Source organism: Hydrogenophaga electricum, assembly GCF_030160815.1.
Classification (GTDB): Bacteria; Pseudomonadota; Gammaproteobacteria; order Burkholderiales; family Burkholderiaceae_C; genus Hydrogenophaga; species Hydrogenophaga electricum.
The window spans coordinates 1-56,756 of record NZ_BSPB01000003.1 but is presented as its reverse complement, the minus strand read 5'-3'; the positions used below and the strand labels follow the sequence as shown (position 1 = coordinate 56,756).

Sequence of the window (56,756 nt, the reverse complement as noted above, 5' to 3'; positions counted from 1 at the left end):
CCACCTGGTACACCGCTGCCGAGAATTTTGCGCAACTGGTGCGCGAGCGCACGGCGGGCCGCATCAACATGCGGCTCTACCCCGCCGCTAGCCTGGTACAAGGAGCGCAGGACCGTGAACTGGCCGCAATGCGCCAGGGCACCATCGACGTCCTGGTGGGCACCACCGTCAACTGGGCGGGCACGGTGAAAGACTTCACCACCTTCCTGCTGCCCTATCTCATGCCCGATACCAAGGCGGTCGATGCCGTGCTGGCGTCCGACGCGCTGAACAAGGACTTCTACGACATCATCCGCCGCGCAGGCGCGGAGCCGCTGGCCTCGGGCGAGTACGGCAACATCCAACTGCTCAACGCCAAGCGCCGCATCGCCAAGCCGGCCGATGTGGCGGGCCTGAAGATACGCACGGTGGCCACGCCCTTGCAGCAGGACGTCATGAATGCGCTCAAGGCCAACCCCACCACCATGTCCTGGGCCGATGCGCAGGCGGCGCTGGCATCGGGCGCGGTCGATGGTCTCACGCTCACGCTGGAGCAGGCGCTGGCCTACAAGGTGGCCACCCTCGGCCAGAAGCAGGTGACGCGCTGGAACGTGTTCAACGAGTTGATCCACTTCCTGGTCGCCGGCCCGGTGTTCAAGACCTGGACGCCGGAAGATCAGCAACTCGTGCGCGCCGCCGCCAAGGATGCTGCCGTCGAGCTCACGCGCCAGGTGCGCAAGCCGGTGGACGATACGCTCAAGCAGCAGGGCTTTGAGGTCTACAGCCCCAGCGCGGAGGAGATCGCGCAATGGAAGGCCGCCGTGCACCCCGTGTACGACAAGTGGAAGGCCAGCCTCAACACAGGGCTGATCGGCAAGATCGAACAGGCCGTCGCACAAGCCAAGTGAGCGCTCCATGAATCTGATCGACTACTTCGACGCGGGCGCCAGCAGTCACCCCAACGCCCCATGCTTCGTGGACTGCGGTAGCAGCGCGCCGGTCGCCACCTACGCGCAAACTCAGGCCAAGACCTGCCAGATGGCCCGTGGGCTGCAAGCGCTGGGCCTGGAGCCAGGCTTTCACGGGGCGGTGCTCAGCGGCAACTCGGCAGCGGCGTTCACGGCCATTCTGGCCGTCCTGCGCGCGCAGGGCGTGTGGCTGCCGGTGAGCTCGCGCAACAGCCTGGAAAGCAACATCGAGTTCCTGCAGGACATGGACTGCGACATGCTCTTCTACATGCCACGCTACGCAGACCTGGTGCCGGCCATCCGCGCGGCGATCCCACGCATCCGCCACTGCATCGCGCTGGACGACGCCTCCATTGCGGCGTTGACGGAAGGCCGGAGCGCTGAGATGTTCGTCACCCCCTCGCGGCCCGAGGCGGTGACGGCCATCCTGGGCACGGGGGGCACCACGGGCCGCTCCAAGGGCGTGATGCTCAGCAACCGCAACCTGATGTCCTGGTTCGCCAGTCACATGTCGGTGATGGACGTGCAGGACGGCATGACCGTGCTGGCCGCCGCGCCCATCACCCACACGGCGGGCATCCTGACCTTCCCCTTCTTGGCACGCGGCGGGCGCGTGGTGCTGATGGACGGTATCGATTCGCAATACCTGCTGCGCACCATCGAGCAGGAGCGCGTGAGCATGCTGTTCCTGCCGCCCACCGTCATCTACAACCTGCTGGCCCAGCCCAACGTGCGCGAGTTCGACTACTCCGCGCTGCGCTATCTGATCTACGGCGCGGCCCCCATGTCGCCCGACAAACTGGCCGAGGCCATCGAGGTCTTCGGCCCGGTGATGATGCAGATCTACGGCCAGACGGAAGTGCCCGCCTCCATCACCGTGCTGCGCGTGGAGGACCACTTGGTGGACGGCAAGCCCGCGCCGCGCCAGCGCCTGCAGAGCGCGGGGCGGCCCTGCACCTTCACGCGCGTGGCCATCATGGACGACGACGGCAAGCTGCTGCGCGAGCCCGGCGCGACCGGCGAAATCGTCGCCCAGGGCGACATCGTCATGCCCGGCTACTACAAGAACCCCGAGGCCACGGCGCAGGCGCAGCGCAATGGCTGGCATTGCACGGGTGATGTGGGCTACTTCGACGCCGAGGGCTTCCTCTACATCGTCGATCGCAAGAAGGACATGATCATCACCGGGGGCTTCAACGTGTACTCGTCCGTGGTGGAGGCGGCCGTCATGGCCCACCCGGCGGTGAAGGATTGCGCCGTCATCGGCGTGCCCGACCCAAAGTGGGGCGAAGCCGTCAAGGCCGTGATCGAACTGCGGCCCGGCCAATCTGTGACGCCCGAGGCGCTGATCCAGTTCGTCAAGGACAAGCTCGGCAGCGTGCAGGCGCCCAAGAGCGTGGACATCGTCGAACAACTGCCGCGCAGCCCCGTGGGCAAGGTGCTCAAGAAGGAAGTGCGCAAGGCCTACTGGCAGAACCAGGACCGCATGGTCTAAAGGAGAACACGCGATGCAAAACGAAACCTTGGTCGCAGGCGTCGGCATGACGCCGTTCAAGAAGCCCGGCGACAACCTGCCGTACCCCGAGATGGCTGCGCGCTCCGTGCGCCAGGCGCTGCAGGACGCCGGCGTGGGCTACGAGGCCGTGCAGGAGGTCTATGCGGGCTACGTCTACGGCGACTCCACCAGCGGCCAGCGTGCCGTCTACGAGGTCGGCATGACGGGCGTGCCCATCGTCAACGTCAACAACAACTGCGCTTCGGGCTCCTCGGCGCTGTACCTGGCACGTAAGGCCATTGCCAGCGGCGCAGCGGACTGCGTGCTGGCCGTGGGCTTCGAGCAGATGTCGCCCGGCGCGTTGCAGAGCCATTGGACGGACCGGCCCGATCCCTTGGGCCATTTCAGCGATGCCATCGCCAAGTCCTTCGACCGACCCGACCTGCCCATGGTGATACGCTACTTCGCTGCTGCGGGCAAGGCGCACATGGAGCGCTACGGCACCTCGCTCGAAGCCTTTGCCCGCATCCGCGCGAAGGCCAGCCGCCACGCCGCGCGCAACCCGCTGGCCTTGTTCCGGCGCGAAGTCACCACCGAAGAGGTACTGGCTGCGGCCGTTCTGGTCCCTGGCGTCATGACGCGCCCGATGGCCTGCCCGCCCACCTGCGGCGCGGCTGCCACGCTGCTCGTCAGCCGCAGCTTCGCAAAGAAGCATGGCCTTGATCCGGCGGTGCGCATCCTGGCGCAGACGCTGGTCACCGACCGCCCCGACACCTTCGAAGGCGCCGACCCCATCGCGGTGGTGGGCTCCGGGGTTTCACGCGAGGCGGCGCGCCAGGTTTACGAGGCCGCCGGCATCGGCCCGAAAGACGTGGACGTGTGCGAACTGCACGACTGCTTCACGCAGAACGAACTGCTGAGCTACGAGGCGCTGGGCTTTTGCCCCGAAGGTGAGGCGGAAGGTTTCGTGCGGTCTGACCAGAACACCTACGGCGGCCAAGTGGTGGTCAACCCCTCGGGCGGCTTGCTATCCAAGGGGCACCCGCTGGGCGCCACGGGCTTGGCGCAGTGCTTTGAGTTGACGCACCAACTGCGCGGCACGGCCGAAGCGCGGCAGGTGGAAAGCGCGCGCATCGCCATGCAGCACAACGCCGGGCTGGGTGGCGCCACCGTGGTCACGCTGTTTGGGCGTGCCAATTAATCGAGGGAGATTTCCATGCGACTACAAGGAAAAGTGGCGCTCGTATTCGGTGCCGGATCCGTCAGCACCGGCATCGGCAATGGCCGGGCGACCGCGATGCTGTTCGCCCGCGAGGGCGCCAAGGTCGTCGCGGTGGACCGCGACATCGAGGCCGCGCGCGACACGCAGAAGCGCGTCATCGCCGAAGGGGGCGTGTGCGAAGCCGAGCAGGCCGATGTCACCAAGTCCGCGGATGTGCTGCGCGTGGTCGAGGCGTCCATCGCACGCTTCGGGCGCATCGACGTGCTGGTCAACAACGTCGGCATCGCGAAGGTGGGCGGGCCGGTGGAACTGTCCGAGGAAGACTGGGACATGGTCTTCGACGTCAACGTCAAGAGCATGTTCCTGGCCTGCAAGCATGCGCTGCCGTACATGGAGGGCCAAGGCGGCGGCTCCATCGTCAACGTCAGCTCGATGGCGGGCGTGCGCTGGGCCGGCGTGCCCTACGTGTCCTACGGCGCGAGCAAGTCGGCGGTGAACGGCCTGTCGCGCTACGTGGCGATGCAGTACGCGATGAAGAACATCCGCTGCAACACCATCCTGCCGGGGCTCATGAACACACCGATGATCGTCGAGCCACTGTCCGGGCAGTACGACAACGTTGACGACATGATCGCGCAGCGCGATGCGATCTGTCCCACCGGCAAGATGGGCGAGGCTTGGGATGTGGCCTATGCGGCCCTGTACCTGGCCAGCGATGAGTCCAAGTACGTCAACGGCCTGGAGCTGTTGGTGGATGGAGGCCTGCACCACCAGGTGCTCGCGCCGAAAGCCGCCTGAGGAATTCTGCTGCGCTGAAGCGCTTGATCGACCGGGCGTCGTCCTGGTTGGTGGAGTCGTGCGCGAGTGCATTCCCGATGGGGCTGACGGGTTGAACCGACAAAGAGGAGTAAGCCATGTCCATCTACGCCGCGCCCTTGCGCGACATGCTGTTCACGATGAAGGAAGTCGGGGGCCTGGATGCGATCTGCGCCCAGCCCGGCCATGAAGAGACCACGCCCGACCTGGTCGAGGCCATCCTGCAGGAGGCCGCCAACTACGCCACCGGCGTGCTCGACCCGCTGAACCGCCCCGGCGACGTGCAGGGCGCGCGTTGGCACGATGGTCAGGTCACGCCTGCCTGCGGCTTTCGTGAAGCCTGGGCCAGCTTTTGCGAGAACGGCTGGAACGGCATGCCGGCTTCCACGGAATGGGGCGGCCAGGGCCTGCCCACGCTGGTGTCCACCGCCGTGCTGGAGATGTGGAAGTCGTCCAACCTGGCCTTCAGCCTGTGCCAGATGCTCACGCTCGGCGCGGTCGAGGCCATTGCCCACCACGGCAGCGACGCGCTCAAGCAGCGCTTCCTCGGACCGATGGTCGCGGGCCGCTGGACCGGCACGATGAACCTCACCGAGCCGCAGGCCGGCTCCGACCTGGCCGCGCTGCGCAGCCGTGCCGTGCCCGAGGGCAACCATTACCGCGTCAGCGGCAACAAGATCTTCATCACCTGGGGCGAGCACGACATGGCCGAGAACATCGTCCATCTGGTGCTGGCGCGGCTGCCCGATGCGCCGCCGGGGGTGAAGGGCATCTCGCTGTTCCTGTGCCCGAAGTACCTGATCAACGACGACGGCTCGCTGGGCGAACACAACGACTTGGCCTGCACCTCCATCGAGCACAAGATGGGCATCCACGGCAGCCCCACGGCGTCGATGAGCTTCGGCGATCACGGGGGCGCCATCGGCTATCTGGTCGGCGGGCCGAACCAGGGGCTGGCCTGCATGTTCACGATGATGAACCATGCGCGGCTGAACGTCGGCCTCGAAGGCGTGGGCATTTCCGAGCGCGCCTACCAGCGCGCGCGCTCCTACGCGCTGGAGCGGGTGCAGGGCAAGCCGCTGCTGGCCGGCAGCACCACCATCGCCGGCCACCCGGACGTGCGGCGCATGCTGATGGATATGAAGGCCCGCACCGAGGCCATGCGTGCACTGGCCTACTTCTGTGCCGGCCAGATGGACCGCGCCGCCGGCCACGCCGACGCACAGGAGCGCGAGCAGGCACAGGCCCTGGTCGGCCTGCTGATCCCGGTGGTCAAGGGCTGGTGCACCGACAGCGCGCAGGGCATCACGTCGGACGGCGTGCAGGTGCATGGCGGCATGGGCTACGTCGAGGAAACCGGCGCCTCGCAGCACTTCCGCGACGCGCGCATCACGACCATCTACGAAGGCACCACGGGCATCCAGGCCAACGACCTGATCGGCCGCAAGCTGGCGCGCGAGGGCGGACGCACGCTGAAGGCGTTGCTGGGCCGCATCGACGGCGATGCGCGCCGCCTGGCCGAGGCGCCCGATGCCGCGCTGGCGCAGATCGGCGGCGCGCTGGCCGCTGGCGCCCGTGCACTGGAAGAAGCGGCCGACTGGCTGCTGGCCCACGACGATCAACCCGCGCAGTGCGCGGCGGGCGCCGTGCCCTTCCTGCGGCTGGCGGGCACCGTGATCGGCGGCTGGCTGTCGGCGCGCATGGCCGAAGCCGCCACTGCGCAACTCGCAGCGGCGTCGGGTGATGCGGTGTTCCTCGGCGCCAAGCGCGCCACGGCCACCCATTACGCGACGCATGTCCTGGTGCAGGCGCCGATGCTGCGCGACGTCGTCATGAGGGGTGCCGACAGCACGCTGGCCCTGACGGACGAGCAACTCTGAGCGAGGAGAAGAAGATGAACGATCAGAACGGCTACGACGTCGAGGACCTGCAACCGGGCATGAGCGCGACGTTCTCGAAGACGATCACTGAAGCGGACATCATGATGTTCGCAGGCGTCTCCGGCGACACCAACGCGGTGCATCTCAATGAAGAGTTCGCTGCCACGACGCGCTTCGGCGGCCGCATTGCGCACGGATTTCTGACGGCCAGCGTGATTTCCGCGGCGGTCGCCAACCGGCTGCCGGGACCGGGCACCGTCTACTTGGGCCAGCAACTGCGCTTCAAGGCACCGGTCAAACCGGGCGACACGGTGCATGCCACCGTCACCGTGGCGTCGGTGGACGCGGCCAAGGCGCGGGTGATGCTGTCCACCATCTGCCGCGTCAAGGGCAACGTCGTCATCGAAGGTGAGGCGACGGTGATGATCACTTCGCGCGCGCAGCGTGCCGCCCACGAACGTCAGGCCGCACCGTCGGCCGCCTGAATCGAAAGGAAATCCTCCCATGAAGATCCTGGTTCCCGTCAAGCGGGTGGTCGACAAAGACATCAAGGTGCGCGTCAAGAGCGACGGCAGCGGCGTGGACATCGCCAACGTCAAGATGAGCATGAACCCCTTCGACGAGATTGCCGTGGAAGAGGCGGTGCGGCTGAAGGAAAAGGGCGTGGCCACCGAGGTGATCACCGTCTCCTGCGGCGTGGCCCAGTGCCAGGAAACCCTGCGCACCGCCATGGCCATCGGCGCCGACCGTGCCATCCTGGTGCAAAGCGACACCGAACTGCAGCCTCTGGCCGTGGCCAAGCTGCTCAAGGCCCTGGTCGACAAGGAACAGCCCGGCCTGGTCATCCTGGGCAAGCAGGCCATCGACGACGACGCCAACCAGACCGGCCAGATGCTGGCCGCGCTGGCCGACCTCCCCCAGGGCACCTTCGCCAGCAAGGTCGAAGTGGCCGGCGACAAGCTCACCGTCACCCGCGAAGTCGACAGCGGCCTGGAAGCCGTCACCCTGAAGCTGCCGGCGGTCGTCACCGCCGACTTGCGCCTGAATGAGCCGCGCTACGTCACGCTGCCCAACATCATGAAGGCCAAGAAAAAGCAGCTGGACACCCTCAAGCCCGAGGACCTGGGCGTGGACGTGAGTCCACGGCTGAAGACTCTCAAGGTGAGCGAGCCGCCCAAGCGCGGCGCTGGCATCACGGTGCCCGACGTGGCCACCCTGGTGGACAAGCTCCGAAACGAAGCCAAGGTCATCTGAGCCGATGCTGCCGAAGACCCGCGCGAACGCCAGCGAGATGCTCGAAACCTACAGCCCGCGCGAGGCGATGGACTACGACATCGTCATCGTCGGCGCCGGCCCAGCGGGATTGGCCGCTGCGATCCGCCTGAAGCAGCTCGCCGCCGCCGCGGGCAGCGAGGTCTCGATCGTCGTCCTTGAAAAGGGCAGCCAGCCCGGCGCGCACATCCTGTCCGGCGCGGTGATGGACCCGTGCGCGATCGCCGAGCTGTTCCCCGACTGGCAGACGCAGGGCGCTCCGCTGAATCAGCCGGTCACCGCCGACGAGGTGCTTTTCCTCACTGAGACCGGCGCCAGGAAGACGCCCGGCTGGCTGGTGCCCGAGTGCTTCCACAACGAAGGCAACTACGTCGTCAGCCTCGGCGCAGTTACGCGCTGGCTCGCGGCGCAGGCCGAAGCCCTGGGCGTCGAGATCTTCCCCGGCTTTGCAGCGGCCGAAGTGCTCTACGACGAGCAAGGCCGCGTGCGCGGCGTCGCCACCGGCAACCTCGGTATCGGCAAGGACGGCGAGCCGCACGACGGCTTCCAGCTCGGCATGGAACTGACCGCGAAGTACGTGATCTTCGCCGAAGGCGCGCGCGGCCAGCTCGGCAAGCAGTTGATCGCCAAGTTCGCGCTCGATGTGGGCCGCGACCCGCAGAGCTACGCCATCGGGATCAAGGAGCTGTGGGAGGTGCCGGCCGACCGGGCCAAGCCCGGCCTCGTGGTGCATACCGCCGGCTGGCCGATGGACAACGCCACCTACGGCGGCGGCTTTCTCTACCACCTCGAAGATGGCAAGGTCACGCTCGGCTTCGTCACCGGCCTCGACTACAAGAACCCCTGGCTGTCTCCGTTCGAGGAGATGCAGCGCTGGAAGACGCACCCGGCGATCCGCGCGCACATCGAGGGCGGCAAGCGCATCGGCTACGGCGCACGGGCGATCACCGCCGGCGGCATCCTCAGCTTGCCCAAGACCGTGTTCCCGGGCGGCGCGCTCGTCGGCTGCGACGCCGGCTACCTGAACGCGAGCCGCATCAAGGGCAGCCATGCGGCGATCAAGACCGGCATGCTCGCCGCCGAAGCGGCTTTCGAGGCGCTGCAGGCCGGCCGTTCGCACGATGAGTTGAGCGCCTACCCCGAGGCCTTTGAGGCGAGCTGGCTGGCCGACGAACTGCGCCGCTCGAAGAACTTCAAGCAGTGGTTCAAGAAGGGCAACCGCGTCGGCGCAATGATGACAGGCATCGAGCAGTGGCTCTTGCCCAAGGTCGGCGTGAAGGTGCCGCCGTGGACCGTGCACGGCCCGCAGGCCGACCACCTCTACCTGCAGCCCGCTGCGAAGATGCCGCGGATCGAGTATCCGAAGCCCGACGGCAGGATCACCTTCGACCGGCTGTCGTCGGTGTTCATCAGCAACACGAACCACGAGGAGAACCAGCCGGCGCACCTGACGCTGAAGGATGGATCGGTGCCGGTCGCGATCAACCTCACCAAGTACGGCGGCCCCGAGAGCCGCTACTGCCCGGCCGGCGTCTACGAATTCGTCAAGAGCGACGTTGGCAGCGAGCGCTTGGTGATCAACGCGCAGAACTGCGTGCACTGCAAGACCTGCGACATCAAGGACCCGACGCAGAACATCGTCTGGGTCGCGCCCGAGGGCGGCGGTGGGCCGAACTACGCGGGCATGTGACCCACAACCACTGGACTCAACCACGAGCTCAATTCCATGACCACCCTCGTCATTGCCGAACACGACAACCAATCCCTCAAGGGCGCCACCCTGAACACCGTCAGCGCCGCCGCCCAGTGCGGGGGCGACGTGCATGTGCTGGTGGCCGGGCACAACGCCCAGGCCGCCGCCCAGGCCGCCAGCCAGATCGCCGGCGTCGCCAAGGTCATTCACGCCGACGGCGCCAGCCTGGCCGACCAGCTGGCCGAGAACCTGGCCGCGCAGATCCTGGCCCTGGCCGGCGGGTACAGCCACATCCTCTTCCCCTCCACCGCCAGCGGCAAGAATGTCGCCCCGCGCGTGGCGGCCAGCCTGGACGTGGCGCAGGTCAGCGACATCACCAAGGTGGTGAGCGCCGACACCTTCGAGCGGCCCATCTACGCGGGCAACGCCATCGCCACCGTGCAGAGCGCCGATCCGGTCAAGGTCATCACCGTGCGCACCACGGGCTTCGACCCTGCAGCGGCCACAGGCGGCAGCGCAGCGGTGGAGGCCATCGCGGCGGCGGCCGACAGCGGCAAGAGCGCCTTCGTGGGGCGCGAGGTGAGTAAGAGCGACCGGCCGGAGCTGACGGCGGCCAAGATCATCGTCTCCGGTGGCCGTGCCCTGGGCAGCGCTGAGAAGTTCCAGGAGGTGATGACGCCGCTGGCGGACAAGCTGGGCGCGGCCATCGGGGCCAGCCGGGCTGCGGTGGATGCGGGCTATGCGCCCAATGACCTGCAGGTGGGCCAGACGGGCAAGATCGTGGCACCGCAACTGTACATCGCGGCGGGCATCTCGGGGGCGATCCAGCACCTGGCGGGCATGAAGGACTCCAAGGTGATCGTGGCCATCAACAAGGACGAGGAGGCGCCGATCTTCTCGGTGGCCGACTACGGGCTGGTGACAGACCTGTTCCAAGTCGTGCCGGAACTGATCGAGAAACTCTGAAGTTGCGTACTTGTACTTGCGGCGAAATGTTGCCCATGAGCCGCACCGCGCGACGGCAGCACTGCATCTTATGGGGCGAAAGCCGACGCTCGCTAACCAGCGCCGTGGGCATGAGCACGGCCATTGGCATCACTCGGCCCGAAATCTTCGAGTGCGCTGGACGCTGGCGTCTCGTAGAAAGGGAGAAGTTGTCATGGAGCTTAGGCATTTACGCTATTTTCTTGCAGTCGCCGAAGAGCTCCACTTCGCCCGAGCGGCCGAGAGGCTGCACATGGATCAATCGCCCTTGTCCCGCACAATCAAAGATCTGGAGGAGGAACTAGGAGCGCAGCTTTTCACCCGCACGACGCGCAACACTCGGCTGACTCATGCCGGCAAAGTGTTTCTGGAGCGGGTGCCACGTATCTTCGAGGCACTGGAACAAGCACGCGATGGCGTGAAGTCGGCCGCCAACGGCTTTCATGGCCAGTTGCGTATTGCCCTGTCCGATGGCATCACGCCATCGCGCTTACCCGCCTTGCTGGCGCGCAGCCGCGAAGAAGAACCCGAGGTGGAGATCCGCCTCTTTGAAGTGCCCTTCGATCAGCAGATCAAGGGCCTGCACGATGACCTGTACGACGCTGGCTTCTCGATGGCCGATGAGGTCGGCGAGGGCATCTTGGCCACTCCCGCGTGGGCGGACGAACTGATGGTGGCGCTGTACTCGCGTCATCCATTGCTGGAATACCGGCGCGTTCCCCTGCATAAAGTGCTGCAGCAGCGGCTGGTGCTGGGCGATCCCGCCTTCTGCCAGGGCCATACCCGCCAGGTGGATCGCATCCTGCAAAAGCGGGACGAGGAACTGCAGATCCTCCAGCGCGTCGCCACCTTCGACGTGATGATGGCCCTGGTGGCCTCGGGCGTGGCCATCGGTCTGGCGGGAGCAGCACACATCGCATCCAGCCGGGAAATGGGCATCGTGGCCCGGCCACTGACGGGCGTTCCGCCCATGCTGACCACCTACCTGCTGCGCCGTGACGCCGAGCCCGGCGCGATGCTGGCCCGGTTCATTGAGCACGTTGCATCCATTGACTCGGGCAGCGGTGCCGTCGCCGCGGCTGCCGATGTTCATGACCCCGCATCCAAAGGAGTCAAGCCGTGAACAAAACCGCGAACAGAACCCTGCTGCTGACCCTGGCCGCCCTGCTGAGCGCCTGCGGCCCCGCCAAGTCCACCGACACCGTGGACGAACTGGTGGCCAATCCTGCGCGCATCAAGGAAATCCAGCGCTTGTGCAAGGAAGATCGCGCGAAGGTCGGCGATGAACTCTGCCTGCGTGCAGCCGCTGCTGCCGAGCGGCGCTTTTTCGGCGACCGGCCGGAACAGAAGAAGACCCCATAGCCCACGCCAGCAACGCCTCTGCGTCGCCGCACCGCGACAGCTTGCGCACTGTTACCTCGATACGCCGCAGCGCCTTTGTGCCTGCGGCATTTTTATTGTCTTCGCCACAGCAAGAACTATGGCTTTCTGAGCCTTAATCCCGGCGATTTCCGTCTTTGACCGGTACTGCCTGCGGCATTGATCCTGATACGGGCGGCACGTTGTTGTGCCGCATTCGGAGGCAGGTCAATGCAGGGAACGAACGTGCTGTTCGGTCAGATCGCCGTGGTATTCGGCATCGTGATCGCCGGCGTGTGGGCAGCCACACAATGGACAGCCGCCGCCCTGGGCTACCAGCTACGCCTGGGCGCGCCGTGGTTCGATTTCCTGGGCACGCCGGTCTATCACCCGTGGCGGCTGTTCGAGTGGTGGTTCTTCTTCGATGCCTATGCGCCGCACGTCTTTGACGTGGGCGGTGCCATCGCCGCAGGCAGCGGCCTATTCGCGGTACTGGTCGCCATCGGAATGTCGATCTGGCGCTCGCGCCAGTCCAAGCTCGTCACGACCTACGGCTCGGCCCGCTGGGCCAGCGCGGAGGACATCCACAAGGCGGGCCTTGACCAGCCTACGGGCGTGTTCCTCGGACTGCATCGCCAGCAGTACCTTCGGCATGAAGGCCCGGAGCATGTTCTGACCTTCGCGCCCACGCGTTCGGGCAAGGGCGTGGGCCTGGTGGTGCCGACGCTTCTTTCGTGGCCCGCGTCTGCTGTCGTTCACGACATCAAGGGCGAGAACTGGAGCATCACCGCTGGCTGGCGCTCGCGCTTTTCGCACTGCCTGCTGTTCAACCCGACGGATAGCCTGTCGGCGGCCTACAACCCATTGCTGGAAGTGCGGCGCGGCGCGCATGAAGTGCGCGACGTGCAGAACATCGCGGACATCCTGGTCGATCCCGAAGGTGCGCTGGAGCGGCGCAATCACTGGGAGAAGACTTCGCACGCGCTGCTGGTCGGCGCCATCCTGCATGTGCTCTATGCGGGCGAAGACAAGACGCTGCGCGGCGTCGCTAACTTCCTCAGCGACCCGGCCTGTCCCTTCGAGCTGACCTTGCACCGGATGATGACCACGCCGCACCTCGTGAATGAGGAAGGGGGTGGCCCGCATCCGGTGGTGGCATCCGCCGCGCGCGAAGTGCTCAACAAGAGCGATAACGAGCGCTCGGGCGTGCTGTCCACGGCCATGTCGTTCCTCGGCCTCTACCGCGACCCGACGGTGGCCGAAGTCACCTCGCGCTGCGACTGGCGCATCGCCGACCTGATCGCGGCCGAGCATCCGGTATCGCTGTACCTCGTTGTTCCGCCTTCGGACATTTCGCGGACGAAGCCGCTGATCCGCCTGATCCTCAACCAGATCGGCCGGCGCCTCACCGAATCGCTTGATGGCAGCGACGGCATCGAGCGTCGCCACAAGCTGCTGTTGATGCTCGATGAATTCCCCGCGCTCGGGCGACTGGATTTCTTCGAGACGGCGCTGGCCTTCATGGCGGGCTATGGCATCCGCAGCTTCCTGATCGCGCAGAGCCTGAACCAGATCGACAAGGCCTACGGCCAAAACCACTCGATCCTCGACAACTGCCACGTGCGTGTGACCTTCGCCACCAACGACGAGCGCACCGCCAAACGGATCTCCGAGACGCTGGGCACCGCGACCGAGCTGCGCGCGCAGCGCAACTACGCAGGCCACCGGCTCGCGCCGTGGCTCGGGCACCTCATGGTGTCGCGTCAGGAAACCGCACGGCCGCTGCTGACGCCGGGCGAAGTCATGCAGCTTCCGCCCGACGAGGCCGTGGTGATGGTCTCCAGCCTGGCGCCGATCAAGGCGAAGAAGCTGCGCTATTACGCGGACAGCAATTTCAAGCGGCGCGTGCTGCCGCCGCCCGCGCTTACGGCCGGGCGCTATGCCGACGTGCCGCCGGCCCGCGCCGACGACTGGAGCGGGCTGGCGATTCCCGCCGTGCCCGCCGCACCGGCCACGGCATCCGTCGATGGCCTGGAGAACCTGGGTTCGGCCGATGACGGCGGCCCACGCCGACAGCCCGAGCTTTCCGAAACCGTCGCCTATGACCCCGACCTCGTTGCGCCTGCAGCCGACCTCGGGCTGCTCGATGACGACGACATGCCGCTTCCCCTCCCGCGCCAGCTCGACCCGGCTCTGCAGCGCACGGCCCGGCTGGCTTCCCTCGACCCTGACGACGGAATCGCGCTATGAGCCAGCATCGCTTGAATCTCTTCATCCAGCCCGAGCACGCGAAGCAGCTCGACGAATTGGCTGCCACCAAGGGCGTGTCCAAGTCCAGCATCGTCGCGGCGGCGCTCGCATCGTGGCTGTCGCCCGATGCTGGCGACCAGCGCGAGGCAGCGATTGCCAAGCGCCTGGATCGCCTGGCACGCCACGCCGAGCGCATGGAGCGCGACCAGAACATCCAGATCGAGACGCTGGCGCTGTTCATCCGCTACTTCCTCACGGTGAGCACGCCGGTGCCCGAGGCCCATCAGGACGCCGCTCGCGCCCAGGGCAAGGCGCGCTTCGAGCAGTTTGTCGAACAGCTCGGTCGTCACCTGCTGCGCGGGCGCAGCCTGGTGCGCGACGTGGTGGACGAGTTGAATCCCGACCCGATGCGGATGGAGGCCACGGCCGAAGCACAGGAGCGTGCTGTATGAGCGCCGTTCCTTCCTTCACCGCCGTTTCGCTGGACCGCCGCATCCAGATGCTGCGCACGGCGATGGGGCCGCTGATCGCCGCCGCGCTCGAAGACCCGGACGTGGTGGAAATCATGCTCAACCCCGACCGCACGCTCTGGGTGGATCGGTTGTCCACGGGCCGCGCGCCGATGGGCGTGGAACTGTCCGAAGCGGATGGCGAACGCATCATCCGCCTCGTGGCCGCCCACGTCGGTGCGGAGGTACATCGCGGCCAGCCGCTGTTGACGGCAGAGCTACCGGAGACCGGCGAGCGCTTCGAGGGCATCTTGCCGCCCGCTGCGCCGGGGCCGGCTTTCGCCTTGCGCAAGCGCGCCTTTGGCGTGATCCCGCTGGCGCGCTACATCGAGGACGGAATGATGACCGCCGCGCAGGCGGGCCTGCTGGTACGGGCCGTGCGCGAGCGCCAGAACATCCTGATCGCCGGCGGGACAAGTACCGGCAAGACCACCTTGGCGAATGCGCTGCTGGCGGAGATCGCCGCCACGGGCGACCGCGTGCTGGTGCTCGAAGACACGGTGGAGTTGCAATGCGCGGCGCGCGACCACGTACCGCTGCGCACGCGCCAGGGCGTCGTGTCCATGACCGAGCTGGTGCGGTCTTCGATGCGCCTGCGCCCGGATCGTGTCGTCGTCGGCGAGGTGCGTGGCGCCGAGGCGCTGGATCTCATCAAGGTGTGGGGCACCGGCCATCCGGGCGGCATTGCCACGATCCATGCCGGCTCCGCGCTGGGCGCGCTGCTGCGCCTGGAGCAACTGATTCTCGAAGTGGCGGTGAACCCGCCCCGTGCGCTGATCGCGGAAGCTGTCAACGTGGTCATCCACATCGCCGGGCGCGGGCGCAAGCGCCGCATCGAGAGCATCGCCCGCGTCGTCGGCTTCGATGGCGTGGGCTACCGACTGGCGGATGCGCTGGAGGCTCCATTCCCGGAGCTGCTGTCGCAGTCCGACCTTTCCTCCCTGTCCCCTGGCCACTCTGGAGAACTGCCATGACGCAGATGATCGTTCCTGCTTTCCGTATTTCTGTAGATCCGCTTCCTCGCCACTTCAGTTCCGCGCGGCTGGATGGCTTGGCCCGCCCAGCCCTGCAAGGCCTGATGCTCGCGGCGCTGATGCTGCTGCTCGCGGGCACGGCCCAGGCCGCCGGTTCGTCGATGCCCTGGGAAGGGCCGCTGCAATCCATCCTCGAATCCATCCAGGGGCCAGTGGCCCGCATCATCGCGGTCATCATCATCATCGCCACGGGCCTGGCGCTGGCTTTCGGCGATACCTCGGGCGGGTTCCGCAAGCTGATCCAGATCGTCTTCGGCCTGTCCATTGCGTTCGCGGCTTCGAGCTTCTTCCTGTCCTTCTTCAGCTTCTCGGGCGGGGCCGTCGTATGAACGCGGCCCACGAAGGAGTGCAGGGTTTCGCTCCGGGCTTCGAGGTGCCGCTGCATCGTTCGCTGACCGAGCCGATCCTGATGGGCGGCGCTCCGCGCACCGTGGCCATCACCAACGGCACCTTGGCCGCTGCCGTGGGTCTGGGCTTGCAGATGTGGATTCCTGGGCTGGTGCTCTGGATCGCCGGCCATGCGCTGGCGGTCTGGGGTGCGCGTGTCGATCCGCAGTTCATGCAGGTCTTCGCCCGCCATATCAAGCACCGGCCGCTGCTGGACGTGTGAGGGGAAAGCTATGCTGAACCTTGCCGAATATCGCCAGCGGCCCGCGCTGCTCGCCGACTGGCTGCCGTGGGCCGGACTGGTCGCGCCGGGCGTCGTCTTGAACAAGGATGGCAGTTTCCAGCGCACGGCCCGGTTTCGTGGCCCCGACCTCGACAGTGCGACGCAGGGCGAGCTGATCGCCACCTCGGCGCGACTGAACAACGCGCTGCGCCGCCTGGGTTCCGGCTGGGCGCTGTTCATTGAGGCCGAGCGCCGGGCTGCTTCTGACTATCCGCACTCGGAGTTTCCCGAGCCGCTGTCGTGGCTGGTGGACGAGGAGCGCCGCGCTGCCTTTGAGCACTCCGGCAACCACTTCGAGAGCGGCTATCACCTCACGCTGGTGTACCTGCCGCCGGAGGAGGCCCGCGCCCGCGCAGCAGGGATGCTCTACGAAAACCGTCCCACCGAAGGCGTTGACTGGCGCGAACGCCTGACCGCCTTCGTCGCGGAAACAGATCGCCTCTTCGACCTGCTCGATGGCGTGATGCCGGAGATCGCCTGGCTGGACGACAGCCAGACGCTGACCTACCTGCACGCGACCATCTCGACGCGGCGCTACCGCGTGGGCGTGCCCGAGGTGCCATTCCACCTTGACGCGCTGCTGGCCGATGCACCGCTGATTGGCGGTCTGGCGCCGATGCTGGGCGACCAGCACTTGCGCGTGGCGACGGTGCGGGGCTTCCCGACGTCGACCTGGCCGGGGATTCTCGATGACCTCAACCGCCTCGGCTTTGGCTATCGCTGGTCAACCCGGTTCCTCTGCATGGACAAAGCCGATGCGGAACGGGAGTTGGGACGCTTGCGCCGCCAGTGGTTCGCCAAGCGCAAGAACGTCATCGCACTGCTGCGCGAAACCATCTTCCAGCAGGAAAGCCCGCTGGTCGATACCGACGCCAGCAACAAGTCGGCGGATGCCGATGCGGCGTTGCAGGAGCTAGGCAGCGATCAAGTTGCCTTCGGGTATGTCACCACCACGGTGACGGTGCTCGATGCCGACCCGGCGAAGGCCGACGAGAAGCTGCGCATGGTGGAGCGCGTCATCCAGGGGCGCGGGTTCGTGACGATCCCTGAGACCTTGAATGCGGTGGATGCGTGGCTGTCGTCGATTCCGGGCCATGCCTACGCCAATGTGCGCCAGCCCATCGTTTCGACGCTGAACCTGGCGCACCTGATGCCGGTGTCGGCGGTATGGGCTGGCCCCGAGCGCAATGACCAACTCGACGGGCCACCGCTGATCGTCACGCGCACCGAGGGCGCCACGCCGTTCCGGCTGGTCACGCACATCGGCGACGTGGGGCACACGCTGGTCGCCGGGCCGACCGGCATGGGCAAATCGGTGCTGCTCGCCACCTTGGCGATGCAGTTCCGGCGCTACCGCGGCTCGCGCATCTTCGCCTTCGACATGGGGCGCTCGATGCGCGCCACCATCCTGGGCCTGGGTGGCGAGCACTACGACCTGGGTACGGATGGCGGCATCGCTTTCCAGCCCTTGGCCCGCATCGACCGCGAGGGCTACCGCACCTGGGCGGCTGAATGGATCGAAGGCCGCTTGCGGCATGAAGGTGTCGCGGTCGGCCCCGACGAGAAGGTGGCTGTCTGGTCGGCACTGGGAAGCCTTGCCGGTGCGCCGGTGGAGCAGCGCACGATGACGGGCCTGTCGGTGCTGCTGCAATCGAACGCGCTGCGCCAGGCCCTCGCGCCCTATGTGCTCGGCGGCGCGCACGGCAAGCTGCTGGATGCGGATTCGGATCGCCTGGGCGCCGGCTCCGTGCAGTGCTTCGAGATGGAGGAGCTGATGCACAGCAAGGCCGCCGTCATGGCCGTGCTGCATTACCTCTTTGCCAGGTTCGATGAGCGCTTTGACGGTGCGCCCACGCTGCTGATCCTCGATGAAGCGTGGTTGTTCCTCGATGACCTGGTGTTCGCGGCTCGCATCCGCCAATGGCTCAAGACACTGCGCAAGAAGAACGTATCGGTCATCTTCGCCACGCAGAGCCTGGCCGACATCAAGGATTCGAGCATTGCGCCGGCCATCATCGAGAGCTGCGCCAGCCGCATCTTCCTGCCGAATCCGCAGGCGACCGAGCCGCAGATTCGAGCCATCTACGAGGGCTTCGGGCTGAACTCGCGCCAGATCGAGATCGTGGCGACCGCGCAGCCCAAGCGCGACTACTACTACCAATCCCGCCTCGGCAATCGCTTGTTCGACCTCGACCTGGGGGCGGCGACGCTGGCCTTCGCGGGCGCCTCCACACCGCAGAACCAGCGCGACATCGACCGCGTGCTGCTGGACGCCGGCATACCCGGATTCGCGGGCGCCTGGCTGCGCCATCGCGGCCTCGGTTGGGCGGCCGACCTACTGCCCTCGTTCTCCGGCCCTGCGCCGGATTCCCTTCGCACCACCGACCACCTACAGGAGCACCTGCCATGACCTTCCATGCCGCGTTCAAGTCGAAACTCACCGCGCTGGCCGCCGCCAGCCTGCTCGCCCTCGGCGTCGTTCAGCCGGCGCACGCCATCTTCGGCATCGGAGACACCGTGTTTGACGCCTCCAATTTCATGCAGAACATGATGACGGCGGCCAACACACTGGAGCAGATCAGCAACCAGGTCAAGCAGCTTCAGAACGAGGCGCAGATGCTGATGAACCAGGCGCGCAACCTGACGAGCCTGCCGTCCAGCGTGGTGAGCCGGCTGCGCAGCAATCTGGCGACCACGCAGCGGCTGATCGACCAGGCCAAGGGCCTCGCCTACGACGTGGCGAACATGGATCGGGAATTCCAGCGCCTGTACCCGGAGCAGTACGCCGCCACCGTGAGCGGCGACCAGATGGTCCGCGATGCGCAGGAGCGCTGGAAGAACACGCTGATCGGCCTGCAGACCACCATGCAGATGCAGGCCCAGGCGTCCCAGAACCTGAAGGACGACGAAGGCGTGCTGACCGATCTGGTGGGCCAGAGCCAGTCCGCCGTGGGTGCCCTGCAGGCGATGCAGGCCATGAACCAGCTGCTGGCCTTGCAGGCCAAGCAGTCGATCCAGACGCAGCGGCTGCGGATCACCCAGGATCGGGCGGCTTCGCTGGAGCTGGCCCGGCAGGCTGCGGCCGTGGAGCGCGGACGCGAGGTGACGCGCCGGTTCCTGGGCACGGGTACGCCGTACACGCCGCAGACTGTTCATTTCTACGGCAATTGACGGGTGCGGTCATGAATGACGTATCGGTCATCGACCGCTTTCTCGACACGTTCTCGCGCTACATCGACTCGGGCTTCGGCTTGCTGCACGGGGAGGTGGCGTTTCTCACGGCCACGCTGATCGTCATCGACATGACGCTCGCTGGGTTGTTCTGGGCGATGGGGCACGCCAGCGGTCAGGGCGAGGATGTGATCGCCAAGCTGCTGCGCAAGGTGCTGTACGTGGGCACCTTCGCCTACATCATCGGCAACTTCAACACGCTGGCGGGCGTTGTGTTCCGCTCGTTTGCCGGGCTGGGCCTGACGGCCAGCGGCTCCAGCCTGAGCATGGGCAACTTCCTGCAGCCGGGCCGGCTGGCCAAGACCGGCATCGACGCGGCGGCGCCCCTCCTGGATCAGATCAAGCAGATGGCGGGCTTCCCGGAGGTGTTCGTCAATATCACCTCCATCGTGGTGCTGTTCCTCGCGTGGGGCATCGTCATCCTGTGCTTCTTCGTGCTGGCGGTGCAGCTCTTCGTGACGCTGCTGGAGTTCAAGCTGACCACGTTGGCCGGGTTCGTTCTGGTGCCGTTCGCGCTGTGGAACAAGACGGCGTTCCTGGCCGAGAAGGTCTTGGGCAACGTGGTGTCGTCGGGCATCAAGGTGCTGGTGCTCGCCGTCATCGTGGGCATCGGCACGGGGCTGTTTGCCGAGTTCAGGACTGCTGCCGGGGCCGAGCCGTCCATCGACCAAGCGCTGGTCATCATGCTGGCCTCGCTGTCGATGCTGGCGCTGGGCATCTTCGGGCCAGGCATTGCGACCGGGCTGGTGTCTGGCGGGCCACAGCTTGGAGCCGGTGCGATGGCCGGAGCAACGCTCGGGGCCGCAGGCGCTGCCATTGGCGTCGGCGCAGCGGCGGCTGGCGTCGGCAGCGCCGTCGCCGCTGGAGCGCGTATGGCGCCCGGTGCGGCCCGGCTCGCGGCCAGCGGCGCGCGTGGTGTCAAGGCCGCTTTCAATGAAGGCTCTACCGCTGCGGGCGGCGGCATCAAAGGCGCAGCCGCTGGCGTGGGCAATGTCGCCAAGACCGGCGCGCAGGCGGCCGGGCAGAAGGTGGCCGAAGGCGCACGCTCGATGAAGGAGCGTGTCGCCGCCGCTTTCCGGCCCGATGACGCCGGCGCCGGGTCACAGGGCGCGAACGATGCCGCTGCATCGCCTCCATCCACCGATCAGCCTGCCTGGGCCAAGCGCCTGCATCGCAGGCAGCAGCTCACCCATGCCGCGACGACCGCCGCCCACACGCTGCGCGGCGGCGACGGCGGAAGCTCCAGCCAGGGGCCAAGCCTGCGTGATTCCGATTCCTGATTTCCAAGGAGAACTTCCATGCGATTCAAACGACCGCAGGTGCGCTACGCCGACACGCCGCAGCCTGCTACTCCGTACCAATCCGCCGCACAGGTCTGGGACGAGCGCATCGGCTCGGCCCGCGTGCAGGCGAAGAACTGGCGTTTCATGGCCTTTGGCTGTCTTACCTTGGCCGTACTAATGGCCGGAGGTCTGGTCTGGCGTTCCGCGCAGTCCATCGTGACGCCTTATGTCATCGAGGTGGACAACGCGGGCCAGGTGCGCGCTGTCGGCGAGGCGGCCACGCCGTACCGGCCCAGCGATGCGCAGATCGCGTACCACCTGGGCCGCTTCATCGGTCTGGTGCGCTCGCTGTCCATCGACCCCATCGTCGTTCGCCAGAACTGGCTCGATGCCTACGACTACACGACCGACAACGGCGCCGTGGTGCTCAACGAGTACGCCCGCGTGAACGACCCGTTCGCGCGCATCGGTAAGGAGTCGGTGACGGTGCAGATCACTTCCGTGACCCGCGCCAGCGACACGTCTTTCAACGTGCGCTGGACGGAGACGCGCTTCGTCAATGGCGCGCTGGATCGCACCGAACGCTGGAACGCCGTGGTGTCCATCGTGCAGCAGACGCCGCGCACCGAGCAGCGCGTGCGCAAGAACCCCCTGGGCATCTACGTCAACGGCTTGTCGTGGAGCCGCGAACTGGAAGGAAACGAAGGAGCAAAGCCATGAATGATCTTTTCCGCAAATCCGCCTTGCCGATCATGTTGCTTGCCCTCGCGGGCTGCGCCACGCAGGGCAAGCCGCCGCCGACCATTTCGCTCGATGAGCCGGTGCAGGCCCAGCCGCTGCCGGAGCCGCCTGCGCCTGTGGAGGTGGTGGCCGTGCCCCAGGTGTTGCCGATGCCAGCGCAGATGAAGCCCATGCCGGATGCCAAGCCCGCCGCAGAACCCGCCGATGAAACCGTGCGCGTGTCCCGCGCCAATGCTGAGGCGCGCATTGCGCCCACGCGCGAAGGCTACGTCAACGCGATTCAGGTGTGGCCCTTCACGGACGGCGCGCTGTACCAGGTCTATGCGGCCGTGGGTCGTGTGACCGTGATTGCGCTCCAGCCCGGTGAGGAGCTGGTGACGGTGGCTGCTGGCGATACGGTGCGCTGGATCGTCGGGGACACATCGAGCGGCAGCGGTGATGCGCTGCGTGTCAACGTGATGGTCAAGCCGATTCGTTCGGGCCTCAAGACCAATCTCGTCATCACCACCAGCCGCAGGACGTACCTGCTGGAACTGACCTCGACCGAGAAGACGTGGATGGCGTCAGTGTCCTGGGAGTACCCGAAGGACAAGATGCTGGCCTTGCAGCGGCAGGCGCAGGCGGCCAGCGCCGCCGCGCCGGCCGATGCGGGCCTGTCGCTTGAGAAGATCCGTTTCCGCTATGCCGTCAGCGGCAGCAATCCGCCGTGGAAGCCGCTGCGCGCTTTCGACGATGGCGAGAAGGTCTACATCCAGTTTCCACCGGGCATCGCGCAAGGCGAGCTGCCGCCGCTGTTCGTGATCGGCGCGCAGGGCGATGGGCAACTGGTGAACTACCGCTTCCGCCCACCGTACTACATCGTGGATCGCTTGTTTGGCGCTGCCGAGCTGCGCCTGGGCGGGGACAAGGGTGACGTGGTGCGGATCGAGCGCACGGACGGAACGCGGAGGAACTGACCATGAGCCAGGACGATTCCCCTGACCTTGCGCCGCAGGCGGGCAAGGTCGCACCCGAGGCGGTGGCGCTGCGCGCCCAACCGCGCCCGGTCACGCGCTTGAACCGGCGCGCCTTGACCATCCTCACAGGCGGCCTGTCGGTCGCCGTACTCGGGGCCACGATCTGGTCATTGCAGCCACATCGGCGCGGCGCAGGCGAGCAGACCGAGCTGTACAACGTGGATCGTGTCTCGAAGTCTGAAGGGCTGGATGGTTTGCCTTCGGACTACTCCAAGCTGCCGCGAAAGGTGCCCGAGCTGGGGCCACCGCTGCCGGGCGATCTGGGCCCGGCCATCGTGAAGTCGCAGCAGCCTGTGACGCCGACCTATGCGCCATCGGGCCATGACCCGGAGGATGCGCGGCGCAAGGAGGCGGAAGCGGCTGCGGCTTCGACGGTGTTCTTTCGTTCGAGCACGCCCGGCAAGACCGCAGTGCCAGGTCCTGCGCAAGTTGCTGCGGCCGGCCCAGCGTCGGTCTTGGCGGGCTTCGACCCGCTGGCCGCTGGCCCAGCCTCGACGGCGGCCCAGCCTGCCGACCCGACCGCCGTGCAGAACCGGCAAGACCAGAAAGAGGCTTTCCTGAAAGGCGGCTCTACGGAAACCCGCAATTCCGGCAATCTGCAAATGCCGACTTCACCGTACCAGGTGATGGCAGGCACGGTGATCGCGGGCGCGCTGGTCACGGGCATCAAATCCGACCTGCCGGGCGACGTGATCGGCACGGTGACGGAACCGGTCTACGACTCGGCGACGGGCAAGTTCCTGCTGATCCCGCAGGGCTCGCGCATCCTGGGCAAGTACAACAGCCAGGTCAGCTACGGGCAGAGCCGCGTGCAAGTGGTCTGGAACCGCGTCATCCTGCCGGATACGTCTTCGCTGAAGCTCGACAACCTCGCGGGCGCCGACCCGGCCGGCTATTCCGGCCTGGAGGATGGCGTCGATTGGCATTGGGATCGTGTCTTTGCCGGTGCGGCGCTGACCACGCTGCTGGGCGTGGGCGCCGAACTGGCCGCGCCGGAGAACCGGCAGAGCGGCAACCGCATCGTGATCGCCGGGCGCGACAGCGCGCAGGACAGCATCAACCACGTGGGCCAGGAGATGACCCGGCGCAACATGAACATCCAGCCGACTCTGACCGAGCGGCCGGGCCTGCCGGTGCGGATCATCGTCAACCACGACCTGGTGCTGCGACCGTACCAGCCGATGTTCTTCCAGCGGGGAGCAATGCGATGAACACGACCAGGAAATTGCGGCTCGGGCCGCTGCCCAAGACCGAGAGCACGAAGCTCACGTTCTCGTGCCCGGTCAATCTTAAGGCTGACCTTGACCGCTACGCCGCGCTGCACGCGCAGACCTATGGGGAGGCGGTGGGTGCGGTAGCGCTGATTCCGCACATGCTGCAGGCGTTCATGGAAAGGGACCGAGGTTTTCAACGGGGAGGGCAGAAGAACTAGGTAGCAGCCGTGCACTGCGCCTCTAGAAGCTCAATCCGGTGGCTGGATGCGCTGCTGAAATGATCAAGGTTCTGGCGGCGCAGCTGTTGTTGTCTTAGAAGCAGTCTTGCGCGCGGCTGTCTTTCTCGCTGGCTTCGCCGGCGTCAGGAATGCCTCAGTGCTGAGAATAAGCTCTCGACCATACGCCTTAGAAGCATCCCACACAGTGTTGTGACTTACCGCCAGAAGCATGTAGGCGGCATGGGCTACAGCAACGACCAAGACTACCGTTGTCTTGTTCCCCATCCGTGTGTCGATATCCCACGACATTTGCCATAGGATGAGCGCGCAGAGTGCAACGACGATGACGTTCATGCATAGCGCCAACACCTTGACACCGAGCAGGTTCCGACGAAAACCGTATGTAACGTTTTCGCTGAACAAGATGGGAAATTTCTTGGTGTCGCGAGTGTTCTGGCGAAGCCAGTTGCCGCACTGACCATAGAAGGCGTCTGCTGCGCCTTGATCCGCGTTCTCTTCTTGGACAGTGGGTGCGGCGGTGCCCAGCTTCCCTGCGAGAAATTCTCGATATCGATCTTTGGAACCAGCATCGAGGGTCGTGTCGTTTCTGCGGAACATGGTGATCGAAGGCATGCCTCCGTGCTTGGCGTAGAGCTTGCCTTCGATCGCCCGGCCACGAGAGCGTGAGAAGTCTGCGATGGCGAACAGGAGCACTAGTATCCCGAGCGTTGCTACCAGATTTGAAAGCCCGAACGACTTCCATGAGATCAGAAGCGCCAGCGCGGCAAAGGCAGGGGCCGCCGCGATGATCGCTGGGAACAACCTGGCACGCAAAGAGTAGGCATCGAACAGCTTGAACACGTCCATCACAGACCTTCCACCTCGTTGGCAAATGCTTCTGCCGTAGCCGCTACCGTGTTGGGGTGGCCTGGACCGTTGGAGTACGAAATCCACTTCGTACGGGTGCAGTAAACGGGGAAGCCTCTGCGCATAAAAGCGTTCTTTACTTGCCCACGCGGGTAGTCGTCTTTATTTGAACCGACCGAGCAGAACGCTGTACCAATCTCAGTTCCTTGTGGCTGCTTGGGCCCAAGCCACGCGTCCAAGACGGTGGGTGTGACGTTGTGCCTGCTCCCATGATGAGGCACTTGCACGAACTTGGGCTTGGCCAATCCGAGCTGGGCATGGTATTCGGCCGCTTCTGCTAGCCCGACAGGACCAACGTCAGCGGTAAGCAGAACGCCTTTGCCGTTGAGTACGCCGTACTGCACCACGCAGCTTTCGTTCGAGGCCGATGTCACAGTGTTTTCGGCAAGTGTTTCCATATCCCATTTTTCTTCGAGCCACTTCTTCGCAGCTTCGACCATTGAGCGGAAGAACCCTGGGCGTTGATCTTGCGCAGCTTCGGTCGTGTACCTCGTAGGCGTCTTTCCAAAATCGGGAATCGAATTGATGTACCGTTCCCTCGTGGGAGCGAGTACGGTGAACTCCCCGATCTTCGCGCCTTGAAAGACCTCGTGGATGACGGTGCCCTTCTCATTGGCAAGCCGCTCAAGTTCCACCAGATAGGGATGCCGCTCTTTGATATCGTCGATCAGGCCTTGCAGCGTGAAGTTGCCGTGGAAGTGTTCAAGAATTTGTGATGCGTAAAGCCATGGCCTGTTCATCCACAGATGCTTGACTTCCATCTTTTTCATCACACCGACAAGTCCTGTTGCGTGATCGTCATCAGCGTGCGATAGCACCATGTGGTTGATGTGGTAGCCGGGGTAGAACTTGTTGATGTGATTGACGATGGTTTCGGCGGTGTCGGTACGACCGCCATCGACAACATGAAGGTAGTAGCCAGGGTTCTCGTCGCCATACCGGACGACAATTGCGTCTCCGGACCCTTCGCCCACTGGCAAGAAATCGACCTCAAAATTCATCCCCGCTCCTCGATATCCGCAAAATTACTTCCCTTGGCATGCTGTTCTTCCTCGTGCAGCATGCACAGAATTCCTAGAGTCAGTCCGAGCATTGCCGATTTGGCGAATATCCACACGGCGCGCTTCATTTCATCGCACCCTGCAAGACTTGCAGATCTTGTTCCCCGACGATGAGCTGAACGGCTGGGAGACCATCGTCGGCCATGCCCAGGGCCAAGTGAACGAGTTGCACAAGGTCGTCTCGGCTGGGCGAGGCGGAATGTCCCGGCGGATGGCTGTGCCATTCACCGATGTAGCCGACGACGCCAGCGGTGCGACGGGAGGCCTCGGCGACCGCTTCCGCGAGGCCAGCAACGCCGCGCTCGAAGGAGCCGGGGCTGGACTTGCTGTCGGGAGGAGGCGGCAGGCCTGCGACCACGACGACGGCGTTGATGTTGAAGTCGTAGTATCCGAGCAGCACGCCGCCGGTTTCGTTCGGAAAGCCCTTCGTGCGCATGTCCCGAAGCTGCTGTTCCACACCCGCGTCAATGAACAGAGCGAACTCGCCAAGCTGCGTGGGACGTTCGGTGGCCACGGGCACATCGTGGACCTCCACCGCGCCGCGAACCGGATCACGCTGCCATACCCGGATCATCGCGCCGTCTTGTGCAACGGCCGCTGGGATCTGCTCGGCCAGAGTGCTGGCCTGTCCCATGATCCGCGAGTAGGGCAGAACCATCGAAATGTCCCGGCAACTTGCGCCGCTCCAGAACGAGCCGGCATTGCCCGCGAGGTGATTGCTTCCCCAGCCCTCCTGGATCAAGGCGCGGTAGTACTGCGCTTCGAGTGTGCGCAAGCGAATGAGCCGTTGGGAGTCCTCCGCGAGCAATACCGCGGCGTTGCCGGTCGGCGTGACGAAGGCCGAAAAGTGCCTGGCGAAGTGGTCGACCGCGCTGACGGCACGAGGGTATTCCAGGGTCGTTGAGGCATCGACCACCAGCTTCGCACCTGACAGTGCATCGGCGACCGCCCCCGGGCTGAAGTCGCTGGCATCCGCGTCCAGCGGGGTGACCTCGGTGGCCCCATCCATGGCCGCCGCGTGCAGGTCCGCCACGACGGAGGCCTTGGGGCACCCGATGTGCTGCGAATAGGCTGTATGCCGCGACAGGTTGTGAGGCTTGATGTGGTCCTTGTCGATGACAGTCCAGCGCCCCCAGCCGGCGCGCGCCCACAGGTTGAGCATTGCGCTGCCGAGCGAGCCCGCACCAATCAGCACGCCGAGGGGACCTTCGTCGGTGATGCCTGACTGCTTCCTCGCTGCAACAGCATCGTTCCGGCGCAAGACGGCCATCGGCAGCAGGGGCTGGGTATGCCAGTCGGTGGCCGGCTGCTCACCGATCAGTCCGGCTGCGCTGAAGTACTTCTTTTCGTGGAAGAACAATGCGCCGGTGGCAACGCCGAGCTCCAGCCCACCCGTCAACAGCACAAACGCGCGATGTGTCATGCCGACGGGCTCTTCGCCTTCGGCGCGGCAGAGGGGGATGTGGAGCAAGATAACTGTGGATTTGTCGTCGGCGGATGCCGCGACTCCTTTGTCGCCCACGCGCGCCTGCAGGGTTGCTCGCAAGATGGGCAGCAGCTCGATGCCACGCCTGGAGAGAATGTCGGCTAGTTGCCCCAAGGTCGCGGGATCGCGTTCCACAAACCCATGCACGATCGGCGGCAGCACCAGCTCGATGGGAGCCGTCGTGCTGGTCTTGACGGCGGCATCCTTGGGGACGGCTTCCAGGAAACATGTGAAGCCTCCTCCGGGACGCTCGGGGCCTCGCGCGATGACAAAGCGGTGCTCGGCACTCTTTCGCAGCGCCGGCAGATTCCATGGCAGGACCAACTCGTATTTGGTCGCGAAGAATAGATGCTCGACCGGCTGGTCTGCCGGGTGCAGTTCGCGCCGCGCACTTTTTTCGAGCCACCATTGGATTCGGCGCAGAAAACTCTGCGGCGTCCAGGTACGCATCACGGCCGCTGCCGGCTCGAAGTACAGGCAGAGGCTGGCGGCGGCGCCTGGGACGCCCTGGTTCTGGTGCATCAGGATCGGAAAGTCCTTGCGCAGCGCCAGCACCTCGACGAGCAGCTTGGGATCGTCCGACACGCACAGAGCCAGACGTTCCCGGTATTGGATGCCGACGCTGTTCTTCGGAGGAACGCCGTCGCACTCGACATCGACAATGATGCATTCGAGCTTCGGCGTTTCGTCCTTGTCGTACTGTAAGAGCTGCACGATCGCGAAATCGCGCTGTCGCGCGACGGCATCATGAAGCAGCCGGGCGCGCGGAATCGTCAGTGCCGCCGCATCCGCGATCTCGATGACATTGGCCAGTTTGTGATATTCGCTGGCCATCAACCTGCCCGCGGCGGTGAGGACAGGATCACGGCTGGCGCGCCGATGGACGTCGAGCGAATCCAGCTGACGCCGCCGCTCGTGATTTCGAACGTGATGGGCTCCGGCTTGTTGGCGTTCGGCTCCTCCATCGTGACGAGGAATTTGCGGCCGCCAACTTCCTTCAGGTACCGCTCATAGGCTTTGCGGGCTTGAATATGGGGAGGCTGCGTTTGGGCGTAGGAGTCCTTGATGTCGGGGATGGGCTTGCTGCAACTGACGATGTACGCGTCCGGCTTGCCCATGCGCAGAAGGTCTTTGATCAGCGGCTTGGGCTCGGTTTCCTTCTCACCCTTTTCGTCGCTCAGCGCGAGGTAGCTGCAGTGGTGCGGGATGTTGTACAGATCCCATGCCAGCCTGTCCTCGTTCTTGTGGTACTGCGTCGTCTTGACGATGTCCTCCATGCTCTCCCAGGTGGCATCGCCGACTTCGAGGTAGTCGTAGTGGGCACCATCGGCACGAAAGCGCACGTTGAAGACCAGGGATGCTTCATTGCGGACAATGTCGCCTTCGTCGCAGTGCTTGATGAAGGGCGAGTGGCAGAAGAACTCCACCTTGTCCGTGTCGAGGGAGAAGCCGGGGACGACTTGACCCGCATCGACGAACAGGTGATCGCGGGCCGAGGCCGACTCACCACGCTCCTTCAGGATCGGTTCGAGCCATGCGGCGAGATCTGGGGGCTTTGAGAACACCAGAATGCCCTTGCCTTCGATCAAGCGATGCCGCGCTTCTTGCCGAAGCAGCACAAACTCTTCCTTCTGGTGGTCGTTGTCGGCTTTTTCCAGCAGCATGGCCGCAGGGACCCACAACTCGCGAATCTTGATACGGCCTTCGCCTTGGTAAATTTTGGCGTGCTGCAGTTCGAAAAACTCGGTACTGCCCTGAATGTGGTCCAGATCTGCATGGGTGAAGGCGACAACATCGAAATAGTCGCGGTCGGCCTTCTTCAGGTCGGCCTTCAGAGTTGCCTTGAGATCAATTTCAGGCGTGCTCGGGTCTTCGGCCTTGTCTCCTCGGTGGCAGAAGTCAAACAGGACACGACGGCCACCGGACAAGACGATCTGCGTTGTGTCGCCGTTTCCGACGGGATAGAAGATGACTTGATGTTTGTCTGCCACGATTGATCCTATCTAAAACAAGTGGCCGATCTTGTGGATTAGCACTCAGCCACAAAGAGTGCTAACAGGCACTATATGCAGTGTGTCTAAGTCGGTCAACACGCTACATCTAGTTATTGTAACAATTTTACTGTATAAAACAACAGATATCTAGATGGCGGCTTTTGAGGCACTCCCGGCGATGCCTTTCAGTTGCGGAAGCGAACCGTGACTGGCTCAGGGCGTGAGCAAGTGGCAGGATCAAGCGGCCTGCTGATGGGGCAGGCCAGGGCGGGACGTAGCGCGGGGCCGAACTGGGCTTGGCCTGTATGGGGTTGGGCTGTCCGGAACAAAAAAACCCGCCATTGCTGGCGGGTTTTGTTCGGTGGAGCCAGTCAGGCGTCCGGAGCTTCGATCATCACCGGATAGTGCCGATCTTTGCGCGGTACTCTGGCCGCGGCTTCAAGGCGTGCTTCCATCGCAGCATTCACGACCGGAATGCCCTTGAGCGAAAACTTGAAGACACGGCCAGCCGGCGCCGCTTTTGCAGGCGCTGCAGTCGGTTTGCGTTGTGCGTGTGTCTTGCTCATGGATGGCTCCCTTCGGAGACTTTCCTACTCGCATAGGGTATCAGCTTTCGCCAAGACGTGCTGTGCGGGCTCAGATCGAAGGCCATTCGGCGCTGCGTGCCGTGTTCCGCCCACCAGGCTTCATCCAGGGCGATAACGTCTTGCACGGTGGTGCAGTGGGCCAGGTGCGGGGTGCCTGCGGTTTCATTCGGCAGCAGGAGGGCATCGAAGCCGAACTTGGGCCAGACCTTGGCGCCGACATAGCGAGTGTTTCGGCCTTGGCCGTCCGCAGCGACCAAGGTGATGCGACCCATCCCGGCCAGGTGTGCCGTGATGGCGCAAAGCGCAAAGGCGAGGGTGCCGAGGTGCGGCGGCGTTTGGTGCTCGCTGAGGTAGTAGTGGTCGATGTGCATGTCCTCGATGTAGAGGTCGATGGCATCGCCTTCGCGCTGGAACACGCCGAGGCGGTTCTTGTGCCCGCTTTCGATCAATCGATGGTTGATGATGGTGAAGTACAGCCCAGGCGGCGCGTCATCCAGGGAGGTCGATTTTTCGGCTTGCTGGTGGACGCGGCTGCCGTCGAAGATCGAGAACAGGTGTGCGAACTCCACCGTGGAGAAGGTGCCGAACGGCAGCTCGAAGCAGTCCACCGGCACCAGGTCTATGCCGTCCAACCGCACCCCGGTGCCCGTCAGATAAGTGCGGACGATGGTGCTGGCCAGCAGTTGCTGGTGCAACGTCGCCAAGTGGGCCAAATAGAAGTCGGAAGGTGGGAGCGGCACGAGTCTTGTCCAGTTTCACATGGCATGAGAGTGCCACATGGGGGGGCGTCTCGGACACTCGCTCCAGCATGCCCGGGCGTAGGTGCGTAGGTTGCCGGGGCGTGCCGCCGGAAGCCCTGGCGAGCGCCGTCCAAGTACGCTGCCACACACCAGGATATGCCTCAATTTGCGGGCCGTTTTCTTGGTGTAATTTTGGGGTAATCCAATCGCCAAACCATGCCAATCCACGCCCATGGGGCACTCCAGCGTGTAGCGGAGTAGATTTCCTAAGTGGTTGTCGGTGAAAGAGAATTTGGCAGATGCGCGCTTGCGCGCATCTGCCTGCCTACACAATCGGCGTGTGTTTGTCCAGCGGGGCGTTCAAGGTCGGTCAGGGTGGGTCGAAAATAACCGGATACTGTAGCAGTTCGGTCGTGTTTGACGGCCCGCTTCCCGGCGCCTGGGACCATCCGGTTCCGGGAACGCCACGTCTTCTGAATGGGGCCCCGCGCATGGCATCTTCGACCTCACCGGCTTCACTGGCTTCGCCGTCCCTGTCCGGAGACGGTGTCGGCGAGGGGGCGCTGGACGCCGGGCTGTTCGAGACGCTGTTCATGGCGGCCCCGCTGGCCGCCAGCCTGAGCCGAAAGGCCGATGGCCGGATCCTGGCCGTCAACCGCGCCTGGGAGCAACTGACCGGCGTCTCGCGCGGGCAGGCCGTGGGCAAGACCACGGTCGAACTCGGACACTGGCCTTCCGAAGCCGAGCGTCAGCGGGTGTTGTGGGACGGCTCCGTTGAATTCGAGCATGTCTGTCTGGCGGTGACCGAGGGCAAGCCGTTCACCGTGCGGCTTCACATGCGCGTGATCGAGGGCGCCGATCCGCTGCTGCTGGTGTACCTGACCGAAATCGACCGCGAGCAGATGGCCACCCAGGCACTGGCCCGCCAGCACCGCATTCTCGAAGCTGTGCAGCAGGCCCAGGCAGCCTTCATCGAGGCGGACGACAAGCGACAGGCCTTCACCCGCCTGCTGGGGGCGCTGCTGGACGTGACCGACAGCGCGTTCGGCTTTGTTGGCGAGGTGCAGTTCGATCTGCAGGACAAACCGTTCATCAAGGTGCACGCCATCACCGACATCGCGTGGGACGAAACCTCGCGCCAGATGCACGACAACCAGCTGGATGCGGGCATGGAGTTCCGCAACCTGCAGACGCTTTTTGGCCATGCGCTGACGACGCGGGATGTGGTCATCGCCAATGATCCGGTTCACGATGCCCGCGCCGGCGGGTTGCCGACCGGGCACGCGCCGCTGCAAGCCTTCATGGGGATCCCTGTCGAAGCCCAGGGCCGGCTGGTGGCCATGATCGGCCTGGCCAACCGGGTGGGCGGCTATACCCAGGCCGACGTCGACTACCTGCAGCCGCTGATCGGAGCCCTGCGCCAACTGGTGCTCGCCTGGCGCGGCCATGCCGAACGCAGGCGGGCCCGTCTGCAGTTCCAGGCCACCAGCGCCCTGCTGTCGGAAAAGACCGCCGCCTTGCAGGTGACTTTCGACAGCATGAGCCAGGGACTCATGATGATCGATGCCGGGGGGCTTGTGCGCTTCTACAACCGGCGCGCGCTGGATCTGCTGGACCTGCCAGAAACCTTCCTGGCCGGCCAGCCAGCCCACGCCGATGTGGTCCGCTTCCAGACCGAGCGCGGGGATTTCGGTCCCGACCTGTCGCTGCTGGATCCGTTCCTGAGGCCTTATGTGGGCCAGGCCGCTGGCGCCGAAATACCCGAGCACTACCTGCGCCAGACGCGCGACGGGCGCACGCTGGAGATCGTCACCCGGCAACTGCCCGAAGGGGGCCTGGTGCGCACCTACACCGATGTCTCGCCCTACGTGCAGACGCAGCAGGCCTTGCGGCAGGAGCAGCAGCGCCTGCAATGGGTGCTGGAAGCCACCCGCCCCGGCATCTGGGAGGTCAACATGGAGACGGGCGGGCTGGTCATCAACGAGCGCTGGGCGGAGATGCTGGGCTACCGGGTGGAGGAGTTGCAGCCCACCACGGTCGATACCTGGCGCAACCTGGTCCATCCGCAGGATCTGGAGCGTTCGGCCCGCATCCTGCAGTGGCACCTGAACGGCGAGCTGCCTTATTACGAATGCGACATCCGCATGCGCCACAAGGCCGGGCACTGGCTCTGGATCAACGACCGGGGCCGCGTGCACCGGCGCGACGACAGTGGCAAGGCGCTGTACATGTCGGGCACGCTGCTCGACATCCACGACCGCGTGGTGGCGCAGGAGCAGGTGCGGGCGCTCAACGCCAATCTGGAGCGGCGCGTCGCCGAGCGCACGGCCGAGCTGGAGCGCTCGATGAAGGACATGGAGGCGATCTCCTATTCCATTGCGCACGATCTGCGGGCGCCGCTGCGCTCGGTCAACGGCTTTGCGGCGCTGATCCAGGAGGAAGACGGCGCCCACCTCAGCCCGCTGGCGCGCGACATGTTCGGCCGCATCGAGCGCTCGGCGCGCTACATGGGGCAGATGATCACCGACATGCTGGAGCTGCTGCGGGTGGTGCGGGTCGACCTGCAGCCCATGCCGGTGGACATGGGCACCCTGGCCCAACTGGTGGTGGACGCCCTGGCGCCGGGCGTGTCGAATGCGCACATCCACATTGGGGCCTTGCCGCGTGTGATGGGCGACGCCACCCTGTTGCGCCAGGTGCTGCTCAACCTGACGGACAACGCCCTCAAATACTCGCGCCACCGTGCGGAGCCGCGGCTGGAGATCGGGTTCGATCCGGAGCGGCAGGCGCTGTACCTGAGCGATAACGGCATGGGCTTCGACATGAAGCGCGCCAACCGGCTGTTCGGGCTGTTCCAGCGCCTGCACGCCGGTTCGGAAGTGCCCGGTACGGGCGTGGGGCTGGCGATCGTGGCCCGCATCATCGAGCGCCATGGGGGCCGCATCTGGGCCGAGTCGGTGCCGGAGCAGGGCGCCACCTTCTGGTGGACGCTGCCGCTGGCACCCTCGGCGGCCGCCCGGTTACCGGGTGCCGCCGAGGGTTGAGGGGCGTCAGAAGGGGGCGTCAGGGCGTTCGCCCGCGTCGCCGTCCGTGTCTGCCGGGGTTGCCGGCTCGGCCGCCTCTGCCGGGGTGTCGGCGGATGGCGTGGCCTGGCGCACCGCCGCCTTGTCGCCGGCGCTGGCGAACTTGCTGTACTTGCCGATCATGTTCACCAACTGGCCGTAGATGCGCGGGTTGGCGGCCAGGCATTCCTTCTGTTCGAGGAAGTCGGACTCCCCGGTGAAGTTGCCCACCAGACCGCCGGCCTCGGTCACGATCAGCGCGCCCGCGGCCACGTCCCAGGGCGACAGGCCCATTTCAAAGAAACCGTCGGAGAAGCCTGCGGCCACGTAGGCCAGGTCCAGCGCGGCCGAGCCGGGGCGGCGGATGCCGGCGCAACGCGGCATCACGTCGGCGAACATCTGCAGGTAGGTCTGGAAGGCGTCACCAGGGCGGAACGGGAACCCCGTGGACAGCAGGCATTCGCGCAACGAAGTGCGCTTGGCGACGCGGATGCGGCGCTCGTTCAGGTAGGCGCCCCGGCCCCGTGTGGCGCAGAACAGGTCGTTGCGGGTCGGGTCGTAGATCACGGCCTGCTCGATCCGGCTGTCCACCATGAGCGCGATGCTCACGCAGTAGACCGGGAAACCGTGGATGAAGTTGGTGGTGCCGTCCAGCGGATCGATGATCCAGACGTGGTTCTTTTCGCGGCCCTTGCCTTCGCGTCGTCCGGATTCCTCGGCCCAGATCCCGTGGTTGGGATAGGCGGTCAACAGGGTTTCGATGATGGCGGCTTCGGCCGCGTGGTCGACTTCGGTGACGAAATCGTTGGTCTGCTTGACCGAAACGCGCACCGTTTCGACATCGAGCGACGCGCGGTTGATGATGGTGCCGGCGGCGCGGGCGGCCTTGACGGCCACATTCAGCATGGGGTGGAGGCTGGACGACATGAATTGTGTTCCTTGACAGGGCCGCAGCGGGCCGAGGGCAGGGGCAAGAGCGGAAAGCGGCTCCCGGCGATGCGGGGCAGCGACAATAGCCGGATTTTACCGGCTCCGACCTGTCCGTGGGGCAGGTCGGTTCGAGGTGCCCTGATGCTGACCCGTTTTGTCCTGATCGAAACCAGCCACGCCGGCAATGTGGGCGGTGCGGCGCGCGCCCTGAAAGTCATGGGCTTCGACGAGCTCGTGCTGGTGGCGCCCCGCTGGCCCAATGTGCTGGACCGCGAGGAAACCGTGCAGCGCGCCAGCGGTGCCAACGACGTGCTGGACAAGGCCCGCATCGTGGACACGCTGGACGAGGCGCTTGACGGCGTGAGCCACCTTTGCGCCACGGCCATGACACCGCGCGACTTCGGCCCCCCCACGCGCGCGCCGCGCGCTCACTTCGCGCAACTGCTGCCGTCGCTGTCCGGAGCGGAGGCCGAGGTTGCGCCCCCTTCCGGGGTCGCCTTTCTGTTCGGTTCCGAGCGCTTCGGCATGAAGAACGAAGACGTCTACCGCTGCCACGTGTGCCTGTCCATTCCCACGGCTCCGGACTTTGGCTCGCTCAATCTGGCGGCGGCGGTCCAGCTCATTGCCTACGAATGGCGCCAGGCCCTGGGGGGCTTTGCCGCGTCCACACCCGCGGCTCCTGTGCGCCCGGTGGCCGATGCCGCCGCCGTGGCCGGCATGCTGGCGCATCTGGAAGAGGCGCTGGTGGCGGTGGACTTCCTCGACCCCGCGGCGCCCAAGAAGCTGATGCCGCGCCTGAACCAGCTGTTCAACCGGGCCGTGCCGACGCCCGAGGAAATCCACATTCTCCGCGGGGTGGCCAAGGCCATGCTCAAGACCGCCCAGCAGGCGAAGCGCTGATCCCCATGCTCCGCCGCTGGCGCGGGTCGCTGCCCCCCGAGGGGGCTTGTTTCACCTGGGGGCGGCCCGGCGGTGGATCGCCTGCCCCCATGCTCCACCGCTGGCGCGGGTCGCTGCCCCCCGAGGGGGCTTGTTTCACCTGGGGGCGGCCCGGCGGTGAAACACGCTAGACTGGGCGCCCCCTTGAATCTGATGGCTCCATGTTTGCCCGCCTCCGTTCCGACATCCAGTGCATCCTTGAGCGCGACCCCGCCGCGCGCAGCACCTGGGAGGTCATCACCTGTTACCCGGGGCTGCACGCCGTCTGGCTGCACCGCCCGGCGCACTGGTGCTGGAACCATGGCCTCAAGTGGCTGGGGCGTTTCATCTCGCACCTGGGTCGCTGGCTGACCGGCATCGAAATTCACCCGGGCGCCAAAGTGGGCAACCGCGTGTTCTTCGACCATGCCATGGGCGTGGTGGTGGGCGAGACGGCCGAAATCGGCGACGGCTGCACCATCTACCAGGGGGTGACCCTGGGCGGCACCTCGCTCTACAAGGGCACCAAACGCCATCCCACGCTGGGCAAGGACGTGGTGGTCAGCGCCGGTGCCAAGGTGTTGGGCGGGTTCACCGTGGGTGACGGCGCCAAGATCGGCAGCAACGCGGTGGTCATCAAGCCGGTGCCGGCGGGTGCCACGGCGGTGGGCATCCCGGCGCGCATCATCCCGAGCAAGCAGGGTGAAAGCGCCGACGTCACCACCGAAGAAAAGCCCAAGTTCAGCGCCTACGGCGTGACGCAGGAAGACGATCCGTTGCAGCAGGCCATGCGCAGCCTGATCACCAACGCGGCTGGCCAGGAGCACCAGATCGCACTGCTGTGGCAGGCCGTGGAGCGCCTGTCGGAATGCGTGAAGACCGGCGACTGCGTGCCTGACGAGGCGGCGCGCAAAGCGTGTTTCGAGGCCGAAAAGCTCAACCAGCTCGTCGGCAAGTAGCGGGTCCGGGCTGGTGCGCCTTCGGTGCGCGGCGTTTTTGTCATAATGAATGGGAACGATCCTCATTCTCATATTGGCATTCAACGCCCAGGGCGCCGCCATGACCGCCCCTTCCGTCTCATCCGCCATCGCGCCTTCCAGCCCGACCCTGCAAACGCTCTACCGCGATCACCACCGGTGGTTGCAGGGGTGGCTGCAGCGTCGGCTGGGCAATGTGTTCGATGCGGCCGACCTCACGCAGGACACCTATGTGCGCCTGATCCAGCGCGAGCCCCAGGCCCTGGGTGACATCCGTGCGCCGCGCGCGCTGTTGGCCACCATTGCCCAGGGGCTGGCCGCCAACCTTTACCGGCGTCGCTGTTTGGAGCAGGCTTGGCTCGACACGCTGGCCGCGATGCCGGCGTCCGTGGCCGAGTCGCCCGAGCATCGCGCCATCCTGTTCGAGACGCTGGTCGAGATCGATCACTTGCTGGCCGGGCTGCCGTTGCCCGTGCGGCAGGCTTTTCTGCTGTCGCAGGTCGACGGCATGAAGCAGGCCGAGATCGCCGCCGAGCTGGGGCTGTCTGTGCCCACCGTCAAGCGCCATATCGCCCGCGCCGTGGTGCGTGTGTGTTTCGCAGCGGGAGATGGCGCGTGAGCGCTGCCCGGCGGCTTCGGCGGCCATCTCGGTCACCTTGCTGCGCATGGCAGGCCGTGCCATGAACGGGGTGGGCGACATCCCTCAAGGGGTTCGTATGCGGGCCGCCGAATGGCTGGTGGAGCTGCAGGCCGACGACCTCGGCGAAGCCGAGCGTGGCCAATTGCTCGCGCGTCTGGCCGCCTGGCGCTCGGACCGTCCCGAGCACGAATGGGCCTGGCAGCGTGTGCAGGCCATGGGCGAGCGGCTGCAACCGCTGGCAGGCACGCCCGCCAGAGTGGCACTGGCGCAGACCGCGCGGGCCGGTGGCGCCGGGCGGCGTCGCGCTGTGCGGCAGTTGGCGCTGTTGCTGTTGGTGGGCGGCGCGGCGGGTACAGCCGCCTGGCAACTCGGTGGCGAGGTCAGCCGTACCCGGTGGGCGGTTCTGGGGGCCAACGTCCGCACGGGCACCGCCGAGCGCCGCCGCCTGAGCCTGGCCGATGGCACCGAGTTGTGGCTCAACGCTGGCAGTGCTGTCGATGTGGTGTACAGCGAGAGCGCACGTCTCGTGCGCTTGCACGAGGGCGAGATCCATGTCGAGACGGCCCACATCGCCGGATCCCTTTGGGCGGCGCGCCCCTTCATTGTTGAAACCCGGCATGGCCGCGTGCGTGCCCTGGGCACGCGCTTCACCGTGCGCCAGCGTGCCGACGCGCCGTCCCGTGTGGCCGTGTTCGAAGGCGCCACCGAGGTCACACCCCGCGCCGGGCAGGCCCAGGCCCTCACATTGCAGGCCGGACAACAATCGAGCTTCGACGCGCTCACCGTCCACCCGTCCACCGCCGCCGATCCGACCCAGGAGGCCTGGGTGCGCGGCGTGCTGGTCGCGCACGATATGCGGCTGGCCGACTTCGTGAGCGAACTGGACCGTTACCGCCCGGGCTGGCTGGTCTGCGACCCGGCGGTGGCCGACCTGCGCGTGAGCGGCACCTACCCGCTCAACGATGTCGCCGACACCGACCGCTCGCTCGACATGCTGCTGGCCACCCGGCCGGTGCAACTGCGTTACCGCACGCGCTACTGGGTCCGGGTGGAGGCGGCCGGGACCCACGTGGCGCCATAGGCGGTCGCGACGGAGCCCGTCCGCGGTGGAGGCGGGAAGGTGGGCACAGCTGCCGCCTGCAAAAAAGTTGATCCCTTTTGGCATCTCGCGGGGCATAGGAAGTGAGGCGCCACCCCAGTGGGGCGTTTTCGTCCATTCGCCGACCCATTTCCACCACCGACATGAGGGATCACCCATGCAACGACACCACCGACCGCGCCAGCACGCCGCCCGGCTGGCGCTGGCCGCGCCGCTTACCCTGATCGCCGCCGCAGCGACCATCGCCGTCACCCTGCCCGGTTGGGCGCACGCCCAGGCCCAGGGCGGTCAACCGGCATCCATTCCGGCCAGCCGCCACCATTACGACATCCCCGCGGGGCCGCTGGCCACGGTGCTGGTCCGGCTGGGCGCCGAGGGCGGCCTCTTGCTGGCGTTCTCCACGGAGGAACTCGGTGGTCGCCAAAGCCCGGGGGTGCGCGGTGATTTCACCGCCTCCCAGGCCCTGGCCGCTGCGTTGACGGGCACGGGCCTGAAGGCGGTCCCAGAGGGGGCCGGCTGGCGGCTGGTGGCGGCCCAGCAAGGCGCTGACGAGGCCGGTGCCCAGACGCTGGCCGAGGTGGTCGTCACGGGCCAGCTTTTCGACGATCCCGTCACCGAGGGCACCGGCAGCTATGCCGGCCCCACCACCACGGCTTCGGCCACCGGACTGCGCCTGTCCATTCGCGAAACGCCGCAGACGGTGACCGTCATCACGCAGCAGCAGATGAAAGACCAGGGCACGGCCAGCATCTCGGATGTGTTCCAGAACGCCAGCGGCATCAGCGTGCAAAGGGCCGACAGCGAACGCTGGGGCTTCAGTGCCCGGGGCTTTTCGATCACCAATTTCACGCACGATGGCGTGCCCCGCCTGTCCGACGGCATTTACGACTGGGGCACGACGAACCTGGACATGCTGTTCTACGACCGGGTGGAAGTCATCAAAGGCGCCACCGGGTTGCTCAGCGGCGCGGGTGAACCTTCGGCGGCGGTCAATTTCGTGCGCAAGCGGCCGACCAAAGCCTTCGGGGGCTCGGTGACGGCCCAAATCGGCAGCCACGATCACCGCCGCCTGGAAGCGGACCTCTCCACACCGCTCAATGCCGACCAGACGGTGCGCGCTCGCGTGGCCGCCGCGCAGCAGGACCGGGGATCCCAGCAGGACCGCTACCGGCAGAAGCTGTCGGCTTTCTACGGCATCGTTGAAGCCGATGTCACACCCGGCACGCGCCTGACGCTGGGTGCGGACTACCAGCACCTGGATCCGCGCGGGACGTCCTGGACGGGCGTTCCGGTGTTCAACAGCGACGGTACCCGCACCGATTTCAGCCGCTCGTTCAATCCGGCCGCCAATTGGAGCCGGCGTGTCTTTACCAACCAGAGCGTGTTTGCCATGCTGGAACAGCAGCTGGCGTCGGACTGGCGCTTGAAGGTGGAGGCCAACACCCACCACAGCCGGCACCGTTCGACACTGGCCAGCGCGAGCGGCGGCAATCCCGACCCGGTGATGGGGGAAGGCATGTACCTGTTTTCAGGCGATTTCGAAGGGGATCGCCGGCAAAACACGCTGTACGCGAGCCTGGAGGGCAAGTACACGCTGTTCGGGCGGCGCCACGACGCGGCGTTTGGCGCCCGATGGACCGACGCCAAGACCGATGGCCTGCTCTACGCGGGGCAATACCCCCTGCTGACCGGCAGCATCTTCAACTGGGACGGCAGCTACCCCGAGCCCGTGTTCACCGTGGATGGCGACTACGCCCAGACCGAGCGCCAGACCGGGATCTATGCGTCCACGCGGTTGCGGCCGACCGATCAGCTTTCGGTGATCCTGGGCGCGCGCGCCAGCAGGGTGCTGCAGAAAGCCCGCAGTTCCTACGAGGACCTGGGCGAACCCACCGGCCAGCGCGAAAGTGCCACGACGCCGTACCTGGGGGTGGTCTATGAACTCGATCCCTGGCACGCGCTGTACGCCAGCTACACCAGCATCTTCCAGCCGCAGGCGCTGCTCACCCTGGCCGGCGACTACCTGGAGCCGCTCAAAGGCAAGGCCCTGGAGGCCGGTGTCAAGGCCGACTATCTGGAGGACCGGGTGCAGGCCAGTGCGGCCGTGTTTGTGATCCAGCAGGACAACCTGCCGCAGTACGCGGGATTCGTGGGCAACAACGAAGAGCGCTATCGCGGCATCAAGGGGGTGCGCAGCCAAGGGGTCGAGTTCCAGGTCGCTGGCCGTCTGACGCCGGCCTGGAACATCAACGCCAGCTATACCTACAACCATGCCCGAACGGCCGAAGGCACACCGGTCTATGGTTCGCAGGCGATGACCACACAGCCCGAACACATTGTCCGGTTGTTCACCACCTACCGGCTCTCGGGCGCAGGAAGCGGCTGGACGGTGGGCGGAGGCATCAGTTGGCAAAGCCGCTACGAAAGCAAGGTCTGGTCACCCACGGCGTCCGACTACGCCAGCATCTGGCAGAAAGGCTATGCCCTGCTGGACATGAATGTGCGCTACGACTTCACGCCGAAGCTCTCCGTTTCGGCCGTTGTCCGCAATCTGGCGGACAAGAAGTACTACAGCGGCATGGGGCTGTTCGACACGCTTTATTACGGTGAAGGTCGCAGCGCGCTGGTGACCATGAACTACAAGTTCTGAGCGCCACCACGGCGCTGCTTCCTGCAGGGCTGGTCGCTCACAGGTGTGCGGCCAGCCAGCCGCGCAAGCCGTTGAAGAACGCCAGGCCGTCGGCCCGCTGCAGGTCGTCCGCGGTCAGCACGGCTTCGCGCAGCCGGCCTTCGGCCAGCAGTTCTGCGCGGTAGGTGCCGGGCAGCAGGCCGCTGGACAGGGCGGGGGTCAGCCATTCACCGCCGCGGCGCAGCGCCAGATTGCCGCGCGTGAATTCGGTGAGTTCACCGCGTTCGTTGACCAGCAGGTGATCGAACACGGCCGGGTCCGTGGGCGCCAGGGCCTCGTAGTGGTCGCGCCGCGTGGTCTTGTGGCGGATGAACTCCTGCAGCGCCCCGGTCGTTTCCAGCGGCGCAGGCGCCAGGGCCACGCGCACCGGCTGCGGTGTGTCCTGCAGGGCAAAGGACTCGGCGGACGGCTCACCCGAGGCCGACACCGTCAGGCGCACGCGCCACAGGCCGGTGGCGTGGCGCGTGGGCAGGGTGTCCAGACAGGCTTGCACGCGGGCCCCATCCAGGGGGATACCGAAGTGCCGGGCGCTCTGGCCCAGCCGTTCCAGGTGGCGGGGCAGGCGCGCGTAGCGGCCGTGCTCCAGCCGCAGGGTTTCCAGCAGGGAAAACGGTGCGCTCGCGCGGTGGACGATGAGGCTTTTGGCCATGAGCTCCTCCCATTCGGCGGGGCCTTGGGCGTAGACGGTGAGGCCACTGCCCACGCCGTAGCGGGCCAGCCAGGGGCCGGTGGTGGCGGTCGGGCGGGCGGCGGCTTCGGGCGGGGGTGGTTGCAGCACCAGGGTGCGGATCGGCACGTTGAACGTGGCGTGGCCACCGGGGCGCACCACCCCCAGGGCGCCGCAGTAAAAGCCACGCGGGCGGTCTTCCAGCGTGCGGATCCAGTGCATCGCCCGCGCCTTGGGGGTGCCGGTGATGGAGCCACAGGGAAACAGCGCCTGGAAAACCTCCACCAGGCCGGTACCGGCGCGCGCCTGGGCGGTGACGGTGGAGGTCATTTGCCATACCGTGGGCCAGGCCTCGGCCTCGAACAGGCGCTGCACGCGCACCGCGCCGGGCGGTGCGAGTCGGCCCAGGTCGTTGCGCAGCAGGTCCACGATCATCACGTTCTCGGCGCGCTCTTTGTCGCTGGCCAGCAGCGCGTCGCGCGCAGCCCGGTCGCGCGCCGGGTCGGCGTCGCGCGCGGCCGTTCCTTTCATCGGTTTGCACGTCAGGGTGCCACCGCCGTTGGCTCCGTCTGCGGCGCCGGGGCGCCAGTCGAAGAACAGCTCGGGCGAGGCGCTCAGCACCTGCAGCGGGCCGCCATCGAGCCACAGCAGGTAGCCGTCGGGCTGGCCGGCGCGCAGCGCGTGCATCCAGTCGAGCGGAGCGCCGTGCAGCGCCCCCTGCAGACCCGTGGTGAGGTTGATCTGGTAGGCCTCGCCGCTGGCCATGGCCAACTGGGCACGGGCGGCATCGCGCAGGTAGGCGTCGCGGGTGGTTTCGAAGCCCCAGCGGGCCTGGCGAGGGATATGGGCGGCTTCCGCCGGCAAGGCGGTGCCGGCTGGGGCATCGAACACGCCAAACCACGCCAGCGGTGTACCGGGCGTGGGCGCGTGGGTGGTCAGGGCCGGGTCGAAGGTGGTTGCCGCCTCGTAGGCCAGGCCGCCCACGCACCAGCGGCCGGCCCGGGCGTGGCGCTCAACCGCCGCCAGCACGGCGGGCACCTCGCCGGGCACCCGGGCGGTGAGGATTTCTGTGGGGTTGTCGAACCACGCCCGCAGTCGCTGCGGCGCGGAAACTGGCGCACCGCCGGGGGGCACCGCTTCCGGAAAATCAACGTAGGCGCGCAGGCTGTGCTGGTGGCCGTCGGCGGTGGCGCTCAATGATGGTGGCCGTGCGCGCCGTGGGCGTGGCCGTGGGCAACCTCTTCGGGCGAGGCCGCCCGCACGTCAAGCACCTGCAGGTCGAACTGCAGCGTCTGGCCGGCCAGCGGGTGGTTGCCATCCAGGTGCACGACCGGGCCCTTGATCTTGACCACGTTGAACACCGTTTCCCGGCCCTGGTCGTCGGTGCCGCGCAGCTGGCCACCGACCTTTACGCCGGGCGGAAACTGGGTCTTGGGAATGGTCGTGACCAGCGATTCGTCGCGCTCGCCAAAGGCATCGGCCGGCGCCAGCGTCACGCTGACCTGGTAGCCGGCGGCCTGGCCTTCCAGCGCCTTTTCGATGCCTTCGAGCGTGTTGCCATAGCCGCCATGCAGGTAGCTGCGGGGCGTCTTGCCGTCTTCCAGCAGCTTGCCGCTGGTGTCCTTGGCGCGGAAGGTGAGGGTGACGACGGTGTCTTTGGTGATGTTCATGGTCTTGAGGTCGGTCTCGTCAGATGAGGTGGCGCAAGTGCCTGGGCAGCGAGGCGAGGTTCACAAACGTCAGGTCGTACATGGCGGAGAGGCTGGTGGCCTGTTCCTCCGAGATGTCCGTGCTGCACACGATGAAGCGGTTGCGCTCGATGCCCAGCCGCTTGCGCAGGCGCTGGTACTTGTCGATGTCGCGCCGGAATTCACCGCTCTTGCACTCGATGCAGATCGGGGACTGCGAATGGGGGAGCGCGATCACGTCCAGCTCGTGCAGGTCTTCGTTGGGGAAGACCACCTTGACTCCCCGGGCGCAGGCAAACGGGGTTTTTCGTTCGCGCAACACATCCAGCACTTCGAGCAGCGCAAACCATTCCAGCCACGTGCCCTCGAAGAACTGCCGCACTTTTGGGGCTTGCTGGAGCGAGAGCCGCAGCACCTTCTCCTGCTTCTGGTAGAAGTAGCGCGAAAACAGCGCGTGGCTGTAGAGCTGGCGGCAGAAGTTCGTGATCGTCTGCAGATCCTTCTGGCTGACACCGGACAGGTCGATGTTCAGGCCGGTGTGGCTCTTGCGGTACGACCACGCGACACGTTGCAGCAGTTCACCGAACAAGGCATACCCGCGCCCGATCTGTTGGGCGGCCTCGTCGAAGTAGCCGCTGGTATCGACGTTTTCGTAGTCGAACTGCGCTTCGATCTGCCGGCTGGCAAGCCATTTTTCGATGGGGGCATGCTGGGCCGCCGTGGCGAGGTTGCCTGCGTCCATGTCGCCACCGACTGCGCTGGGGTTGGCCGGCGGTGGTGCATCCGCTTCGTCGCCTTTGGGGTCGTCGGCCTGCAGGGCTTTGATTTCCCGAACGGCGGCAGCATAGCGCTCGATCAGTTTGCCGATATAGAAAGCCGTGTCGAACACGGCGCAGGGTGTCTGGCAGCGGGCGCACGGCACCTGGGTGCCTGCCACGCCGGATTCACTGATGTGGCCACATTGGTTGCAGCGATAGACAGGCACGCATTCCTCCCAGTGTTTTTATGAAGGCGTCAGGTGTGGGTGCGCAGGGCTGTGCGGCGGTCACCGCGCTGGTCGCACGGCATTCTTCGGCCGGAAGGCCTTGCACACCTCGTCGCGTGTTTCGAGGTAGGGGCCGCCGATGAGGTCGATGCAGTAGGGCACGGCGGCGAAGATGCCGTTGACCCGGGGGCTGCCGTCGGGGTTTTTCAGGCCTTCCAGCGTTTCCGCGATGGCTTTGGGCTGACCGGGCAGGTTGATGATGAGACTGCGTTCGCGGATCACCGCCACCTGGCGCGACAGGATGGCGGTGGGCACGAAGGCCAGGCTGATCTGGCGCATCTGTTCACCGAAGCCGGGCATTTCCTTGTGCGCAACGGCCAGCGTGGCTTCGGGGGTGACGTCGCGCAGGGCCGGGCCGGTGCCGCCGGTGGTGAGCACCAGTGCGCAGCCGGCGTCCACCAGCTCGATCAGGGTCTGGCTGATGAGGGCCTGCTCGTCGGGGATCAAGCGCGGCTCGAAGGTGACGGGGTTGTGCAGTGCGCGCGTGAGCCAGTCCTGCAGCGCCGGCAGGCCCTTGTCTTCGTAGACCCCGGTGCTGGCGCGGTCGCTGATGGAGACGATGCCGATGCGTACCGGTTCGCAGGACGGGGGTGTGGAATCGCTCATGCGGGTTCCACCGGGTCGTCGGGCTGGTGATCGTTGCCGTCTTCACCCGCGAACGTGGCGCGCACGAGCTGGAAGATCTCGCGGTAGGCCTTGCCGTGCCGGGCCGCTTCGCCCGGCCGTTCCTTGATCGCCTGGGCGTCCTTGCGCGCCTGGCGGATCAGCGCCCGCAGGTGCTGCACGTCGGCTTCAGGGTGGGCCTGCAGCCAGTCGGTCAGCGCGCCGTCGTCGGCCAGCAGGCGGTCGCGCCACTGCTCGGCCTGGTGCAGCCGCAGGGTTTCCTGGGCCGAGGGCTTGCGCTGCTCTTCCAGCGTGGCCTCGATGGCGGCGATGGTCTCGTCGCCGAGCTTGCGCATCAGCTTGCCGATGAACTGCATCTGCCGGCGCCGGCCTTCGAAGTTGGTGATGCGTTTCGCATCCTCCAGCGCGTCGATGAGTTTGTCGTTGACGTCTTCGTGCGCTTCGCGCAGGCGCGCCATCAGGTCGCTGCGCAGCGTGAGCAGGCTCTCGCCCAGCGCTTGCAGGTGGTCGCTGTGTTTCTTCAGGTCGGTCTTGCTCATGTCGACCGAACCCTTGAGCTCGCGCTTGAGTTCCTGGTCGAGCTCGCTGCCGGCCGCGACGAACTGGCCGCGAACAAAATAGCCTTTGGTGGATTTACGGGACATGGCAAAGGGGGAAAAGGGCGGCAAGTATCATAGCCGCCGACATGAAAAGCACCCGTACGCCCCAGGGCCATGTGCCCGCCGATCCCGCCCGCCCGCTGTCGGGCTTCCAGTATTCGCGCGCCCAGTTCGAGGAGGTGGTGGATCTGGCCCTGGCCCATGCCCGCCAGCTTGGCGCCTCCGACGCGGCTGCCGAAGCCTCCGAGGGGGCTGGGCTGAACGTGGGCGTGCGCAAGGGCGATCTGGAGAACGTCGAGCGCAACCGCGACAAGTCGCTGGGTGTGACCGTCTATCTCGGCCGCCGCCGGGGCAATGCCTCCAGCTCGGATTTTTCGCCCGACGCGGTGCGCCGCACGGTGCAGGCCGCCTACGACATCGCCCGCTTCACCGCCGAAGATCCGGTGGCTGGCCTGCCCGATGCGCAGGATGTGGCCGACAGCTACCCCGATCTGGATCTGTTCCACCCCTGGGCGATCACGTCCGACGAAGCGGTGCACCTGGCGCTCGAATGCGAAGCGGCAGCCTTCGCCACCAGCCGCAAGATCACCAACAGCGAAGGTGCCAGCGTGTCGGCGCAGCAGTCGCACTTTTTCACCGCCCACATGCGCGGCGGCGAGCGCGGTCAACCCGGCATCTTCAGCGGCGGTTACGCCAGCTCGCGCCACAGCCTGTCGGTGGCGCCGATCGCCGGCAAGGGCGAACACATGCAGCGCGATTACTGGTACAGCTCCATGCGGGCGCCCGAGGAACTGGCCAGCCCGGCGGCGGTGGGCCGCTACGCCGCCGAGCGCGCGCTGTCGCGCCTGAACGGCCGCAAGATCGCCACCACCGAATGCCCGGTACTGTTCGAATCCCCGCTGGCGGCCGGCCTGCTGGGCGCCTATGTGCAGGCCACCAGCGGCGGCGCGCTCTACCGCAAGACCACTTTCCTGGGCGACAGCCTGGGCAAGCGGGTGATGGCCAAGCACCTCGACATTCTGGAAGAGCCGCACCTGCGCAACGGCAAGGGCAGCGCCCCGTTCGACGACGAGGGCGTGCGCACCGTGCGGCGCAAGGTGCTCAGCGCCGGCAAGGTGCAGGGCTACTTTCTGTCCACCTATTCGGCACGCAAGCTGGGCATGCGCACCACCGGCAACGCGGGCGGTTCGCACAACCTCACGCTCACCAGCCGCCTGACCCAGCCGGGTGACGACCTGCCCGCGATGCTGAAAAAACTGGGCCGCGGCCTGTTCGTCACCGAACTGATGGGCCAGGGCGTCAACTACGTGACGGGGGACTACTCGCGCGGCGCCTCGGGCTACTGGGTGGAGAACGGCGAAATCGCCTTCCCGGTGCAGGAGATCACCATCGCCGGCAACCTCAAGGACATGCTGCTCGGCATCGAAGCGGTCGGTGCCGATGCCTACAACTACGGCGCCAAGACGGTGGGCTCGATCCTGGTCAACCGGATGAAGGTGGCGGGGAGCTGAAGACGGGCACCCACGCGCTCCTGCTGCGTGGGGGGCGGGCGTGCAACTCCCGTCATCCTGCGAACGCGGGAACCCAGCCGCACACTGGGGGGCGGTGCCTGAACGGTGCGTTTCCCGACCTCGCCGAGGCCAGCCCGCCCGTCAAAGTGCCCTTTAGCCCGCCAGCGCGGCCTTGACGGCGGCCGACACCTGGCCCATGTCGGCCTTGCCGGCCAGCCGGGCCTTGACGGCGCCCATGACCTTGCCCATGTCGCCCGGGCCCTTGGCACCCACCTCGGCCACGATGGCCTTGACCTCGGCGGCGATGGCGTCGGCCGACAGGCGCGCCGGCAGGTAGGCTTCCAGCACCGTCAGTTCGGCCGCTTCCTTGGCGGCCAGATCGGCGCGACCGCCCTGTTCGAAGGCGGTGATCGAGTCCTTGCGCTGTTTGACCATCTTGTCGATGACGGCGATCACGGCCGCGTCGTCCAGCTCGATGCGCTCGTCCACTTCCTTTTGCTTCATGGCAGCGGTCAGCAGGCGGATCGTGCCCAGGCGCTCGCTGTCCTTGGCGCGCATGGCGGCCTTCATGTCTTCGGTGATTTTGTCCTTGAGGCTCATGGCGTGAGGGCTTGGGGTCAAGCCGTGTCTGAAAAGTCGGGCCTGGATTGTCGCGCAAGCCGGCGGGCTCAGCGGCGCTCCAGCAGCGGCATGTCCTTCGGGTAGCTCAGGCGGTAGCTCGCGCTGAAGCGGGCCGTCTGCCCCGGTGTCAGACGCTGGCGCCAGGCGACGATGCCAGGCTGTTCGTTCCACTGGGTGGTCTGGGGCTGGGGGTCGAACTCGCGCACGACCGTGATCTGCTCGTCGGTCGGCACCGGGCTGCTGTCGAGCACCTCGATCTCGACCGGGGTGCGGTGCCGGTTCTCGACCTCGAACAGCCAGCCGGTGCGGCGTTCACTGCGCTGGCCGATGAAGCCGCTGGACGCGCTCGAGGTCGTGACCGGCAGGCTGCGCACGCGGACCTGATCGTCGCGCCCGAAGGGCAGGGTCAGCTTGGCGCCGCCCTGGCTGCGCCAGACGCTGTTGCCGACCACCTGGCGGTCGCGCAGCAGTTGCAGCCGGCCGTCGGGCCAGACGCCGGCCGGCCGTGCGATCTCGGCCACCAGCCACGCGCTGGCGTCGCGCTCGGGCAGGGTCTGCACCCAAGTCGTCGCGGGCCAGCGCTGCGCATCGAGCGCGAAGGCGACGCTCTGGCCGCCGCTGCGCACGTCGACGCGGCCGGGCACTTCGAATTCGGTCGCAAAGCCGGTCTCGGCGACCTGGACCGCGAAGTCGGGTTCGGGCGCCGCGTCGCTCAGGGCCGCCGCTTCGGCCATCGCTGGCGCGGGGGCCGGCATGGCTGCCTTGCTCAGGGCGCGCATCTCGGCCTGCGGCGGGCGTGGCGAGACCTGCCAGGTGCGGGGCTGCGGGCCCTGCACCGACGCGCGCGGCGAGCCGGTGGACAGGCGCAGGCTGACGCCGCTCCAGTCTTCGCCGCTGGTCTGCCGCACCTGGGCCAGGCGCTCCATGTCGATGTGCCCGGCGCTGCTGTCCAGCGTCGCGCGGTAGGACGGCGCCCAGGTCGGCCCCTGCACCAGGTAGCGCAGGCGCAGATCGCCGTCGGCCCTGGCGCTGACCTGGATCACCAGTTCGCGCACCTGGCCGCGGTTCTGCTGCCGGGCGCGCTCGGCTTGGAGCGGTGTCAGTTCGCGTTCGAGCTGTTCGGCTTGCCGACGCAGCGGCCGCAACTGCTGAAGCTGTTCCTGCGCCGTGCGTTGCACCAGGTTGAGCGTGGCCCCGAGGCCGCCCGCCGAGGCCGGGCCGCTGCCGTAGACCCCCGGCCCCGTGCCGTTGCCTTTGAGCTGCGCCAGCAGCAGTTCGCGCGCGCCGATGTCGGCGTTGACCTGGGCGATGCGGTCTTCGAGCGCCTCGATGCGTGGGTCCAGCGGGTGCGTGTTGCAGGCCGGCGCTTCCTGCCGTGGCACCGTGGTGGCGGTGACCGGGCCGATGCGCACGCCCGCGTCGGCCTCCAGTTGCAGCGATGCCAGGTCGGCGTCGGTGCTCAGGCAGCCCAGCACGACCTCGCGCGCGCCGGCCGCCACGCGGGTCACCCGCTCGACCTGGGCCGTGCCCGGATAGACCGTGACCTTGTCGATGCGCGAGGCCGCCGGGGCGGCCGACGCCACCGTCGGCAGCAGGGCTGCGAGCAGAGCGGCCGCCGTTGTCGGGAGGGAAGGTATCGTGTGCTTCATGACCCCATTCTGCCCGGGGTGCATTCACCCTTTCACCTCGCGCCGGGCTGGTGGCGGCATGCGCGTTCTCCGGGCCACGCTCGCGGGCGGATGCCCATGTGCGCCAAGGTCACCTCGTCAACACCGGACCTGCGCTTCGCCGCGAGGGCAACCGCGAAGGGTCCCTGCGCCCGCGCACACCACCACCATCCCGGAGAGGTGGACGGGCGCGCGGGGTGAACCGTTTACCTGGGCGATCTCCGAAGCGCGTGCTCCTGCCCCAGGGCGCCGTGGATCGGGCTCCATCCGGCCACAAGGGGCGTCCCCCCCGGCCACAGGCCAGAGGGGGGAAGCGCCGTCAGGCGCGCAGGGGGGCTTCCAACTCCAGCAACTCTTCCACCGTCTGGCGGCGGCGGATCAGGCGGTGGCTGTCGCCGTCCACCAGCACCTCGGCGGCCAGCGGGCGGCTGTTGTAGTTGCTCGACATGGACGCGCCGTAGGCGCCCGCGTCGTGCAGCACCAGCAGGTCGCCCACCTGCGCCTGCGGCAGGGCGCGCGTGAGCACGACACCCCCTTCGGCCTGGGTGAACACGTCGCCCGACTCGCACAGCGGGCCGGCGACCACGGTCTCGGCGGTGGCGCGCGGCGTGCCGTCGGCGGGGATCAGGCTCATGCCGTGGAAGGCGCCATACATCGACGGGCGCATCAGGTCGGAGAAGCCCGCGTCCACCAGTGTGAAGTGGTTGGCTCCCATGGGCTTGGTCGCACGCACCTCGGTCACCAGCACACCGGCCTCGGCCACCAGGAAACGGCCGGGCTCCAGCTCCAGATGCACCGGGTGGCCCAGGTGCTCGGCGATGTGGCGGCGCGCGGCGTCCCACAGGCTGAAGTAGTGCGCGGTGTCGATGCGCGGCTCGCCGTCGCGGTAGGGGATCGACAGGCCGCCGCCGGCCGAGATGGCCTGCAGGTCGGTGCCGGCGCGCTGGACCAGATCGACCATGGCCTGGCAGACGGCCTGCAGGTGGCCGTAGTCCACGCCGGAGCCGATGTGCATGTGCAGGCCGATCAGCTTCAGGCCATGCTGCTTTACGGCCTCCAGGGCTTCGTCCAGCTCGGCGTGCCAGATGCCATGCTTGCTGTGCTCGCCGCCGGTGTTGGTCTTGTTGCTGTGGCCGTGGCCGAAGCCAGGGTTGATGCGCAGCCAGACCGGGTGGCCGGGCGACACGGCGCCGAGCTGGTGCAGCATGTCGATGGAGCCGGCGTTCACCGGCACGCGGTGCTCCACCACCGTGGCCAGCGTGGCGTGGTCGAACAGGTCGGCGGTGAAGACGATGCCCGAAGTGCCTTGCGCGTTCAGGTCGGCCGTGTAGCCGGCGGCCAGCGCCCGCAGGATCTCGCCGCGCGAAACCGCGTCCACCACCACGCCCTGCTCGCGCATCAGGCGCAGCAGGTGGATGTTGGAGTTGGCCTTCTGCGCAAAGCGGATGGTGTCGAAGGCACGCAGTTCGGCAATGCGGGCGCGGATGGTGGCGGCGTCGTAGACCCACAGCGGGGTGCCGTGCTGGCGGGCCAGCGACTGGAGAAGGGCGGGGGCAAAGGGATTCATGGGCGCGATGATCCCGGTTTCATTCATATTCAGCAATGCCAGATAATCTGACATTCATTCATATCTGATATGAGAATGCGATGAAGCTGCGCCATCGCCAGATCGACTTCTTCCGCGCCGTCATGGGCACGGGCCACGTCACGCGCGCGGCCGAACTGCTGCACACCTCGCAGCCCACCGTCAGCCGCGAACTGGCGCGGCTGGAACAGGTGCTGGGTTTCGCGCTGTTCGAACGGGTCAAGGGCCGGCTCAAGCCCACCGTGCGTGCGCTGGCGCTGATGGACGAGGTGGAGCAGTCCTATGTGGGGCTGGAGCGCATTGCGGCGACGGCGGTGGCGCTCCAGGGCTACGCCCACGGGCGGCTGCAACTGGCCTGCCTGCCCGCGCTTTCGCACGCCCTGCTGCCCGACGCGGTGCGCCGCTTCGCCGCGCAGCAGCCCGAGGCGGCGGTCAGCCTGACGCCCATTGAATCGCCCCAGCTCGAAGCCGCGCTGTCCGAGCAGCGCTTCGACCTGGGACTGAGCGAGCGCGCCGAGGCGCCGGCCGCCTGCACGCTGGACACCCTGCTGGTGGCCGACGAGGTGGCGGTGCTGCCGGCCGGCCATGCCCTGGCGCGCCGGGCCGTGCTGGCACCAGGCGACTTCGCGGACCAACCTTTCATCAGCTTCGCCCCGGCCGACCCGTACCGCCAGCAGGTGGACGCACTGTTCGCTGCGGCGGGGGTGGCGCGCACGCTGCGGCTGGAAACACCGAGCGCGGTGTCGGTCTGTGCCCTGGTGCGACAGGGCCTGGGCCTGGGCATCGTCAACCCGCTGACGGCGCTGGAACTGGCCGGCGACGGTGGCGCCGGGCTGGTGGTGCGGCCGCTGGCGTTCAGCGTGCCGTTTCGCGTCTCGCTGGTGCGCCCGAGCTGGCGCGCCGAACACCCCTTGCGGCCAGCGTTCGAAGCCGCGCTGGGGCAGGCCGCGGCCGCGCTGAGCGCGCGCCTGTCGGCCGGGCGCTGAACCGGGCAGGAGCGGCGCTCAGGCAACAAAAAACCCGCTGCGGCGTCCCGAGCGGGTTTTCTGGCGAAGCGACTGAAGGGATCAGTACAGCTTCTTGGGCAGCTGCATGCTGCGCACGCGCTTGTAGTGGCGCTTGACGGCGGCTGCCTTCTTGCGCTTGCGCTCGGCCGTCGGCTTCTCGTAGAACTCGCGGGCACGCAGGTCGGTCAGCAGGCCCAGTTTTTCGATGGTGCGCTTGAAGCGGCGCAGGGCCACGTCGAACGGCTCGTTGTCTTTAACGCGGATGGTGGTCATTAGCTAATGGTTCCAAAGGTGCGGGCAGAGGAGGGTCGGGAAGATCGGGCCCGGCCTTCGTACCAGCGGTTTTCCCCGTCTGAAAACTAGTATTGGCCGACGGGGTTTTTGCCAGCAAAGCCTTGGATTATAGCGTCCTGCCGGGAAATTGCCACTCGATGGGTAAGGGCGCCTGAATGGTGTTCAAAGTGCCATCGCGCAGGCATGCGCGCTCGCCCAGGCCCACTGGAAGTTGTAGCCGCCGAGCCAGCCGGTCACGTCGACCACTTCGCCGATGAAGTACAGGCCGGGCTGTTTTGACTCCATGCTCTGCTGGGACAGGTCGCGGGTGTCGACGCCGCCGAGCGTGACTTCGGCCTTTTTGTAGCCTTCGGTGCCTGTGGGCACCAGTTCCCAGCGCGCCAGGCGCTCGGCCAGGCGGGCCAGGGCCTTGTCGCTGCATTCCATGACCGGACGCTGCCAGTCGGGGTCCTGCGCGACCCAGGCGTCGGCCAGGCGGGCGGGCACCCATTGCGCCAGTTCGTTGGCCAGCAGCTTGCGCGAACGCTGTTTGGCTTCGGTGAGTGCGGCCGGCAGGTCGACTTCGGGGGCGAGGTTGATGCGGATCGGCGTGCCGGCCTGCCAGTAGCTGGAGATCTGCAGCACCGCCGGGCCGGACAGGCCGCGGTGGGTGAAGAGCAGGTCTTCGGCGAACACGATCCGGTTCTTCTTGTCGCCGGTTTCGATCAGCACCGGCAGTGCCAGGCCCGCGAGGTCGGCGTAGGGCGCCCAGGCCGCGCCGTCGAAGGTCAGCGGCACCAGCCCGGGGCGGGGCTCGACGGTGCGCAGGCCGAACTGCCGGGCGATGCGGAAGCCGAAATCGGTCGCACCGATGGCGGGGATGGACAGGCCGCCGGTGGCGATGACCAGTTTGGCGGTTTGCACCGGGCCCTGGTCGGTGTCGAGTTCGTAGCCGCCGTCGGCGCTCAGGCGCACGGCTTGCACGCCGCAGGGTTGCCGGCGGTCCACGCCACCGGCGTCGCACTCGGCCAGCAGCATGTCGATCAGGTCGCCGGCCGAGCGGTCGCAGAACAGCTGGCCTTTGTGCTTTTCGTGGAAGGGAATGCCGTGCTTCTGCACCAGGTCGATGAAGTCGGCCGCGGTGTAGCGAGAGAGCGCCGAGCGGCAGAAGTGCGGGTTGGCTCCGACGAAGTGTTTGTGCGGCTGGCGCACATCGATGTCGCGGTTGGTGAAGTTGGCGCGGCCACCGCCGGAGATGCGCACCTTTTCGGCCACCTTGGCGCTGTGATCCAGCACCAGCACCTTCAGGCCGCGCTGGCCCGCAACGCCTGCACAAAACAGGCCGGCCGCACCCGCGCCGACCACCACTACGTCAAATGTCTGCATGGGCTGCAGTGTAGGCGCGCCGGTGGGCACCAGGGCGGCTCAGCTTTGCCCTGCGGCTGCCGATACAGGATCAGGGGCGCGCGTGGCTGCGGGCACGGCGCCCGCGACCGATCACCCAACAACCATCAGGCCTGTCGCACCCGACCGCCGGAGACAACAGCGGGCGCATTTCTGGAAATGGACATTCATGCGCACGCCCTATCGGGTTCTGGTATTCGGCTTGCCCCAGGAGGCCACCCACCACGACGTCTGTTCGTTGGCGGAGGGCCTGTGCACGGGGGAAACCCGCTTCGCGGTCGATCCGTCGGGTGATCACCGCCACGCGCTTGCGGTGGTCGATCTGGATCTGGATGCCCAGCGCGCGCGCCGGCTGGTGGCGAACATCGGTCGCCACGCGGTTCACGGGCGGCGGCTGGAGGCCTGGCTCTGCGTGATGCCCTGGGGCTGAGCGCGCGGGTGGTCAGGCGGCCCGGCGCCCGGTGCTGGCCGGGTCGGCCAGTGCGGCCACGCCTTGCACCACATCGCCCACCACGATCACCGAAGGGCTGCCCAGGCCTTCGCGCGCCAGGGTGGCCGTGAGCTCGCCCAGCGTGCTCACGGCGTGGCGCTGCTGCGGCAGGCTGGCGTGTTGCACGATGGCCAGCGGCGTGTCCGCAGGCAGGCCGGTCAGCAGCTCGGCCTGGATCTGCGTGGCGCTGGAGACGCCCATGTAGATCACCAGGGTGAGCCGCGCGTCGCGCGCGGTGGCCGCCAGTTGCTGCCAGTCGGTGCCGGCGTCGCCGGGTTTGGCGTGGCCGGTGATGAACACCACGCCGTGGGCGCGGTCGCGGTGCGTGAGCGGCGCACCCAGCGAGCTGAGGCCGGCCAGGCCGGCGGTGATGCCGTTGACCACCTGCACCGCGATGCCGGCTTCGCGCAGATGCTCGACCTCTTCGCCGCCGCGGCCAAAGATGAACGGATCGCCGCCTTTGAGCCGCACCACCACCTCGCCTTCACGCGCGGCCATGATCATCAGCTTTTCGATGAAGGCCTGCGGCGTGCTCTTGCAGCCGCCGCGTTTGCCGACGTGCACGATGCGCGCGGTGGGCGAGGCGTGTGCCAGCACCCCGTCGCTCACCAGGTCGTCCACCAGCAGCACGGTGGCGGCAGCGATGGCGCGTGCGGCCTTGAGGGTCAGCAGCTCCGGGTCGCCCGGACCGGCGCCAACGAGGGTGACGGTACCGGGGTTGAACGTGCTGGCGGATGCGATGACGGTGGCGGGCGTGTTCATGGGGGGCTGACCGCCGCAGGGCGGTGGGTCTGCACGGAGGCGGGGCCCTGCACTTCTTGCAGGATGTGTGCCACTTGTCGGGCTATGGGGGCGGGCACGGGCCGGTGGCCGGCCAGCACGTCGCGGATGTAGGCCGCAGTGGCCGCGGCCGAGATGTCGGCGGGCAGGTCGGGCAGGCTGGCCAGGGAGCCTTCCTGGGCAGGCTGCAGCAGGTGGCGCTGGCCGTCGCGGAAGGCGTCCATCTGCGGCATGCGGCGGGCATCGGCCACGGGTTCGCCTTCGGTGCCGCGCAGCAGCAGGGCGTGCGCGCCGACCAGGGCAAAGGTGTCGGCCATGGACACCGCGTATTCGGGGTGGGTGTAGCTGCCCACGATCAGCGCACGGCCGGCGCACGGGTTCATCAGCTTGACCAGGCTGTGCGCCGGGTTGCGAAGGCCGACCACGCGCCGCACGTCGAGCAGGCGCTTGAGGCCGGGGAGCAGCACGTCGGTGGGCACCAGGGCGCATGTGCCGGTGGGAAGTGCGGTCACGGCCGTGGCGGCCGGTGTGCCGAGCGCGGCGAACACGGCTTCGCTGGTGACCCGCCGGTCCTCGGTGGCCGTGCCGTGCACCAGCACGGCCGCGCCTTCGCGCGCCAGCAGCAGCGCCAGCAGAGGGGTGAGCACCGGCAGTTTGCGGGCACCGTTGTAGCTGGGCAGCACCACGGTGGTGTGCCCCAGGTCGGGCAGGCGCTGCAGGCGCGCGTGGGTTGCGTCGAGGAAGCCGGCCATCTCGGCCGGGGTTTCGCCCTTGATGCGCATGGCCAGGCAGAAGCCGCCGATCTCCAGGTCGGTCACGGCGCCGTCCAGCACCTGGCCGAACAGGTCGGCGGCCTGCGCGCGCGTGAGCGCCTGCGCGCCATCCTTGCCGCGGCCGATCTCCTTGATGTAGTGGCTGATGCTCATGGGGCGCGATTGTCCGGGAGTCTTGATGAAATCGGGTAATAAGCAAACGCTGTTCCCGCCCGGTGGCACCGCGTCAATACACGTCGCGCTGGTAGCGCTGGTCGCGCGCCAACTGCGCCAGATAGGCCGTGGCCGCGTCGGGGCCCAGGCCGCCGTGGGTCTGCGCCACCTGGCGCAGCGCGGCGTCGACGTCCTTGGCCATGCGGCTGGCGTCGCCGCAGATGCGCAGGTGTGCCCCGTCCTGCAACCAGGCCCACAGCGTGGCACCGTGTTCGGCGATGCGGTGTTGCACGTAGAGCTTGTCGGTCTGGTCGCGCGAGAAGGCCGTGTCCAGGCGGTGCAGCACGCCCTGGCGCTGCAGGGCGGCCAGTTCGTCGCGGTAGTAGAAGTCGGTGGCGGCGTGCTGTTCGCCGAAGAACAGCCAGTTGCGGCCGCTGGCGCCGGTGGCCTGGCGCTCCTGCAGAAAACCGCGGAAGGGCGCGATGCCGGTGCCCGGGCCGATCATGATCAGCGGGGCCGTCGGGTCGGCCGGCGGACGGAAGTGCGGAGCGGGCTGCACGAAGAGCGGCACCTCCGTGTCGCCCGCGCGGTCGGCCAGGAAGGTGGAACACAGGCCGCCGCGCAGCTCGCCGTCGAAACGGTAGCGCACCACCGACACCGTCAGGTGCACGGTGTCGGGTTCGGCGCGGGGGCTGGACGCAATGGAATACAGGCGCGGCTGCAGGCGCTTGAGCACCCCCAGCCAGTCGGCCGCCCCGGCGCGCACCGGGTGCGCGCGCAGCAGGTCGATGAGCTGGCGCCCCTGCAGCCAGCCGGCCAGGGCATCGGGCGGCCCCTGCAGGTGCGCGGCCAGGCCGGTGTCGCCGTTGCGCTCGGCCACAAACCGCAACTGCTCGGGCGTGAGGCGCGTGATGTCGAGGTGCTG

Annotated in this window: 53 protein-coding genes (1 of these 53 running past the window's edge); 32 read left to right on the top strand and 21 right to left on the bottom strand. The window is 66.9% G+C overall.

Features of this window, described 5'->3' with window-relative positions:
- From dctP to QQK43_RS02690, 23 genes are all read left to right on the top strand, one after another.
- Positions 1–887: the 3' portion of a TRAP transporter substrate-binding protein DctP gene (gene dctP, locus QQK43_RS02800; protein WP_284306590.1), read on the top strand. 118 nt of this gene lie to the left of the window's left edge; 887 of the gene's 1,005 nt are visible here — the last part of the coding sequence; its start codon lies off the left edge, out of view; it ends in the stop codon at positions 885–887.
- Positions 888–894: 7 nt separating this feature from the next.
- The gene (locus tag QQK43_RS02795) at positions 895–2,442 is read left to right on the top strand and encodes an AMP-binding protein (protein WP_284306589.1); all 1,548 of its coding nucleotides are present in this window, start codon (positions 895–897) and stop codon (positions 2,440–2,442) included.
- 13 nt (positions 2,443–2,455) lie between these two features.
- Positions 2,456–3,643 (top strand): lipid-transfer protein, encoded by a 1,188-nt coding sequence (locus QQK43_RS02790; protein WP_284306588.1) that lies wholly within the window; start codon positions 2,456–2,458, stop codon positions 3,641–3,643.
- Between the two features lie 9 nt (positions 3,644–3,652).
- Positions 3,653–4,462, top strand: a complete 810-nt coding sequence (locus QQK43_RS02785; protein ID WP_284306728.1) for an SDR family NAD(P)-dependent oxidoreductase — start codon at positions 3,653–3,655, stop codon at positions 4,460–4,462.
- A 116-nt stretch (positions 4,463–4,578) separates the two neighbouring features.
- Positions 4,579–6,360 (top strand): acyl-CoA dehydrogenase, encoded by a 1,782-nt coding sequence (locus QQK43_RS02780; protein ID WP_284306587.1) that lies wholly within the window; start codon positions 4,579–4,581, stop codon positions 6,358–6,360.
- Positions 6,361–6,374: 14 nt separating this feature from the next.
- A complete protein-coding gene (locus QQK43_RS02775; RefSeq protein ID WP_284306586.1) occupies positions 6,375–6,845 on the top strand; it encodes a MaoC family dehydratase in 471 nt (156 codons plus the stop codon).
- A 19-nt stretch (positions 6,846–6,864) separates the two neighbouring features.
- Positions 6,865–7,614 carry an electron transfer flavoprotein subunit beta/FixA family protein gene (locus QQK43_RS02770; RefSeq protein WP_284306585.1) on the top strand — a complete coding sequence of 250 codons (750 nt, stop codon included), beginning with the start codon at positions 6,865–6,867 and terminating at the stop codon, positions 7,612–7,614.
- Positions 7,615–7,618: 4 nt separating this feature from the next.
- The gene (locus QQK43_RS02765) at positions 7,619–9,322 is read left to right on the top strand and encodes an electron transfer flavoprotein-ubiquinone oxidoreductase (protein ID WP_284306584.1); all 1,704 of its coding nucleotides are present in this window, start codon (positions 7,619–7,621) and stop codon (positions 9,320–9,322) included.
- A 36-nt stretch (positions 9,323–9,358) separates the two neighbouring features.
- Positions 9,359–10,291 carry an electron transfer flavoprotein subunit alpha/FixB family protein gene (locus QQK43_RS02760; protein ID WP_284306583.1) on the top strand — a complete coding sequence of 311 codons (933 nt, stop codon included), beginning with the start codon at positions 9,359–9,361 and terminating at the stop codon, positions 10,289–10,291.
- A 193-nt stretch (positions 10,292–10,484) separates the two neighbouring features.
- Positions 10,485–11,432, top strand: coding sequence for a LysR family transcriptional regulator (locus QQK43_RS02755; RefSeq protein WP_284306582.1), 948 nt, complete (start codon positions 10,485–10,487; stop codon positions 11,430–11,432).
- Positions 11,429–11,671, top strand: a complete 243-nt coding sequence (locus QQK43_RS02750) for an EexN family lipoprotein (protein ID WP_284306581.1) — start codon at positions 11,429–11,431, stop codon at positions 11,669–11,671. The genes QQK43_RS02755 and QQK43_RS02750 overlap by 4 nt, the downstream gene beginning before the upstream one ends.
- A gap of 228 nt (positions 11,672–11,899) precedes the next feature.
- Positions 11,900–13,918, top strand: a complete 2,019-nt coding sequence (locus tag QQK43_RS02745) for a conjugal transfer protein TraG (RefSeq protein WP_284306580.1) — start codon at positions 11,900–11,902, stop codon at positions 13,916–13,918.
- Positions 13,915–14,370 carry a CopG family transcriptional regulator gene (locus QQK43_RS02740; protein ID WP_284306579.1) on the top strand — a complete coding sequence of 152 codons (456 nt, stop codon included), beginning with the start codon at positions 13,915–13,917 and terminating at the stop codon, positions 14,368–14,370. Before QQK43_RS02745 ends, QQK43_RS02740 begins: the two co-directional genes overlap by 4 nt.
- Complete coding sequence (trbB, locus tag QQK43_RS02735) at positions 14,367–15,401, top strand: P-type conjugative transfer ATPase TrbB (RefSeq protein ID WP_284306577.1); 1,035 nt, start codon at positions 14,367–14,369, stop codon at positions 15,399–15,401. The genes QQK43_RS02740 and trbB overlap by 4 nt, the downstream gene beginning before the upstream one ends.
- Positions 15,398–15,790: a TrbC/VirB2 family type IV secretion system protein gene (locus QQK43_RS02730; protein WP_284306575.1), complete on the top strand. Its 393-nt coding sequence runs from the start codon at positions 15,398–15,400 to the stop codon at positions 15,788–15,790. The genes trbB and QQK43_RS02730 overlap by 4 nt, the downstream gene beginning before the upstream one ends.
- Complete coding sequence (locus QQK43_RS02725; RefSeq protein WP_284306574.1) at positions 15,787–16,071, top strand: VirB3 family type IV secretion system protein; 285 nt, start codon at positions 15,787–15,789, stop codon at positions 16,069–16,071. Before QQK43_RS02730 ends, QQK43_RS02725 begins: the two co-directional genes overlap by 4 nt.
- 10 nt (positions 16,072–16,081) lie before the next feature.
- Positions 16,082–18,541, top strand: coding sequence for a conjugal transfer protein TrbE (trbE, locus tag QQK43_RS02720; protein ID WP_284306573.1), 2,460 nt, complete (start codon positions 16,082–16,084; stop codon positions 18,539–18,541).
- Entirely contained in the window at positions 18,538–19,302 is a 765-nt protein-coding gene (gene trbJ, locus QQK43_RS02715) for a P-type conjugative transfer protein TrbJ (RefSeq protein ID WP_284306571.1), read from the top strand. The genes trbE and trbJ overlap by 4 nt, the downstream gene beginning before the upstream one ends.
- 11 nt (positions 19,303–19,313) lie before the next feature.
- Positions 19,314–20,642, top strand: a complete 1,329-nt coding sequence (trbL, locus tag QQK43_RS02710; RefSeq protein ID WP_284306569.1) for a P-type conjugative transfer protein TrbL — start codon at positions 19,314–19,316, stop codon at positions 20,640–20,642.
- A gap of 18 nt (positions 20,643–20,660) precedes the next feature.
- Positions 20,661–21,365, top strand: coding sequence for a conjugal transfer protein TrbF (gene trbF / locus QQK43_RS02705; protein WP_284306568.1), 705 nt, complete (start codon positions 20,661–20,663; stop codon positions 21,363–21,365).
- Complete coding sequence (gene trbG / locus QQK43_RS02700) at positions 21,362–22,342, top strand: P-type conjugative transfer protein TrbG (RefSeq protein WP_284306566.1); 981 nt, start codon at positions 21,362–21,364, stop codon at positions 22,340–22,342. Before trbF ends, trbG begins: the two co-directional genes overlap by 4 nt.
- Positions 22,343–22,344: 2 nt before the next feature.
- Complete coding sequence (locus tag QQK43_RS02695) at positions 22,345–23,613, top strand: TraB/TrbI/VirB10 family type IV secretion system protein (RefSeq protein WP_284306564.1); 1,269 nt, start codon at positions 22,345–22,347, stop codon at positions 23,611–23,613.
- Positions 23,610–23,834: a DUF2274 domain-containing protein gene (locus tag QQK43_RS02690; protein WP_284306563.1), complete on the top strand. Its 225-nt coding sequence runs from the start codon at positions 23,610–23,612 to the stop codon at positions 23,832–23,834. The genes QQK43_RS02695 and QQK43_RS02690 overlap by 4 nt, the downstream gene beginning before the upstream one ends.
- 63 nt (positions 23,835–23,897) lie before the next feature.
- On the opposite strand, the gene QQK43_RS02685 is transcribed toward QQK43_RS02690, so the two are convergent.
- The 7 genes from QQK43_RS02685 to QQK43_RS02655 all read right to left on the bottom strand — a co-directional run bounded on the left by QQK43_RS02685 (position 23,898) and on the right by QQK43_RS02655 (position 30,593).
- On the bottom strand, positions 23,898–24,701 hold the full coding sequence (locus tag QQK43_RS02685) for a hypothetical protein (protein ID WP_284306562.1): 804 nt from the start codon (positions 24,699–24,701) through the stop codon (positions 23,898–23,900).
- On the bottom strand, positions 24,701–25,762 hold the full coding sequence (locus QQK43_RS02680) for a ComEC/Rec2 family competence protein (RefSeq protein WP_284306561.1): 1,062 nt from the start codon (positions 25,760–25,762) through the stop codon (positions 24,701–24,703). Before QQK43_RS02680 ends, QQK43_RS02685 begins: the two co-directional genes overlap by 1 nt.
- Entirely contained in the window at positions 25,759–25,890 is a 132-nt protein-coding gene (locus QQK43_RS02675; RefSeq protein WP_284306559.1) for a hypothetical protein, read from the bottom strand. Before QQK43_RS02675 ends, QQK43_RS02680 begins: the two co-directional genes overlap by 4 nt.
- Positions 25,887–28,142, bottom strand: coding sequence for an anti-phage 6A-MBL system cap2_3 protein (cap2-3, locus tag QQK43_RS02670; protein ID WP_284306558.1), 2,256 nt, complete (start codon positions 28,140–28,142; stop codon positions 25,887–25,889). Before cap2-3 ends, QQK43_RS02675 begins: the two co-directional genes overlap by 4 nt.
- Positions 28,142–29,299 (bottom strand): anti-phage 6A-MBL system MBL-fold protein, encoded by a 1,158-nt coding sequence (gene mblB, locus QQK43_RS02665; RefSeq protein WP_284306557.1) that lies wholly within the window; start codon positions 29,297–29,299, stop codon positions 28,142–28,144. The genes cap2-3 and mblB overlap by 1 nt, the downstream gene beginning before the upstream one ends.
- Before the next feature lie 374 nt (positions 29,300–29,673).
- A complete protein-coding gene (locus QQK43_RS02660) occupies positions 29,674–29,868 on the bottom strand; it encodes a hypothetical protein (RefSeq protein ID WP_284306556.1) in 195 nt (64 codons plus the stop codon).
- Positions 29,865–30,593 (bottom strand): hypothetical protein, encoded by a 729-nt coding sequence (locus tag QQK43_RS02655; protein ID WP_284306555.1) that lies wholly within the window; start codon positions 30,591–30,593, stop codon positions 29,865–29,867. Before QQK43_RS02655 ends, QQK43_RS02660 begins: the two co-directional genes overlap by 4 nt.
- Before the next feature lie 527 nt (positions 30,594–31,120).
- On the opposite strand from QQK43_RS02655, the gene QQK43_RS02650 reads away from it, so the two are divergent.
- Positions 31,121–33,673 (top strand): PAS-domain containing protein, encoded by a 2,553-nt coding sequence (locus tag QQK43_RS02650; protein WP_284306554.1) that lies wholly within the window; start codon positions 31,121–31,123, stop codon positions 33,671–33,673.
- Between the two features lie 6 nt (positions 33,674–33,679).
- Here the strand turns inward: QQK43_RS02650 and QQK43_RS02645 are convergent, their stop codons facing one another.
- Positions 33,680–34,618 (bottom strand): inositol monophosphatase family protein, encoded by a 939-nt coding sequence (locus QQK43_RS02645; RefSeq protein ID WP_284306552.1) that lies wholly within the window; start codon positions 34,616–34,618, stop codon positions 33,680–33,682.
- A gap of 144 nt (positions 34,619–34,762) precedes the next feature.
- On the opposite strand from QQK43_RS02645, the gene QQK43_RS02640 reads away from it, so the two are divergent.
- From QQK43_RS02640 to QQK43_RS02620, 5 genes are all read left to right on the top strand, one after another.
- Positions 34,763–35,521 carry an RNA methyltransferase gene (locus QQK43_RS02640; RefSeq protein ID WP_284306551.1) on the top strand — a complete coding sequence of 253 codons (759 nt, stop codon included), beginning with the start codon at positions 34,763–34,765 and terminating at the stop codon, positions 35,519–35,521.
- A 200-nt stretch (positions 35,522–35,721) separates the two neighbouring features.
- Positions 35,722–36,498 carry a serine O-acetyltransferase gene (cysE, locus tag QQK43_RS02635; protein ID WP_284306550.1) on the top strand — a complete coding sequence of 259 codons (777 nt, stop codon included), beginning with the start codon at positions 35,722–35,724 and terminating at the stop codon, positions 36,496–36,498.
- Between the two features lie 100 nt (positions 36,499–36,598).
- Positions 36,599–37,135, top strand: coding sequence for a sigma-70 family RNA polymerase sigma factor (locus QQK43_RS02630; RefSeq protein WP_284306549.1), 537 nt, complete (start codon positions 36,599–36,601; stop codon positions 37,133–37,135).
- Positions 37,125–38,237: a FecR domain-containing protein gene (locus QQK43_RS02625; RefSeq protein ID WP_284306548.1), complete on the top strand. Its 1,113-nt coding sequence runs from the start codon at positions 37,125–37,127 to the stop codon at positions 38,235–38,237. The genes QQK43_RS02630 and QQK43_RS02625 overlap by 11 nt, the downstream gene beginning before the upstream one ends.
- A gap of 175 nt (positions 38,238–38,412) precedes the next feature.
- Positions 38,413–40,905, top strand: coding sequence for a TonB-dependent siderophore receptor (locus tag QQK43_RS02620; protein WP_284306547.1), 2,493 nt, complete (start codon positions 38,413–38,415; stop codon positions 40,903–40,905).
- A gap of 37 nt (positions 40,906–40,942) precedes the next feature.
- Here QQK43_RS02620 and QQK43_RS02615 read toward each other — a convergent pair whose 3' ends face one another.
- The 5 genes from QQK43_RS02615 to yjgA form a co-directional block, all read right to left on the bottom strand.
- Positions 40,943–42,808 carry a chorismate-binding protein gene (locus QQK43_RS02615; RefSeq protein WP_284306546.1) on the bottom strand — a complete coding sequence of 622 codons (1,866 nt, stop codon included), beginning with the start codon at positions 42,806–42,808 and terminating at the stop codon, positions 40,943–40,945.
- Positions 42,805–43,281 carry an FKBP-type peptidyl-prolyl cis-trans isomerase gene (locus tag QQK43_RS02610; protein WP_284306545.1) on the bottom strand — a complete coding sequence of 159 codons (477 nt, stop codon included), beginning with the start codon at positions 43,279–43,281 and terminating at the stop codon, positions 42,805–42,807. The genes QQK43_RS02615 and QQK43_RS02610 overlap by 4 nt, the downstream gene beginning before the upstream one ends.
- A gap of 19 nt (positions 43,282–43,300) precedes the next feature.
- On the bottom strand, positions 43,301–44,188 hold the full coding sequence (locus QQK43_RS02605) for a hypothetical protein (RefSeq protein WP_284306544.1): 888 nt from the start codon (positions 44,186–44,188) through the stop codon (positions 43,301–43,303).
- A 156-nt stretch (positions 44,189–44,344) separates the two neighbouring features.
- On the bottom strand, positions 44,345–44,950 hold the full coding sequence (mog, locus tag QQK43_RS02600) for a molybdopterin adenylyltransferase (protein WP_284306543.1): 606 nt from the start codon (positions 44,948–44,950) through the stop codon (positions 44,345–44,347).
- The gene (gene yjgA, locus QQK43_RS02595) at positions 44,947–45,612 is read right to left on the bottom strand and encodes a ribosome biogenesis factor YjgA (protein WP_284306542.1); all 666 of its coding nucleotides are present in this window, start codon (positions 45,610–45,612) and stop codon (positions 44,947–44,949) included. The genes mog and yjgA overlap by 4 nt, the downstream gene beginning before the upstream one ends.
- Before the next feature lie 41 nt (positions 45,613–45,653).
- On the opposite strand from yjgA, the gene pmbA reads away from it, so the two are divergent.
- Positions 45,654–47,078, top strand: coding sequence for a metalloprotease PmbA (gene pmbA, locus QQK43_RS02590; RefSeq protein ID WP_284306541.1), 1,425 nt, complete (start codon positions 45,654–45,656; stop codon positions 47,076–47,078).
- A 153-nt stretch (positions 47,079–47,231) separates the two neighbouring features.
- On the opposite strand, the gene QQK43_RS02585 is transcribed toward pmbA, so the two are convergent.
- The 3 genes from QQK43_RS02585 to lysA form a co-directional block, all read right to left on the bottom strand.
- Entirely contained in the window at positions 47,232–47,678 is a 447-nt protein-coding gene (locus tag QQK43_RS02585) for a GatB/YqeY domain-containing protein (RefSeq protein ID WP_284306727.1), read from the bottom strand.
- Positions 47,679–47,746: 68 nt separating this feature from the next.
- Positions 47,747–49,348 (bottom strand): mucoidy inhibitor MuiA family protein, encoded by a 1,602-nt coding sequence (locus QQK43_RS02580; RefSeq protein ID WP_284306540.1) that lies wholly within the window; start codon positions 49,346–49,348, stop codon positions 47,747–47,749.
- A 337-nt stretch (positions 49,349–49,685) separates the two neighbouring features.
- Positions 49,686–50,933: a diaminopimelate decarboxylase gene (gene lysA / locus QQK43_RS02575; RefSeq protein ID WP_284306538.1), complete on the bottom strand. Its 1,248-nt coding sequence runs from the start codon at positions 50,931–50,933 to the stop codon at positions 49,686–49,688.
- A gap of 80 nt (positions 50,934–51,013) precedes the next feature.
- Here lysA and QQK43_RS02570 point away from each other — a divergent pair, with 80 nt between their 5' ends.
- Positions 51,014–51,937 (top strand): LysR family transcriptional regulator, encoded by a 924-nt coding sequence (locus QQK43_RS02570; protein ID WP_284306536.1) that lies wholly within the window; start codon positions 51,014–51,016, stop codon positions 51,935–51,937.
- 81 nt (positions 51,938–52,018) lie between these two features.
- On the opposite strand, the gene rpsU is transcribed toward QQK43_RS02570, so the two are convergent.
- Together rpsU and QQK43_RS02560 are read right to left on the bottom strand one after the other, a co-directional pair.
- Positions 52,019–52,231 carry a 30S ribosomal protein S21 gene (rpsU, locus tag QQK43_RS02565; RefSeq protein ID WP_056273869.1) on the bottom strand — a complete coding sequence of 71 codons (213 nt, stop codon included), beginning with the start codon at positions 52,229–52,231 and terminating at the stop codon, positions 52,019–52,021.
- Positions 52,232–52,414: 183 nt separating this feature from the next.
- On the bottom strand, positions 52,415–53,617 hold the full coding sequence (locus QQK43_RS02560) for a BaiN/RdsA family NAD(P)/FAD-dependent oxidoreductase (RefSeq protein WP_284306529.1): 1,203 nt from the start codon (positions 53,615–53,617) through the stop codon (positions 52,415–52,417).
- 187 nt (positions 53,618–53,804) lie between these two features.
- Here QQK43_RS02560 and QQK43_RS02555 point away from each other — a divergent pair, with 187 nt between their 5' ends.
- On the top strand, positions 53,805–54,065 hold the full coding sequence (locus QQK43_RS02555; protein WP_284306528.1) for a hypothetical protein: 261 nt from the start codon (positions 53,805–53,807) through the stop codon (positions 54,063–54,065).
- A gap of 12 nt (positions 54,066–54,077) precedes the next feature.
- On the opposite strand, the gene cobA is transcribed toward QQK43_RS02555, so the two are convergent.
- From cobA to QQK43_RS02540, 3 genes are all read right to left on the bottom strand, one after another.
- A complete protein-coding gene (cobA, locus tag QQK43_RS02550) occupies positions 54,078–54,887 on the bottom strand; it encodes a uroporphyrinogen-III C-methyltransferase (protein WP_284306527.1) in 810 nt (269 codons plus the stop codon).
- Positions 54,884–55,831, bottom strand: a complete 948-nt coding sequence (gene ybiB, locus QQK43_RS02545) for a DNA-binding protein YbiB (protein ID WP_284306526.1) — start codon at positions 55,829–55,831, stop codon at positions 54,884–54,886. Before ybiB ends, cobA begins: the two co-directional genes overlap by 4 nt.
- Before the next feature lie 73 nt (positions 55,832–55,904).
- Positions 55,905–56,756: diflavin oxidoreductase (locus tag QQK43_RS02540; RefSeq protein WP_370465204.1), on the bottom strand; the 852-nt coding region annotated here is incomplete at its 5' end.

Coding starts and splice junctions, on each gene's coding strand:
- QQK43_RS02795 (WP_284306589.1), top strand. CDS start 895: ATGAATCTGATCGACTACTTCGACGCGGGCGCCAGCAGTCACCCCAAC.
- QQK43_RS02745 (WP_284306580.1), top strand. CDS start 11,900: ATGCAGGGAACGAACGTGCTGTTCGGTCAGATCGCCGTGGTATTCGGC.
- QQK43_RS02740 (WP_284306579.1), top strand. CDS start 13,915: ATGAGCCAGCATCGCTTGAATCTCTTCATCCAGCCCGAGCACGCGAAG.
- QQK43_RS02770 (WP_284306585.1), top strand. CDS start 6,865: ATGAAGATCCTGGTTCCCGTCAAGCGGGTGGTCGACAAAGACATCAAG.
- cobA (WP_284306527.1), bottom strand. CDS start 54,887: ATGAACACGCCCGCCACCGTCATCGCATCCGCCAGCACGTTCAACCCC.
- QQK43_RS02630 (WP_284306549.1), top strand. CDS start 36,599: ATGACCGCCCCTTCCGTCTCATCCGCCATCGCGCCTTCCAGCCCGACC.
- QQK43_RS02580 (WP_284306540.1), bottom strand. CDS start 49,348: ATGAAGCACACGATACCTTCCCTCCCGACAACGGCGGCCGCTCTGCTC.
- QQK43_RS02620 (WP_284306547.1), top strand. CDS start 38,413: ATGCAACGACACCACCGACCGCGCCAGCACGCCGCCCGGCTGGCGCTG.
- QQK43_RS02645 (WP_284306552.1), bottom strand. CDS start 34,618: ATGTCGTCCAGCCTCCACCCCATGCTGAATGTGGCCGTCAAGGCCGCC.
- QQK43_RS02790 (WP_284306588.1), top strand. CDS start 2,456: ATGCAAAACGAAACCTTGGTCGCAGGCGTCGGCATGACGCCGTTCAAG.
- QQK43_RS02625 (WP_284306548.1), top strand. CDS start 37,125: ATGGCGCGTGAGCGCTGCCCGGCGGCTTCGGCGGCCATCTCGGTCACC.
- QQK43_RS02555 (WP_284306528.1), top strand. CDS start 53,805: ATGCGCACGCCCTATCGGGTTCTGGTATTCGGCTTGCCCCAGGAGGCC.
- QQK43_RS02775 (WP_284306586.1), top strand. CDS start 6,375: ATGAACGATCAGAACGGCTACGACGTCGAGGACCTGCAACCGGGCATG.
- QQK43_RS02765 (WP_284306584.1), top strand. CDS start 7,619: ATGCTGCCGAAGACCCGCGCGAACGCCAGCGAGATGCTCGAAACCTAC.
- QQK43_RS02685 (WP_284306562.1), bottom strand. CDS start 24,701: ATGGACGTGTTCAAGCTGTTCGATGCCTACTCTTTGCGTGCCAGGTTG.
- trbF (WP_284306568.1), top strand. CDS start 20,661: ATGCGATTCAAACGACCGCAGGTGCGCTACGCCGACACGCCGCAGCCT.
- QQK43_RS02695 (WP_284306564.1), top strand. CDS start 22,345: ATGAGCCAGGACGATTCCCCTGACCTTGCGCCGCAGGCGGGCAAGGTC.
- QQK43_RS02780 (WP_284306587.1), top strand. CDS start 4,579: ATGTCCATCTACGCCGCGCCCTTGCGCGACATGCTGTTCACGATGAAG.
- QQK43_RS02585 (WP_284306727.1), bottom strand. CDS start 47,678: ATGAGCCTCAAGGACAAAATCACCGAAGACATGAAGGCCGCCATGCGC.
- cap2-3 (WP_284306558.1), bottom strand. CDS start 28,142: ATGGCCAGCGAATATCACAAACTGGCCAATGTCATCGAGATCGCGGAT.
- QQK43_RS02660 (WP_284306556.1), bottom strand. CDS start 29,868: ATGAGCAAGACACACGCACAACGCAAACCGACTGCAGCGCCTGCAAAA.
- yjgA (WP_284306542.1), bottom strand. CDS start 45,612: ATGTCCCGTAAATCCACCAAAGGCTATTTTGTTCGCGGCCAGTTCGTC.
- QQK43_RS02730 (WP_284306575.1), top strand. CDS start 15,398: ATGACGCAGATGATCGTTCCTGCTTTCCGTATTTCTGTAGATCCGCTT.
- mog (WP_284306543.1), bottom strand. CDS start 44,950: ATGAGCGATTCCACACCCCCGTCCTGCGAACCGGTACGCATCGGCATC.
- rpsU (WP_056273869.1), bottom strand. CDS start 52,231: ATGACCACCATCCGCGTTAAAGACAACGAGCCGTTCGACGTGGCCCTG.
- trbE (WP_284306573.1), top strand. CDS start 16,082: ATGCTGAACCTTGCCGAATATCGCCAGCGGCCCGCGCTGCTCGCCGAC.
- QQK43_RS02675 (WP_284306559.1), bottom strand. CDS start 25,890: ATGAAGCGCGCCGTGTGGATATTCGCCAAATCGGCAATGCTCGGACTG.
- QQK43_RS02650 (WP_284306554.1), top strand. CDS start 31,121: ATGGCATCTTCGACCTCACCGGCTTCACTGGCTTCGCCGTCCCTGTCC.
- QQK43_RS02640 (WP_284306551.1), top strand. CDS start 34,763: ATGCTGACCCGTTTTGTCCTGATCGAAACCAGCCACGCCGGCAATGTG.
- QQK43_RS02610 (WP_284306545.1), bottom strand. CDS start 43,281: ATGAACATCACCAAAGACACCGTCGTCACCCTCACCTTCCGCGCCAAG.
- QQK43_RS02725 (WP_284306574.1), top strand. CDS start 15,787: ATGAACGCGGCCCACGAAGGAGTGCAGGGTTTCGCTCCGGGCTTCGAG.
- trbL (WP_284306569.1), top strand. CDS start 19,314: ATGAATGACGTATCGGTCATCGACCGCTTTCTCGACACGTTCTCGCGC.
- trbG (WP_284306566.1), top strand. CDS start 21,362: ATGAATGATCTTTTCCGCAAATCCGCCTTGCCGATCATGTTGCTTGCC.
- cysE (WP_284306550.1), top strand. CDS start 35,722: ATGTTTGCCCGCCTCCGTTCCGACATCCAGTGCATCCTTGAGCGCGAC.
- QQK43_RS02755 (WP_284306582.1), top strand. CDS start 10,485: ATGGAGCTTAGGCATTTACGCTATTTTCTTGCAGTCGCCGAAGAGCTC.
- QQK43_RS02560 (WP_284306529.1), bottom strand. CDS start 53,617: ATGCAGACATTTGACGTAGTGGTGGTCGGCGCGGGTGCGGCCGGCCTG.
- trbJ (WP_284306571.1), top strand. CDS start 18,538: ATGACCTTCCATGCCGCGTTCAAGTCGAAACTCACCGCGCTGGCCGCC.
- QQK43_RS02570 (WP_284306536.1), top strand. CDS start 51,014: ATGAAGCTGCGCCATCGCCAGATCGACTTCTTCCGCGCCGTCATGGGC.
- QQK43_RS02680 (WP_284306561.1), bottom strand. CDS start 25,762: ATGAATTTTGAGGTCGATTTCTTGCCAGTGGGCGAAGGGTCCGGAGAC.
- ybiB (WP_284306526.1), bottom strand. CDS start 55,831: ATGAGCATCAGCCACTACATCAAGGAGATCGGCCGCGGCAAGGATGGC.
- QQK43_RS02760 (WP_284306583.1), top strand. CDS start 9,359: ATGACCACCCTCGTCATTGCCGAACACGACAACCAATCCCTCAAGGGC.
- pmbA (WP_284306541.1), top strand. CDS start 45,654: ATGAAAAGCACCCGTACGCCCCAGGGCCATGTGCCCGCCGATCCCGCC.
- trbB (WP_284306577.1), top strand. CDS start 14,367: ATGAGCGCCGTTCCTTCCTTCACCGCCGTTTCGCTGGACCGCCGCATC.
- lysA (WP_284306538.1), bottom strand. CDS start 50,933: ATGAATCCCTTTGCCCCCGCCCTTCTCCAGTCGCTGGCCCGCCAGCAC.
- QQK43_RS02690 (WP_284306563.1), top strand. CDS start 23,610: ATGAACACGACCAGGAAATTGCGGCTCGGGCCGCTGCCCAAGACCGAG.